The organism is Streptomyces sp. NPDC104309 (assembly GCF_055584025.1).
Window position 1 is genome coordinate 1 of sequence record NZ_JBVJMV010000056.1, and the last position, 44,164, is coordinate 44,164.

The window sequence follows — 44,164 nt, forward strand, 5'->3', positions numbered from 1 at the left end:
TTTGTGGTGCTGCCCCGCAGGTGGGTGGTGGAGCGGACGTTCGGGTGGCTGATGCGATCACGCCGCCTGACACGCGACTACGAGAGGCGGACCGAAACGTCCGAGGCGATGGTGCTGTGGTCGATGACCATGGTCATGAGCCGCCGCCTTGCGAAGCGGCGACACTGAAGGAGCCCGGGGTGTTCTCGACGAGCCAGCCCCGCGCGGCCAGGCGCTTCGCCTTGGACCGCACCCCTTCGATCTTCGCCGGGACCAGTTCGAGGCCCAGCACGTCGGCGAGTTGCCGGCAGATCGCCGGCCCTTCGCCGGACCGCTTGCGATCGGCCAGGACGTGCGTGATCCGCTGGCGGTCCGGCGACAGCACCGTCACGTCAAGCCCCTCCCGTCGCACCGGCACCACTGAATGGGGCGCCGCCCCGGGCGTCGCCGGTTTTGGAACAATCGGCCGGGCGTCCCCGGAAACTTCCACGTTCTTGGGCTCGCGGGACTCGGACAGCACCTGGCTCACCGTCTCCTTCGCGATCACAAGGCGATCCTGCGCGGCTTCCGCCTCCTCCAGCTCGGCAACGAGCCGGTCCAGCTCGTCCCGCAGCGACTCCACCCGCTGCCGGACAGCGACCTCCCGCTCCTCGAGCAACCCCATCACAGACGGCATCCGGCACCTCCACCGAAGAGAGAACACGACGTGTCATCTCTACTGCAGAGAAAGCGACTTTACGCCTGACCAGCGGAAACCCGGCGAGCACACTCGGAAAGACAACAGCTTCCAGTTGACGCACAAGAGGGACAGTTGGCATTGGCTGGGTCCTGGGATCGACGGGCAGCGAGCTCCATGACGCTGTGAGAGTCCAGCGGCGCAGTCCGGTCGCAGGGGGTGCCAGCTTCCGCTCAGGCCCGCCCGGAACGAGGAAGGGGTAACGGTGCTGATCCCTGCGGGTGTTACGTTGCTCTCATCCGTGTCAGCGATGGAGGGGTGGGCAGTTGGGCAGGCTCTTGGACGTGTTCGAGACCACGGTCCACCCGAATTATCGCCAGTTCGGGCTGGTCGACACTAGCGTGGACACGTATACCCCGAATGTGGACTTCTCGGAGTGGTTGCTCTCGGCTCCCGGCATGGTCTTTCTGCAGGTCCCGTCCCAGGTCATCCGGGCCCCTGTGCGGCTGGAGAGCTGGTCCACCGAGCCCGCACCAGGGCCTGGTCCGTGGTCAGGCCAGGCAGAGGTGGATGTGGAACTTCCCACGGCCGAGCTCGGTATTGAGGTCATCGCCGACGGAATTCAGAAGATCCCCCTGATCCTGCCGTCACCCGGGACGTACAGAATGCGCTGGCATTGGGTGTTCAACCGTGAGAACGGCCCGTTCACCTCACCGCTTGTCCCGTCCCCAGGTCCGGTGGAGACACCACTCGGCCATGAAGAGGAACTCGATGGCGAGGACCAGTACTGCCTCGTGCAGATCTGGCGGATCAGCCAGACGTGACAAACTGTGGGCCGGCCCCCAAGGGCGGCCCACAGTCCGACTAGACCGCCTTCACGGATCTCATTCAGTCACCAATGGTGACGATGAACGGGTCGTGATTCAGGATGCGGTCGTTCTCGTACCAGGCGCCGAGCCGGCGGCCGGCCTCCTGTGTTCTCCAACGATTCGATGTAGCGCAGTGAGACGTCGTTCTGGTATTGGTCGCCCTCGTACTGCTACCGCGCGGCGCCTTCGGTGCTGGAGGCGAAGGGGGTACTCGTCGCAGTCGAACCCCTCGGCGGGGCCGCCCGGTACGGCGTCGCTGTTGCAGAGAGACCTGACCACGGAGCGGTTGGCGTCACGGCGCGCGAGCTCAGTGGCTCCTGCGGATGGGACGAGACGGTGCAGCGGGTCGACCGCGGCCCCGCCGGGCAGCTTCTTGCCGTCCTTCTTCGGGCACGTGCTGTCCGGATCCTTGCGGGCCTCGTTGATGTGGTTGGCGACGGCGGCCACGCCCAGGTACGGCCCCTGCGTGCCGTTGCCCGCGTTGCTCGCGTCGCTCTTGTCATAGCGAAACGCGGGAGTGGCGTCGGGGAAGACCGAACCGAGGCTGGCCCGCAGGTTGTACGCGGTGCTGTCGAAACGGATCTCGCCCCGCTCGCCTTCGGTCGGCAGGACCTGGCCGTAGCCGGGAATCGTGAACTTGAAGACCGGCTTGAACAAGCCTGTAGCGAGCTGCTCACCGATGGCCCCGGGGCGATAGTTGTAATTGACCGTCAGCTTCGGCTGGTTAGCGATTGCGTTCCGAGAGTTGGCGATCTTCCATGCCTTGGCCTGGTCCTCGGCGGCTCTGATTCCCATGTAGCCGCGTGTCTGCTTCGCGCTCTCCCACGTCTGCACGAGGTTCTTCACATCCGCCTTGATCCAGCCGTCGGAGGTGTCGGAGCAGCCCTGAGCGTTGCCCTTGGTCTCGGTGGACGTGGCGAACTTCTGCAGCCAGTCCGGCTGCTTCGTCCACCGCGAGGCGGAGGAGCCGGCCGTGGTGTTCCACACATCCCAGGCATGCGCTGTGCAGTCGGTGTTGCCGGAGTGGGTGTTGTAGAACTCCACCTTCGCCGACGATATGAGCGCGTCGGAGAACGGCTCGGTGTTCCACGTCATCAGCGACCGGGCGACACGGGTGGTGCCGTCGGCGTTGGTGGTGCCGGGGTTGCCCCAGTCCAGCTCGGTCCGTGAGCCCAGGTCGGTGGTCTCGCCACGCTGCACGGAGGTGTCGAAGGTGTTGCCCAGCACGGAGGTTGACGGGTCGATGGTCACCGGGTAGTGCGTGGCTGGGGCGTCCAGCCACCTGGCGTCCGGGGTTACGACGAGATCGATGTTCCCCGCCCCGTGATCGACGACCTTCATGCCGACCCGGTGCCGGTTCTCGTGCTTGCCGGAGACCTTTTCGACGCTCGCGTCCCACATCACCGGCGCCGGCATCGTGGCCTTCTTCGCGCCGGTCTTCGCATCGGTGAGCGTCAGCGAGTCGTCCGCGTTCGCCTTGGCCCTGAGGTCGTCGGCCTGGAGCGGCAGGGTGTAGCTGTAGCCGTCGGCGGGGTGTTGAGCCGGGTGTACTGCTCGAAGCCGGTGCGGGTGGCCTCGACGATCACATCCGCACCTGGCACGGCGTCCTTGTTACGTGGCGGTCGTGCCATTCACTTCAGGGGAGGGCAAGCCGCCCTTCCACCGGAGCGTGACCTGCTCGCCGTCCGCGCCGCGGAGGGTGGCGAGGTCACGGGGTACGGCGTCCTCAGCGGCCCTGATTGAGGCGGTCCGTCACTGAAACCTCCGTCATCACGGAACGCTGCAAACCGGCAGTTCTGGCATAACTTGTGGGGGTTTTATTCCTCGTTTGGTTCGGGGATGATCTTGCCGATGGCAGTGTGGGAGTTCGGCATGCCAAGGTGGACGGTGGTATGTGGGGTGGGGAGGTCGCGTATTACGGCGAGGTTTTGCTCGGCGGCGACGCTGGCCTCGATCGTGGGGACCTCGCCGAGCCACCCCTGTTCCTTGGCCTTCTGGAGCCGGTTGAGCAGGTTCGCGTGGATCTTTTCCAAGTGGGGCATCTGCTTGGGACCAGGCCGCGGGACGGGGTCGTGGATGCGGGTGTGTTCGCGGACGGCTGCGGGTCGATAACGGCCTTGCTCACGGCAGGACTGATCGGCGCAGTGGGGCGGGAGTGGCGTCCGGGCGATCGTCGGGCTGCCGCAGTGCGGATGGGGGTACCGTCCGCGCTGCGATCCACTGAGATCCACTGCGATTCAAAGGCTCAGCACGATGGCGGTGCTGATGCCGCCGACACACAGGGCGAATGCGGCCTCTGGCCAGCCGCCTTTTCCCCAGCGGAAAGGTCTGTCGAGGGCGAGCGGGCCGGGACCGATGGCGGCGATGGCCAGCGCCACGACCGCGATGCACACGTTCAACTCGACGCCGCCTTGTGTTTTCCACAGGCCATGTGCCGCGGTGACGGTCACCATGGCATTGATCATCACACCGATCAGGGCAGCCGATGCCAGTGGGGTGAACAGTCCGAGAGCCAGGCCGAGGCCCCCGAGGAACTCGGATCCGCCGCCGATGGCGGCGTAGACGACTCCGGGGTGGTAGCCCAGACCGGCAAACCCCTTGCCCGTTGCGGCGAGACCTTCACCGCCGAATATTCCGAAGAGTTTTTGGCATCCGTGCCCCGTCATGAGGAGGCCGAAGGTGAGCCTGATAAGGAGCAGACCGCAGTTTCCGGCGGAGACCGAAGATTGTGCCGGTAGATGGGCCGTCGGCTGGGGTGGTGCACGCACTTTCTCATTGATGAACTTCACCGGGGACTCCCTCTCTGCACCGATACCACTGGGGTGGCACCGGCTGACCGCCCGGGACACGGCAGGATTGGCCGCACTGCGGCGGCGCCTATGAGCGCACGCCAGGCACGGAGTCCCGGGCGCTGCCGGGAGGCGGCCGAAGCGCAGGGAACCAGCTGGGCTGCCGTCCCCGGTCAGGCCGCGGGTCGTTTACGCATTCAATTACGTGACGTCGGCTTCTCATACCAAGCGTTACCTCCTTCTCCAGCGGGGATCGACCCTGGAGCGGGGGAGTGCGTGCGATATCAGCAGATGCAAGGAGGAGCGAGCGCCTCCGGTGCGGGACAACAGGTGACGCATCGCTGGCCGGCCCAGGGCCAGGGGCGCGGCTGGTGTTCGGTCCGTCACGGATGTGCGGGGGCTGGACCTTCCACGGGTGTGCTGGGTCTGTGCAGAGTGGGCGGCTGCGAGGGGGAGTAGCCCCGCAAACCGGTCGTCGACTTGCTGGAGTCGTTGTGGCTCCCGGTGGCTGGGCCTGTGCAGAGTCTGCCGGGTGGGCGAGGCCTTCGGCTCTTTGTCGACGATGTACGTATGTCGCAGGGCTGAGGTTGTGCGCTGGGGTTCCTACCGCGTGTTGCCCAGGATCCCGTGGTAGGGGTATGCGGGTTCATCGTGTGTGCGGTGGCGATTTGTCTCTCGTGCGAGTGGTTCGTCAGTGCGGTGGAGTGGCTGGGCGAGCGTCTGAGTGTCAGGTAGGGGGCAGTCGGCGCGTTCCTGGCCGCGTTCGGTACCGCACTGTCCGAGTCGGTGGTGACGCTGGTCGGGGTCACCATGGGCGCCATTGAGGGGGTCAGGAGCATCGGTGTCGGCGCGGCGACGGGCGGGCCGCTGGTGCCGGGCACGGTCGCCTACGGTGTGACCGGTGGGATGCTGTTCCTCGGGCGCCGCGAGGAGTGTGTCCCGGTTCCGGCCGTGACTGGCATGCCGGTCGGCGGCCCTGCCGGAGTCGAGGCTCTGGGGGGTGAGAAGGGCATGAAGCCGGTTGGCCAGGGATCAGAAGTGATTCTGGCCGATCTTCATCGTCAAGGTCGCTCTCGGCCTGGGCGCCTTTGTTTTCAAGCCCGCGCTCGGTCTGGTGTTCTTCGGCGCCTGCGCTGTCTACTTCTGGCGCGGGATCCGCAGCGGTGATGACGGTGAGGAGGTCGAGGTGCTGGGGCCGCTGAGGCTTCAGCCCGAGGCCGCCACCCAGGCCACCTGGGCGGTGGTGGCCCAGACCCTGGCCACGCTGGTCGTCATCTTCTTCGCGTCTCAGTTGTTCGTGAAGCAGCTCGACGCGATCGGCCCGGTGCTCGGCCTCTCGGCCGGGGTCACCGCGCTGTTCCTTTGCTGATCGGGACGGGGCTGCCTGAGATCATGAACGCGATCGTCTGGGTCCGTCAGGGGGAGACCGAGCTCGCTCTCGCGAACATTTTTCGGCGTCATGATGATCCGGGCGACGGTCCCCAGCGGCGCGGGACTGCTGTTCACCAGCTGGAAGTTCGATGGCGCCCCGTTCTGGGCCGGACGGATCGTCATGGACGCGATCGTCTGCCTCCTGGTATCGATGCGAGCCCACAAGCTCAGCCCCGGGCGGCTGGCCGTGGCAGGCCTCTTCTATGTCGTTTTCGGCCTGAGGCCCATCCCGGTCCTGGTCTGACGGCCCGTCCCTGCCTTTTGCCGTGGCGGCCCGAAAGGGCTGTCACGGTGTTTGCCGGACTTCGGGCCCCCATGCTTCACCCGTGCCCCCGCACACGGCGGGGAGCTTCCCTCCGCGTTCACATCGCGGGCGCCCGGACGAGTGCGTGATCACGATCGCCGAGCGCCCGGTACATGACACCACCCAGCGACCACCCGTTGCGGACCGCGCATCGCCGCATGGCCGGGGCCGCCGTGGAAAGCGCGATGTGCAGCCGTGCCGGCTTCGATTTTCTGCGTAAGCGAGTCCCGCTCGCCTCATGACGGGCGGCGGTAGGTGCGGTGGTACGAGTCGCCGACTTGACCATCACACGTGCCGCCGACCCGGAAGCCGTTGCGGCGGTACTGCTCGTTGGCACTCCGGGCATCAACGTCCAGCACCGCCTGGACCCCGCCCTGGACCGCCGACGGGCTGTGACGGCGATGACGGGCGTCTACGCCGACGCGCTGTCCGGCACCGGGCCGGACACCTCCTTTGGAACCTGACCCGCACCCGACTGCGGTGCGGCGCCCAGGCAGGTGAGGCGGTCCCGCCCCCGGCCCACGGCCGCACCGGTGCCGAGACCATCCTGGAATCCACCGGCCGGCCCGACCGTTGGAGACCCATGCCGCAGTGTCAGAACCTTCCCGCTGTCCGTCCTGTCGCGGGACAAGCCGAGGTGGTCCAGTGTGACCCGGTGGTGGTGGCCACTGTGCCGAAGGGTGAGCTGTCCGCGCCTGGTGTGACGCAGCGGCTGTCGGGCACCGGCCCGTAGGGGTGCAGCAGCAGTAGTGGCATCCGGCGCTGTGCGTGCCGCGCGGGGAGCGGGCCACGGTCGAGCACCGGGCCGGCTGTGCGTGGGACGGGTGAGAGCGTCAGGAGCATGGCCGGGCGGCGGTGCCTGAGTGAGATGCCGCGGTCCTTGCGGGCCGGAGTCATCGCCACCGGTCTCGCTCGGCTGTTACGAGACAGCGACAAGGCCCTGATGAACGTCTGTCTCCGCTGTGTCGTCGTTTCTAGTGACCACGCCAATCGGCACGTAGGTGCCCTTTGGCGCGAAATGCTGTTCTCGCGATAGATAGGGGCAGGTCTGTGATGGTCTCGAAGCGGCGCTCCCTGCGCACAGCCGTCGTCGGTGTCTTCGGCGCGGCCTCTCTCGCCCTTGCGGGCACCGCGATGGCAGCCGCTCCGGCCGCGCACACCGCGGCTCCGGTGGTCGTCGCGCAGCGGGCCGTGCCTGCCGAGGCCGGCATCACGGCCAAGCCGTCGACGTCCTCCGTCCGCGCCTGGCAGCTGTTCCGGGTCACGGGCCAGGCCGCCGGTCTCAAGGCGGGCAGCGAGGTGACCCTTCAGCAGACGCGGCACGGCAAGTGGGTCAGCCTGCCCGCGTCCACGAACATCTCGCGGGACGGCTCCTACTCGCTCGGTGTCAGGCTCGGGCTGAAGGGAAAGAACGGCCTGCGTATTGTCAGCGGCACCATGGCCTCGCCGGTCTTCAGCGTGACGGTTCGCTGAGTAGCGCCGCCACCGCGGCATAGGTCGGCTGTCGGCACCGGGGTGGTCTCCTCCCACCTGCCCTGGTGCTCCCGCCAGACGGAATCGGCGGCGACGACGCTGCGTCCGACCTGTGGGAAGCCACCCCTGACCGATGTCTGCGCAACGGCTTTGCTCCGGGCGGAGTGCAGTGGTTCCCGGGGTGCGGGGGCCGGGGGTGAGGAACGTTCACCGGGGGGTGAAGGAACCCCGGCCACCAGCACGGTACGTCACTGGTGGCCGGGCCCCTGCCTGTGCTTGTTCTGCCGGTGGTCCGTCCGGCGTTCCGTGGTCCGGGAATGAGGCGTGGTCTTCGGTACGGGCGGCCGGCTCGGTCGGCGGGGCGACGGCGGATGTCCGCGAACAACCGTGTCCCAACCCCGCGTCGACCGGCCGCCCGGCGCGCGGGCCTGGTCGCGGAGGTCGCCCGGAGCTGGTCGAGTGTGGTCATGGCGGCGTGGACGGTCGCTTCGTCGGCCGCGGTGATGTCGAGGACGACGAGCCCGGGCTCGCTGAGGTGCTGTGCGTGGATCGGTTCCATGCCCGTACGGTTGTATACCGCTCTCGTCGACGCCTCCGCGCACGTTCGCGGTCCCGAGCCGGATGTTCCGAGAAGGGATATCCTCAGGGCCGGGGGCCAGACGAGAATCCCGGCCCGATTACGGCGGGCCGGGATTCTGTGTTGTGCGCCTGGCCGGAGGGCCCCGGCCCGATTACGGCGGGCCGGGGTTCTCTAGCATGCGCATCAGGCGGTTGCTGGTTTTAGTAATCGCCGCCCTCGCCGAATTCGCCGCCCTCGCCCTTCTCGTCGTGGTGGCGCTTGATGACACGGAAGCTGGCGACGACTCCGTGCTTGACCTTCACGCCGTCATCCATCTTCTCGTGGTGCTTGCCCTTCTCGTGGTGCTCGCCCTTCTCGCAGTCCTCGTCCTCGTCCCTGCCCGGGCGGATGTTGTTGGCGGTGCTGTAGCGGCCGACGGTGGCGATGGGGGCGCCGTTGTCGCACACGGCTCCGCGGAAGACCTCGACTTCGTTGCGGCTGTCGTTGCGGATGTTGAAGCTCTTGGCGCCCAGGCCGCTGACGACGGTGATGCAGCCGTCGGGGCGGCCGGAGTATTCGCGCTCGTTGATGTGGATCCGGCCCTCCTCGTGATGGCGCTTGCCCTCGCGCTCGTTGCCCCGGCGCTCGTTGCCTTCGTTGCCCTTGCCTTCGTTGCCCTTGCCCGTGTTGCCGCCCTCCCCGCCCATGGGGGCCTGGGCGGGGACGGCGACCGGGGCCACCTGGGCCTGGGCCTGGGGGGCGGCGGTGGCGTAGGTGATGCCGGTCGCGGTCAGTGCCGCGGCGGCCGCGACGGCCGTGGCGATCGCGTGGGAACGGGTCATGATCATGTCGCTTGTTCTCCTTCTCAGACTCAGAGACAGTCCCGCTGTGACAGCCGGTGCGTGATTGAACTTACTAACACCCCCTATTGCTGTCATATCGAGCAAATCGGGACCCCCGGTTTCGTGGGGCTGATCGGGTTTACGGAGTCCCTTCAAGCCGCTCTGGAGACGAACTGACTAACCGTCAAAATTGCATTGTGCTTGGGAAATTGAAAGACAATTAGCCCTTGCAGGTGATCTTCTGACGCCTACTCACCCGCTGTGGCGGTGGGGCGCTGGGAAGTGTCGGCAAGTCGCTGCTTGACATGTGGCCTGTCGTAGGCTCCAGGGAGGCCGCGTGCACGGTGGCTGTCCGACGAACGTGACCGCGCAGAGCGGGGTTCGTCCAGGCCGGACGGTGACCAATGCCGGCGGGCACGGCCTACCCGCCGCGGCCCGGGCCGACCGTCCCGAGGACCCGAGCGGGCAAGCGCCAGGACCTGTCCGGGCACGAGGACCGTCTGCGTGGACTGCCCCGCCTCCCGCCGGGCGCCGCCCACACGATCGGAACGCCCGGGACAGCCCGCTCGGGACGGTGCGCGCACTGCGGCGGGACCGGCGACGCCCGCCCGCTGAGAGCCTGTCGGGTGGCTGATCATGCGTGATGCGTGACGGTCGTGATCTGCCTTCCGGGCATGGCGACGGCCCCGGAATGATCACGTGGTGTGTGCCGGTGCGACAACTCCGAGGCCGTCAGCGGCCCATGCTATCCGTCCAGCTCGACCGATGAGATGTGGGAGATCATCCGGCCGCTGCTTCCCGCGCGTGACCTGCGAAGAGGCGGCGGGCTGCGCAAGTGCGGAGACCGGTTGGTGCTCGACTCGGTGTTCTGCGTGCTGCGGCCGGGCTGCCGGTGGCGGATGCTTCCGCGCGATCTGATGCCCGGGGACGCGGCCCACCGCTGGTTCACCAAGTGGCGCCGGGACGGCACCTGGGACCGCGTTCACTACGAGCTCCGCCGCCAGGTCCGGGTCGGGGCCGGACGCGATCGCGAGCCGTCGGCCGCCGTGATCGACGCCCGGTCGATCAAGACCAGTGAGCGCGGCGAGGCGCGTGGGTTCGATGCGGGCAGGCGGATGACAGGGCGAAAGAGACACGTGATCGTGGACATGATGGGCTTGCTGCTGGTCGTCGCGGTCACCTCCGCGTCCGTGCGGGAGCGGGCCGGAGGCCGCATCGTCCTGGCCCGTCTCGCGAAGGGATTCCGTACGGTCAGTCTGGTGTGGGCCGACGGCGGATGCGCCAACTCCTTTGATTCCGAGCTTCTTTCATGGGCCCGGGACGCGTTGAACATCGTTGTCGAGATCGCGAAGCGGACCGACGACGTCAAGGGCTTCAAGGTCCTGCCCCGCCGCTGGGTGGTGAAGCGAAGTTTTGGCCGGCTGGTCCGAAACCGTCGGCCGGCCCGCGACTACGAACGGCCGACCGCGACCTCCCAGGCCGTGATCAAGGTGGCAGTGATCCGCTTGGTGCTCGTCCGGCTCGCCGGGCAGTCCTTGCGGTGAAGCCATGAATCCCACCGCAAGACCGCACGAGCCAACACCGACGAGGACTGCATCGCAGCGTAATCGACCGGCCACCCGACAGGCCCTCAGACGGCAGGCCCACTGTGTCCTGCCGCTCGGATGATGTGCGGGCGAGTCAGCCAACGCGGCGGGAAGCCGCCGGGTCACCGCGTTCGCGCCGCGGTCGAAGGTGGGCGAGCAGCTGGGCGCTGGACATGGCGCGTCCGCGCTGAGCAGCGGTCTGGTCGGCGATGCGCAGCAGGTCGCAGGCGACCGCGCGAACGCCCTCGAACCAGCCGTCCTCGAAGCCCTGCTCGGACCCGTGCGGGGCGCTGCTCTGAGATCCAGGTGCGCGCGCCCGCGACCGCCCCGGCCTCCAGCTGCGACACGAGTTCACCGGCCTGCGCGCGGGGCCCCAACGGCGGCCAACACCTCGAACACCACGAACCGCGCGGTCACCGCGTCACCCGAAAGCCTGGGCGTTCGGTACTACGACGCGGAGGCTGTCGTCACGAGCGGCTTCGTCAACGGAACTGTTTACCTCGGGTTCGACTCCGAGGACCTCTCAGACTGGGGCCGGCTTCTGGACGCCATCGAGGAAGCCGAATAGGAGGCCTACCTCGACGAGCCGTTCACCGCGGACTGGCCCCAGTCAGGCCGCACCGCCTGCCTTTGATTCCTTTGCGACGACCCCTACGTGGTCGAAGTCCGTGACGGCACCAGCACCCAGACCGTCGTCTCCGTGCCCCTCGACATGGGCGAAGAGTGGATAGCCGAATCCAGGGAGCGGCTGGCGGCGGCCCGAGCCGCTCTTGGCGTTGGCGCAGAGGGTCACCGTGGCGCACGTCCCTGACCGCGAGCTCACCCTCCCGCACCACACTCCGACTGCTTGACAACGACGATCGGGAATCAGTCACACCACCTGTGACTGATTCCCAATAATTCCTGTCCACCAGTGAGCCGTAAGGTGCGGCTCATGGAATCGTTGATCGCTGCCGTCCGAGAACAGGACGAAGCCGCCCGTTTCCTCGCTTGGCCGGGTGACTTCGACCTGGACCGAGGCGACCATGCCGAGGAAGTTCACCTCGCCTCGGGCGCCGCGCTCAAGGGTTTCGGCGGCGACGGCGCCGGGGGCAGGGCGGCTTCGCCGATGGCCCGCACGGCGCCGGGGTAGACCTTGCCGCGGACGCCTTCGTCCAGCAGGGCGCCGCAGAGCGATCGAACGTGACGACGACGCAGTGGAGTTGTGGAAGAAGGAGGTGTGGCCGCAGGTAAAAGCACGGCGGCGGCCCGCGATGCCTGGACCGTCTTCGAGGACGAGGCCAGCCAGTCGCTGAGGCCGCCATGCGCGAGGTCCTGGGGCCAGGTCGGCCGGACTCCGGTCGTCCGCGTCCGGGGCCGCGGTTCGGGGCGGGTTTCGATGGCGGGAATGGTCTGCTTCCGCCTCGGAGACCGGTCCCGGCTGATCTACAGCTTCCGCGTTCACCGGGGCCGAAAGGGTGAACCCAAAGGATTCGCCTGGCAGGACTACCGCGATCTGATCGTGCGGGCGCACAACCAGCTCCAAGGCCCCATCGTCCTGGTCTGGGACAACCTGCGTACCCATCTCATGTCGCAGATGAAGGACTTCATTGCAGCGAACGAGGACTGGCTGACCGTCTTTCATTTCCCGTCCTACGCACCTGACCTCAACCCGCAGGAAGGTATCTGGTCCCTGGTGAAACGGACGATCGGCAACCTCGCCGCCGCGAACCTCGACCAGCTCGCCGCCGCCGTGAGGCGCAGCCTCAAGAAGACCCAGTATCGACCGCACCTCATCGACGGCTGCCTCATAGGCACCGGCCTGGCCCTGACCAGCTGAGACGATCAGGCCGACATCACTCATGCAAGCTCAGTAGCTGGCCGTCAGCCGAATGGGGCGGTTTCGGGTTCGGTGTGTCGGCTCCGAGTCTGCTGCGCTTCGCGTTGAGCGGATATTGAGGGGAGGGACGCGATGGCCTCGGTGGGCCGGCCTTGCCTGATCAGGAGCTCTGCCAGTGCGCTGGGCCCGTCGGACTCGGCGGACGAGCGGAGTACAGCGAGAGCTTCGTCCGCGCGGCCGGCCTCTTCCAGCAGCGATGCGAGCATCACGTTCCTGTTGTACTCCTCCGGCGGCACAGCCGTGGCCTCTGTGATGGCCTCTTGGTGGCGTCCGACCTTGGCCAGCGGTGTCAGCCGCGTCGACCGGACCGAATGAGAGTGCTCTTTGACGTACTGCGCGCTGCGCTCGTTCAGGAGCGCCAGAGCCTGTTCGGGCCGTCCGTCCTCGACCAGCAGGTCCACGGCCCAGTCGAGTTGGTTGCCGCAGTCGTAGTACTCGAACGTGGGCCCCTTCGTCGATCCGGCCTTTTCGGGCCAGTAGCCGCACGAGGGTGCTGCGATGACCAGGGTGGTCGGTGGCATCGATGATCTCCCAAAGGACGGTCTCGGCCTCCTCCTCCCGGCCCGCATCGGCCAGCGCCTTCACGTACTGCTCCAGTGCAACGGTTCCGTGCTCCCCGGTGGCCAGCTCGCGTAGCGCCTCAATACGGCCGTGGCGCGCCAGCAGACCTGCGTAGAACGCGACCGTGTTCTGGACGAAATATCGGCGCTCAGCGACATCCGTCGCGAGAATGTTGATCGCTTCGTCGGCGTGACCGGCACGTTCCAGGACCTGCGCCTGCAGGTCCAGGGCACCCTGTCCAGGGTGCGTCCACTTGCCTTCTGCCTTGGCTTTGCGAGCTCCCTCCGCCAAAGGTGGGAGCAGTTCGAGGACACGCTCGTCCCTGTCCTTCCCCTCGGTCATCTCGACCAAGGTCGACTGCATCCACCAGTCCTGGAGATGAGGAGCGAGGACATCGATCGCTTCGTCCAGCCGTCCGGCCCGTTCCAGCATCAGGGCGTAGTCCCGCCACTCCCGGTCCTCCTGCACCGGCTCGCGCGGGCGGACCAGGGCGAGCGCGTCGGCAGTCGTCCCCGACTGGAAAAGCACGTCGGCAGCCACCTTCACGGCAGGTTCCCACCCGGTCGCCGCGAACGGCTCGATCACCGACCGCGCCTTCTCGTGGTCCCCCGCCGCGCATAGCTCGCGCACGGCCGTACGGGCGCAGAACCACTCGCCACGCTCACCCGCCGCTTTCACCTTGAGTTCCAGATGCCCGAGTTCCACGAGAAGGTCCGCCGTCAGCGGCGGAATCCCTCCGTACATCCGCTCTTGCCACTCGAGATCGTCAACGTTTATGGAGGGAGCAAAGGAATCCCCACTGACACCCACCGAACGGGGCGAACGCGAGCAACGCGGTCTCTGGACGGTCGGCCGCATACCGTCGTCCGCACGCTGCGGATCCTCGCCCCGGATCCTCGCCCCGGCCCCGCGCCCGAACCCGAGCCGGCCGAACCCGAGCCGCCCGAACCCGAGCCGGCCGACGCCGATCCGGCACCCGCCCCCGCGCCCACCGGTCCGGTCCGCACCCGGGAGACCGCCTCGGCCGGTTACCACCGCGCCCTCGCTGCACACCGCCAGGCCGTACCGTCGCGCCGGACCGACCCGGGCATCGCGCAGGCAGCGAAGCGGCAGACCGCCGCACTGCGCGCACGCAGCGCCCGTGCCTTCCCCGAGACCGAGACCGCACCGGACGCGGACGACGCGCCGGCCACGATTGAGGCGGCCCGCACCCCACGCCGCCGCCACGCCGCCGTCAGGCCGCGGCCACCGAGGCCGCCGTCCTGTGCCGCGCCCGCGCCGCGCGCGCCTCCCGGCAGGACGTGTACGACACCGCGGGAGCAGTACAGCTGGCGCCCACGGCGTAACCAGGTTGCGCTCCTCGGCCGCCCCGAAGGACGGCAGCCGCACCACCCGTCGACGACGGCATCATGCAGATGAGCCCGGTCTGGTGCCGCGGCTCACCTCCGCTCGCGTGGAGAGGACGCGAGCGCATTCGGGGTGGCCGGGGCGGATCCGAGAAGTGCGGGGGAGAGGGGGGTGAGGCTGTCCCTCGGTCGATCAGTGGCGTCGCAGGGAGGGGTCGAGCAGCGCGGGCGGAGTGTCGTTCTTCTCGTGCGCGGCCAGGTCGGTGCCGGGGGCCACGATGGTGTCGATCGCGTCGAGTACGTCGGTGGAGAGCACGGTGTCTGCGGCAGCGAGTCGCGAGTGCAGGTGGTCCAGCGTACGGGGGCCGATGAGCGCGCCGGTCACGCCAGGGTGCGCGGTCACGAATCCGAGCGTGAGCTGGATCATGGTCAGGCCGGCCTCGTCGGCGACCTTGGCCAGCCGTTCCACGGCTTCGAGCCTGGCCCGGTTGGCGGGGACGGTGGTATCGAAACGCTGCGGCATGAACGCTGAGTGGTTGCTGGTGATCTCCCGGCCCTCGCGGATCGCGCCCGACAGCCAGCCCGAGGCCAACGGGCTCCACACCAACACTCCGAGCCCGTATTCCTCGGTCACGGGCAGGACGTGGGCCTCAATCCCGCGCTGCAGGATCGAGTAGCTGGGCTGTTCCGTGACGTAGCGGCTCAGGTGGTGCTCGCGGGCGGCCCACTGTGCCTGCACGATGCGGTAGGCGGGGAAGGCCGAGGAGCCGAAGTAACGGATCTTTCCTGCGCGCTGCAGGTCGGTCAGAGCCGACAGCGTCTCCTCGTCGCTGGTACGGGGGTCCCACGGTGGATCTGGTAGAGATCGACGTGGTCGACACTGAGACGGCGCAGGCTGTCGTCCAGTGCGGTGACCAGCCAGCGGCGCGAACCGCCCTGATGGTTGCGCTTGTCGCCCATTCGCGAGCCTGAGATCCGGGAGCAGCAGGAGGTGCGTGCCCGGCAGCGGGCGCGGGCCGAGCAGTCGTGGAAGATTCAGCCGAAGCGTTCCGGCAGCACCGCGATGCTGCACCGCGGCGGCCGCACCTTGTACAAGAGCGAGCTCGGTTTCCTCACCTGGGACGAAGCGATCATTGCCCTGCCGGAGCCGGACATCGAGCCGTGCCAGATCTGCACTCCGGAAACGGGGCTGATGGACGAGTAGGTCGTACGCACTGTCCGCAGCGCCGCCCAGGGCGGGGCGCGCAAGCTGGAGATGTGGAGTTCCCGGTCAAGGTTGCCCTCGCCCAGGCCGTGCCGGTCCTGCCTGAGGGGCCGGGCTGGTGGTGCGAGCCCGAATTCGACAGTTCTCCAGACATGCAGATGTGTCTCGCGTCGTCAATCACTTGCCTGGTACGACCTCACCGGTGAGAATCAGCGGGTGCTTGCATCTGTGTCGGACGGGCGCGCGGGAATCAACGCCGTCCTGGTGAAGCGGTTGATCACCACCCAGTTCCCTCAGTGGAGCCGTCTGCCCGTGGTCCCGGTGGCGGTGGACGGCTGGGACAACCGCACCTACCGCCTCGGTGACGACATGACGGTCCGCCTGCCCACCGCGGCCGGCCATGCTCCCGCGGTCGGCAAGGAATGCGACTGGCTGCCTCGCCTGGCCCCCGCGCTGCCGGTGGCTGTCCCCACCGTCCTGGCCATGGGAGTCCCCGGCGCGGGATACCCCTACCCCTGGTCCGTGCGCGGCTGGCTGCCCGGCGAGAGCGCTTCTCCCGAACGCATCGACGACATGACCCAGTTCGCCACCAGTGTCGCCGGGTTCATCCTCGCCCTTCAGCGCTGTGACTCCAAGGGCGGTCCTCCCGCCGGGGCGCACAGCGGGTATCGCGGCGCGTCGCCCGCTCACTACGACGACGAGACGCGTCGCTGCATCACCGCCCTGAGCGGCCGGATCGACACCGCGAGGGCCACCGAGACCTGGCAAGCGGCACTTCAGGCCCAATGGCGTGGAACGCCGGTGTGGTTCCACGGCGACATCGGCGGCAGCAACCTGCTTGTCACCGACGGCAAGCTGTCGGCCGTCATCGACTTCGGTACCTCGGGCATCGGCGACCCGGCCTGCGATCTCGTGATCGCCTGGACGATGTTCCGCGAGGAAAGCCGCGAGGCATTCCGGCACACAGTCGGCCAGGACGACGGCACCTGGGCCAGGGCCAGGGGCTGGGCGCTGTGGAAGTCCCTGCTGACGTTGACCCAGTGCTCCGATCCCCAGGACGGGCGAGTCGCCATCCATCTCGATGTGATCGACGCGGTGCTGGCCGACCACGAACGCTTCGCGTAACCCGGACCGACGCCGACGCACTCCCCACCGCCCAACGTCACCCTCCAGCAGCCCACTTCGAGTCCCATGGGACACACCGAAGCCTGGAGAACGACGGGCACCGGACCGTGCTGCACCGCACCGACGACACCGCATCCTGTACGCCCGGTCCGGCAGGGTTGTCACCCAGCACTGGACGGACCTGGCCGTCGCCGCCATGGCCCTTCGACCAGGGACCGTCCTGGACGGGGAGGCGCTGATCTGGCGAGAAGGCCGGCTCGACTTCGCCGCGGCGCAGTCATGGGCCGAGGCGTCCGTTGGCCCTCACCCTCGCAGCCCGGCACCCTGCCTCGTACGCCTGCTGGGACGTGCTGCAGCGCCCCGACCCGGCGACCGGGGACCTCCGCAGCCGCCCATACACGGAGCGGCGCGCCTATCTGGTGGAGCTTCTGGCCGAGGTCGGGCCGCCGATCCAGGCCGTTCCCGCGACCGAGGACCGGGAGGTGGCCGCGGTCTGGTACGACGGGCTGCGCGAGCAGCGGATCGAGGGGATCGTCGCGAAGCGCGCCGGGGCCGGCTGTCCGGTGGGACGCCGTTCGGGGTGGACCGCTCCACGATCTCCGGGGCGGTCCGGCAGATCAGGCCACTGCTGGCCGCGCGCGGGTTCGCCGTGCCGGACCGGCCCGGGATCAGGCTGCGCACCCTGGAAGACGTGTTTGCCTACGCAGCCGCCGAGGGTGTGAAGCTGCGGATCGACGGCACCGACGTGCAGGTCCGCCGCCCTGCTGCCGGGCGGCCGGGCCGCAAGGCGTTCGTGTCTGGCGGGAGAGCCTCCCCGACGGCAGCCTCGTGTGCATCGCACCACAGGTGAGCGGCGTCTTCATAGTGGAGCCGAGGGATGACGGTGGGCAGAAGGCGACGCTCGTCGGCCTGCGGAAAGGCGGGGGCGGCATAGAGCAGTACATCTCGCTTCCGTGGACGTTCCACGTCGAGCGCATCGACTACGACGACCGCCGTTTCACGCTGCACGCGTCAGACGGTCGGTCCGTGCGGGCCGCACCTGCCCAGTTCGTCGAACGGCCGTTGATTCTCATCGAAGAGGTCAACCCCTCCTACGACGAACACCTGGAGCAGGCATTCGCGGCTATACCGTCGATGTACACGGCTGAGACTCCCTTCCTCACGCCGATCATTCACGATGTGATCCTCGGCGACATCACGTTCGACAGCGTCTACCCCGACATATACAGCGCGCAGCCGGATGAGCCCGAACTGGTTGGGTCCTTCATGGCGATGCCGCCCGAGAGGGTCAGAGCCTTGCTTCCCGGCGTGCGTGGGATCCTTGCGGACTACGAACGGATCCTTCGAGACGGCATCGACTTCCTCTGGGACCACGGGCCCGAGGACGAGGGCACCGATGTGGAGAAAGCACAGTTCGTCAAGGCGGTAGTCGCCTTTCACCTCGAGGTCTACTACTCGGGCGACTTCATCATCCACTTCGGCGACGACGGCAGCTACTTTCTCGAGGGCTCTTGGATGGCCGTGTACTTCCGAGGCGAGAACCTGACGCCGGTCATTGTGTCCATGGAGAGCTGACCTGCGACGCGCCCCCGGCTGTCCGTGCCGGATGAACCTTGCGAGTTCCGGCTATGTTGCGAGGGATCCTGCAACGTTCTGATTACTGACTTCGGCGTATCAGCCGTAGCCGGAGGACCCCTGGAAAGCAGCGCCTCGCGGCCGCCCGTCTTCCAGGCGCGGCGCCACTGGTAGACCGGCTTCTCACTCACCCGTAACTCCCGGGCGATGGTGATCAAGGACCGCTCTCCGCTCCCATTTTTCCCAGACAGTTCAAAGACCAAGCAAGTGGGGCGAGGAGCGGCCCCGGCCGTTTTCAAAGACCCCCATCACCTTGACCTGCTTCGCTACCGGCCACGGTCAGACTGCGGCCAAGGGGCACCCCTGCGCGCTGCTCCTTCGGATCAACGCCCCGACCGGGGCAGCGAAGGAGACAAGACGATGCCGACCACCCACCCGAAGGCCGGGCAGCGACAACGCCCGGGTCGATCGAGCCGGAAGGCCGGCCCGTAGCGGGCAAGCCGAAGTGGGCTCCTTGGGTGCCCACTTCGGAGGGCACTTGGGAACCCCCTTTGGTGCCCGGCACGCGGGGTCGGGGAAAATCCCTGGTCAGGCTGGGAATCGGTGCGAAAACTGTGCTGTCACAACCCTCTTCTCTACTCCTGATGTCAGTAGTGGAGGAGATCATCGAGTTCCGGGGGGTTCGGGCGCCCTCCCAGGGCGGGCGCGGCCAGCTGCGGCGGTCGGCTGGCGGCCGGGGAAGTTGATGTGGTCGGGCGGCAGGGCACCGCCATCATTCCGCTGTTCTCACAAACGGTCCGTTTGTGAGAGCAGTCGCGCGCCGGACTCTGGCCTATGCTCCCGTTCCGGGGAGATCACCAACGGAGAAGGGGCGTCGCCGCCCAGTGTGCCGGGTGGGCGGCGCTCTACCTCGGGTACACGACCGTGCCAGCTCATGGCGTGCCGGACACCAGTCCGACCCGGTAGGCGAGGACGACGGCCTGGACACGGTCGCGCAGGCCGAGTTTCGCCAGGATTCGAGACACATATGTCTTGACGGTCTCCGGGGTGATGAACATCGCCGCTGCGATCTCCGCGTTCGACAGCCCCTCGGAGATCAGCTGGAGCACTTCCAGCTCGCGGGGGGTCAGCGCGCGCACGACATCCTGCCTGGCCGGCTGGGAGGTATCGGCCGGGCGCAGGTGCTCGGCGAAGTGGCCGATGAGGTGGCGGGTGACGGCGGGCGCCAGCAGGGCCTCGCCCCGGGCGACGGTCCGGATGCCGTTCACCAGCTCCACCGGAGGCGCGTCTTTGAGGAGGAAGCCGCTCGCTCCGGCGCGCAACGCATCGTAGACGTAGGCGTCGACGTTGAACGTGGTGACGACCAACACCTTCGTCGCGCTTTCGGCATCAGGACCGGCCAGTTGCCGGGTCGCCTGGATCCCGTCGAGCAGGGGCATCCGGATGTCCATCACGACCACGTCGGGGCTCAGCTGCCGCGAGGCCTGCACCGCTTCGTGCCCGTTCTCGGCCTCCCCGACGACCTCCATGTCGGGCTGAGCGGAGAAGATGGTGACGTAGCCGGTCCGCACCAGTGCCTGGTCGTCGCACACGAGCACGCGGATCGGTTTCGATGCATCGCTCACGGGGTCACTCCTGAAGGGGCTTGGACGGAATCGTTGCGCGGACCTCGAACCCGCCCTCGGGCCGGGGACCTGCCTTCAGTTGACCATCGAGCATCCGTACCCGTGTACGCAGCCCGGCTAGTCCTCGTCCGCCCCTATCAGGGCCCGGTTTCCGCGTGACCGGTGCGGCGACGGGTCCGTCGGTGGTCACCTGAATCTCGATGTGCTCCTCGCCGTGCCGGAGCAGGACCCGTGTCGGCTTCCCGGCCGCGTACTTCATGGCGTTGGTGAGCCCCTCCTGCACCACCCGGTACGCGGCCAGCTCCACGTCCACGCTCTGCGGCCGGGGCTCGCCCTGCTCGCTGAACTCGACCGGCTGACCCGACCTGCTGGCCTGTTCGACCAGGTCCCCCACCCGTCCCAGGGTGGGTGCCCGTCCCGCACGCGCCGCGTCCGCGGACGCCGACTCGCCGGTCGCCTCCAGCACGCCGAGCAGGTACCGCAGCTCCGTCAGCGCCCGACGGCCCGTGTCACTGACGGCCGACAGCCCCTCGCCGGCGCGTTCCGGCGCGGACGTGAGCAGGAACTGCGCCGCGTCAGCCTGCACCACCATGGCCGTCACGTGGTGGGTGACCACGTCGTGCAGCTCGCGGGCGATCCGCGCCCGCTCGGCGGCCGTGGCCATCTCGGCAGTCAGCCGCCGCCGCTCCGCCTCTTCCGCCCGCCGCATGCGCACCGTACTCCCCACCAGCCAGACCGCGGCCAGAACCAGATAGAACGCGAGATAGTCCGGGACTCCCTGCGGTGAGCCCAGGAGGTCCAGGACGACAGCCAGCACGGCATAGCCCACACTCGCCACCACGGTCAGACCGCGGCGGAAGCGGACCTGATGGGCGCCGGCGGAGTACAGGGCCAGATACAGCCCCACGCTCCCGAACGTCGTCGCGAAGCCCAGCGCCTGGTGCACACCGAACGCGCCCGCGACGACGCCCAGACAGGCGGCGGGCCACCGGCGGCGGGCCGCCAGCGGCAGGGTCTGAGCCAGGACAAGTCCGACACTCAGCACGTTCGCCGACCGCTCGGGCAGATCACCGATCTGCACCCCGATCTTCGACAGGGTCGGCGCGAAGGCCAGCACAGTGAGCACCAGCGCAAGGGCGCCGTCCTTGAGTGAGGCGTCCCGCTCTTCCCACCAGTCGAGCGGCGCCCGGAGCAGCGGGAGCCTCCAGAGCGCCTGACGAGACATCACTTCCGATTCCTCCAGTCGTCCGGTCTCAGCCCCGGGCACGCCGTCGGGGCCAAAGACCGCCGCGCCGGTGGGCGAGAACGAACATCGGGACGGCGAGCAGCACACCGATGACGACGGGCACGATCGACGTCTCCAGGCCGAAGCCGCCACCGGTCAGCAGGGCGGAGCCGTGGACATCGACCGAGAACAGACCCTCGGGGGTGTGTCCGGAGACCGGGATGCCGAGCAGCTGCTCCGTGGTGTTCCAGGCGAAGTGCAGACCCGCGACGAACCAGATGTTACGCCGCCACAGGAACGCGGCTCCGAGCATGACGCCCGCCTCCAGCGCGATCGCCAGCGCGCTCCACACGCCGGCTCCCGGGGAACCCAGGTGCGCGACACCGAAGAACAGCCCGGTGGTCACAATGGCGACCCGGCTACCCCACAGCTGCTCCAGAGCCTGCAGGGCGAGACCGCGGAACATCAGCTCCTCAGTGACCGCGGTGCCGACCTGCACCGCAACCGCGGACCATGCGACCGACATGAAGCCGTTGCCGGCCCAGGAGAACGAGTAGCCCCCGAACGCCGTGATCAGGAGGGCGGAGACGAGGATGAAGGCCAGGCCGATCCAGCCGCCGAGCAGCGCCTCCCGGCCGGCCCCGCGCCGGGCGATCTCCGGCATGGGGCGTCGTGCGACATGGCGCATGACCGCCCAGTACACGGCCACCGCGGCAGCCGCGCCCAGCACCGGCACCGGACCGGGTCCGGTCGCGGTCAGGCCCGAGACCAGGCCGACGCCGACGATGCCCGTCAACATCCAGCCGAGCGGAGAGCGCATGATCCAGCCGAAACGACCGCCGCGGCCTTGGTCCGGGCCGGAGCCTGTGTCGTGTTGTGTGGCGGACGTCATGCCCATGGTGGCCTCCCCTGTCGTGGTCGCACCTGCGGCGACCTGACGACCACGCTAGGAATCCGCCGACGTCCGCGAATCACCCGCGCATGGACGGTTCCTGTAGCTCTCACGGGGGATGCGCCACCCGCGCCCGCCCGCTCCGCCACGGGAGGCGGCCGAGGCACGAACAGGACCAGGCGCCGTACGAGGGATAGCGCCGAGGCAAGCCTAAATGCCGCCAGTAGTTGATCTTGTCAGGCCCCTGTCCGGTTCCCGCTTCGGCACAGTCACCCGGATCTCACCGCCCAGCCCCGCACCTGCCGGGCCCGGCGCCATCGCACCGCTCCGGTCGCAGGGCTCCGCACAGCACCTCCCGTAGCGTCTCCCGGGCGATCACCAGCCGCGACAACTCCGACTCGGCCTCCCCGAGAGCTGCGGCCAGGCTGGCCGCCTTGCCCTGGAGCCGCTCGACCTCGCGCCGAGCCCCGGCCTCCCGCTCCTCCAGCAGTTCCAACACCGATGCCACCAGCAACCTCCGAACACATCGAAAGAGACGAACCATCACATCTCTCCCGCGCGCAACGGAAGTTCCCGCCACCAGGGCATGATCCGGTCAGCGGTCGGGTTCTGCGGGCCGAGCGGCCCTGTCCGGACTTCCCGACCGTGCTGGAGAAGGGATGGGTGGCCGATGGCGACGGAGTGATCGGGGGTGCGGCCCGGCACCCGGTTGCCGACCATTGGTTCCGTGCGGGGCGAGCCGGGAGCTCGGCGAGGCGGGGGCGGTGCTCAGGCAACGGCCGGTGCGGGGCCGTCAGACCGGCTGTGAGGACGGGGATACGACCTCGCAGCCGGCCCGCCGAGTCGCTCAGGAGGACCCGCAACCTGCTGAGTCGGTACTGGCCCGGCACCGTACGTCCCAGTGCCACGGCGGTGCTCCCGGACCGACCGTGGTGCACCGCCGCAGCTCCGCGGCTGTGCGGTCAGACGAGCGCGGGTCCGGGCACGTCGACGGGCTGCTCCTCCATGGGCGGCTCAAGGGCCAAGTGCGGTAGGCAGCGGTCCAGCCAGCCTGGCAACCACCAGTTGGCCGGACCGCACAGGTACATCACGGACGGTACGATCACCGTCCGCAGGATGAAGGCGTCCAGCGCCACGGCGGCGGCCAGTCCGACGCCGAACTCGGCGATTCCGCGCTCCCCCATGAACACGAACGCGGTGAACACGGCAATCATGATCACTGCCGCGGCGGTGATCACCCGTGCGGTGTCGGTCAGGCCGGCGAGCACCGACCGGGTGTTGTCATGGGTCTGCGACCACTCCTCGGCCATCGTGCTGACCAAGAACACCTGGTAGTCCATGGACAGGCCGAACAGGACCGCCAGCACCAGCTCCGGCAGGTAGCCCTCGACTGGGCTGGCCGCGCCGAGGCCGAACGCGCTGGTTCCCCAACCCCACTGGAAGAACGCGGTGAGTACGCCGAACGAGGCCGCCGCTGCGAGCAGGTTCAGCACCGCTGTGATCGCGGGGATGAGCAGGCTGCGGAAGGCGAGCACGAGCAGCAGGAAACTGAAGCCCACGATCGTGACGAGGAGCCAGGGCAGCTTGTCGCTCGTCACCGTCGCGAAGTCGTCCATCGTGGCTGTCAGGCCGCCCACGTAGACCTGCAGCGTGGTGCCCTGCGTGTATTGCGGTATCACCGTGTCGCGCAGTTGGGTGATCAGGGTGGAGGTGGCCACGTCCGCGGGCGCCGTGGTGGGGAGGACCTGGATCACCTCGATCGCCGGCCCGGCACCCGGACTCGTCTGCCTGGGCGCGGTCTGCACGGCGGCCACCCCGGGCACGGCGCCGAGCGCGCTGTCGAGCCGGTCGAGCGCCGCGCGGTCGGCCGCGGACTGAGTCCGGGCGACCACGAGCAGTGGGCCGTTGAAGCCCGGCCCGAACCCCTCGGCGAGCATGTCGTAGGACTTGTAGGAGTGGCTCGACGAAGAGTCGTTGGACGCGTCGGAAAAGCCCAGTCGCAGGTCCAGCACGGGGACGGACACCGCGACCATGACCGCGAGCCCCAGGGTGGCGAGCACGGCGGCGTAGCGCGGCACAGTGCGCGCCCAGCGCGCCCACCTGCCGCCACCGCTCTCCGCCTGGCTCAGTTCACCGGCCCGCAGCGCGCGGCGCTGCTTGCGGCTCAGCACGCGCATGCCGAAAGCCCCGAACAGCGCGGGCAGCAGCGTGACGGCCGCGACCACGGTGCACACCACGGTGAACGCCGCCGGGACGGCCAGCCCGTTGATGAACTTGAGGCCGATGGTGAGCAGGCCGAGCAGGGCGATGCAGACCGTGCCGCCGGCGAACAGGACCGCTCGGCCGGCGGTGTTGAGCGCTTGGACGGTCGACTCCTCCAAGCCCAGCCCGGACTTCAGGCCGCGGCGGTGCCTGGTCACGACGAACAGGGCGTAGTCGACGCCGAGGCCGATCAGCGCGCCGAGGACCGGCGCGATGCCGTTCACCGACATCATATGGCTGAGCGGGGCCATGAGTAGTAGGCCGCTGCCCACCCCGGCCACCGCGGTCACGATCGGCAGCGCCATCGCGAGCAGCGATCCGAACACGATGAGCAGGATGACGGCGGCCGCGATGATGCCCATCAGCGACGCGGTCGACGTCGACGTCTGCTCGGCGGTCGAGATCGCCTTGCCGCCGAGTTCGACCGAGAGGCCCGGCTGGGCGGCGACGGTCGCCGTCGAGATCACCCGGCGGATGGCGGCAGGGTCCAGGTCGTTCGCCGTCTTGGTGAAGTTCAACGTGGCATACGCGGTGCGTCCGTCAGCGCTCACCTGGACCTTGCCGCCCGGCAGGTAGGGGCTGGCGACCGAGGCCACCTGGGGCAGGTGCGACACCCGCGTGAGCATCGCCGACATCCGCTGTTCGACGGCCGGATCGGTGGCCCTGCCTTGACTCACCTGCCAGACGATCTGGTCGGAGTCGCCGGCCTGGGCCGGTGCCGACCGCAGGAGCAGTTCCTGGGCTCTGCCCGAACTCGTCCCCGGCACTATGAGGGAGTTGTCGTACGTCGTCTTCACCGCCTGCGACATCACCGCCAGGCCGATGAGGAGGGCTGCCCAGGCAGCGATCACGACGAAGCGGTGCTGATAACACCAACGTGCGAGTGCGGACATGATCATCCATTCCTTTCAGACGCGGCTCTTCATCGTCGGGGTCTCAGCCGCCCAGGTCACCGGCCGACCGCAGCGATTGCCCGAGGCGCTACCACGCCATTCGGTGCGGCTCGCGGCTTCGCCTACTGCGTTCGCAGTAGTTCCGCTGTTGACGGCGGCCGTGCGCGACGGCTCTCAGCCGCTCGGCAGCGGTGCGGCGCTTCTCCTGCGGCGGTATCCCCGCGCGGAGTTCGGGGTCGTGCCCGCGGTGGCGCGGTCGCTCATGGCCGGGGGCGCGGCGCGGTGACCAAGCCGGTCTTGTAGGCGAGGACGACGAGTTGGGCGCGGTCGCGCGCGCCGAGCTTGGCCATGGCATGGTTGGCGTGGGTCTTGACGGTGAGTGGGCTGAGCGTGAGCTGACGGGCGATCTCCGTGTTGGACATGCCGTCGGCGACGAGGGCCACCACTTGGAGCTCGCGGTCGGTGAGGGTGGCGAGCAGAGGCGAGGGGCGGACCGGCTCGCTGTCGTGCAGCGTGAGGAACCTCGTGATGAGTCCCCGGGTGGCGGACGGCGAAAGCAGCGCGCCGCCGCGGGCGACCGCGCGGATCGCGTCGATCAGGACCTCTGGGCGCGAGCCCTTGCCGAGGAAGCCGCTGGCCCCCGACCGCAGCGCCTCGAAGACGTACTCGTCGACCTCGAACGTCGTCAGGATCAGCACCCGCACTCCGGCGAGGCTGTCGTCGGCGGCCATCCGACGGGTTGCGGCCAACCCGTCGAGGCCCGGCATCCGGATGTCCATCAGGACGACGTCGGCGCGTGCCTCGCGGGCTACCCGGACCGCGTCGTCACCGGTGACCGCCTCGCCCACGACCGTCAGCCCCGGCGCACGGTCGATCACCAGCCGCAGGCCCGCGCGGATGAGATCCTGGTCGTCGGCGAGGACCACGCGGGTCGGCGCCGTGGCTGCGGGCGCCGGCAAGGCGGGCGCGGTCCAGGTCATCAGCTCTCGATCCCGGTCGCTCGCAGCGGAATCTCGGCGAGGACGAGGTAGCCCCCCTCGGGCCGTGGCCCCGCCGCCAGTCGTCCGCCCACGGCGGCCACCCGTTCCCGCATGCCCACGATGCCGTGTCCTCCGTTCGTGCGTCGGCGGACCCAGGCCACCGGCCTGCCCTCGTCCTCGACCGCCAGACTGAGTGCCCCAGGCGCGTATCCAAGCCGCACCACCGCAGAATCACAGCCGGCGTGCTTGCGGGTGTTGGTCAGCGACTCCTGGATGACCCGGTAGGCAGTCAGCTCCACTACCTCGGGCAACGGCCTGGCCTGGCCGGTCACCTCGTGGGTGACCCGCAGGCCCGCGCCGGCGAATGAGCAGATCAGTTCTCCCAGTCTGTCAAGGCTCGGCACCGACTCCGCCGGCTCGGCCGCGCCGGGCTCGCGCAGCAGCCCGACGGTCAGCCGCAGTTCCTCAAGGGCTTCCTCGCTGGCCTGCTGGATATGCGTGACCGACTCCATGGCCTGGGACCGGTCCTCGTCTTCGAGCAGATAGACCAGCGCGCCGGCCTGCACGTTGATCAGGGCGACATGGTGGCCGACGGCGTCGTGCAACTCCCGTGCGATCCGCAGCCGTTCCTCGGTGACGCAGCGGTTCACCTCGTCTTCCCTGGCCTGCTCGGCGTGTCTGGCGCGCTCGTCGGCCTCGGCGACGTAGGCACGGTGGCTGCGGGCGGCGATGCCGGTGGTGACCGCCAGGGTCGCCCACAGCACGATGACGACGCCCGTCATGCCGGGATGGGTGATGAGCGAGCCGGTGAGCAGCGTCGCCTTGACGGTGACGCCGACCGCGAGCGCCCGGCCCTGGGAGGAATCCAGCGCGACCCAGTGGAGCGCGCAGAAGAGCGCCAGCAAGGTCGGCGGGTAGTCCATCCCGTCGGCCATCAGCACGACCGACCCGATGACGGCGACCGCCACTGTGCCGATCGGGAACCGCCGGCGTACCACCAGGGCCGCGTAGACCACGACGGTCACCAGCAAGCTCAGCGGCTCGTGAGAACTGAGCGCGTGCCGGACGGCCGCGGGGACCGTCGCGACCGTGAACAGCACCATCGACGCGAGTGACGAGAGCAGCAGCAACAGCTGCTGCCTGGCCATCAGCCTGCTCCAGGAGATCGCGGCCGCGGTCAGCATGAATCCGCGCCTGCGGGCCGGCGCTCTTTGACGACATGCAGCAGGGTGACGCCGAGCCACGGGCCACCGTACGAGTACCTGACCCCCAGTGGGCGCAGCGTGCCCTGCCCGAGGTGCGCGGCATACTTCGTGGCCGCCCACCAGAAGTCCGCGATGAGCAGCTGCCCGCCCGGGCTCAGCACCCGCATCGCCTCGTCCACCGCGCGGTAGCGTCCCTCGCGTGACGGGATGTTGTGGATGGCGAGCGCGCTCGTCACGACATCGAAGGAGCCGTCCGCGAACGGAAGCGCCGTCATGTCGGCCGTGTGCACCTCCACCCTGTCTGCGGTTCCGGCCGCGGCGGCGTTGGCGAGCGTGGCCTCGGCATTGTTGCCGCTCTGGTCCGTTCCGGACCACAGATCGACGCCGTGGGCGCGCCCCGCCGGTAGCCGCTTGGCCGCCTCGATCAGCACCGCGCCGCGACCGCAGCCCAGGTCCAGCAGTTGCTCGTCACCCTTCAGGCCGATCCGGCCCAGTTCCCGCTCCCAGACGCGCAGCTTGCCGCGCAGCGTGGTGTGCAGGTAAACGCCGGTGGACGCGAGCAGTGCCGTTCCCACGGTCGCCATCGTGATCCGTCCCCGTCCCCGCCGGGCGGCGGCCAGGCAGCACGCCACCCCGGCGGCAGCGGTGACAACCGGGAACGCCGGCGCGTCGACACCGTACCGAGGCCGCTGAGGAGGGGGAGACGGGGAGCCACTGCGGTTCTTGGACACACCCGCAGCGTCACAAGCGCGACCGCCTGGTGTCTTGAACAAATGTTCCTCTCGCGGCCGATGCCGACCGCCACCGCAGAACCTGGACACGTCTTCGGGCGCGGCCCACGCGACAGGGCCGACCGCGAGCCACGGCGCGCTCGCGGACGGCCTGGGCGTCACCCTGCGCTGGTCGGCGTAGCCGCTCTCCGCCGCCGCCAGGACGGCGCTGTGATCCGAGGCGCGGAGGTGGGCCGCGCCACCTGCGCGCCCCGCTCACCCTCCACCCCTACGACAAGCAGGGCTGACGGGCGTGGAGGGCCCGGGTGCCCAGGTGCGGGGCCCCGGTCGGCGCGATCGCATCACGCACGGCGTAGAAGCTTGCTGGTGGTGTCGGTCCATGCGATGTCGTCAACCGCCAGCCATGGTTCGCCGGCCACTGTCGCCGGGGTCGCTCCGGTGAGCGCCAGGACGTCCCGATGCAGATGGGACTGGTCGGCATAGCCGCTCTCCGCCGCGACTCGGGCTGGGCCCACACCCGCAGCCAGGCGGTGGACGGCATGGTCGAAGCGGACCAGCGTCGCAGCCCGCTTGGGCGGCAGGCCGATCTGCGAGAGGAACCGGGACCACAGGCGCTTGCGGCTCCATCCGACCTCGGCCGCTAGTCCTTCGACCCGGGCCAAGCCGCGGCTGGCGACGATCCGGTGCCAGGCCCGGACCACCTCCGGGTCTATGGGTGGCGCCGCCGCACGTCGGCGGCCGAGCAACGCGTTCGTCAACGCGAAGCGTTGCTCCCATGAGGAGGCATCGTCCAGTTGTTCACGGATCCGCGACGCCTCCCGGCCCCACAGATCGTCGAGGGTCACCACGGCACCGTCCAGGTCGGCCGGGGAGACACCCAGCGCCGCGCGTGCGACCATCGGGGACAGGCGCACCTGCACGCCCTCGAAGTTCTCACCCCGCACCCGAACCGCGCCTCGGCACCCGGCCCCGAGCCCGGCGACGAAACCCCCCCGGTGCTGCCGCCCGGCAGCGTCGTCCACGAAGGTTGAGCCGGAACCGAGCTCCAGAGCCATCATGACGGTGGGATGCGGGATCACCCTGAGGTCGATCGGGGCGACGCCACGGTCACGGAACCCGGCCATACTGACACCGGCCACCCCGCTGGGCCGCTCCGGACATACGACGTCCCATAAGGCGGTGTCGTCACGTTCACCTGCGCCGGATCGCATCTTCGAATGTTACGCGAGCCAAGTGTCCGGAACACGCCGTTACCGGACATCGCGCCTACTGGTCGGACGCGCCCGGGGCGTCTGGTCGTCACCGGCGTGCCGGACGGCCAGCAGCGTTTGCCGGACTCACCTGACCACTGACCCGGCGTGCGTGCGCCGTACTGTTGTCGACGCCCTGGCGGCTGTGTCCAAGCGCCCTCCAGCCCCCTGGTCGGCGCTCGCGGCGATCAGGGCTGGGGACTGATGCCCCGGGGGAGCAGAAGCGCGCGGTCCCGCCAGGCGCGCTCCCACTGGCGAGTCAGCGATGGATAGACGATCAGGTAGCGGAACGGCGCGGTGAGGGCCATGTAGATCCGTCCGAATCGGCCGTTGGGTTTGACCAGGACCGCCATCCGCAGCTCATAGCCACCATCCCCGGTCGACTCCTAGCCCAGGTGCATGAGGGTGTTGACGGTCTTGTTGGCCAGTTCCCCGACGGCTTCGTCGCCGGGCGTTGTCACGGGGGAGGGGGGATCCTCGGGCTGATCACGGTGGAGGGGGTTGTCCGTGGAGGGCATGTCGCCGTCGTGCAAGGGGCACCGGTATCGGGTCGAGGTGATCTCGCGCTGTGTGTGGCTGTACTTCCGGTTCCCGCTCGGTTTCCGTGAGGTCGAGGAGCTGATGTTGGAGCGCGGCGTGATCGTCTCGTGCGAGACGGTCTGCCGCTGGTGCCTGAAGTTCGGTCAGCAGTAAGCCAACGGGCTGCGCCGCCGGCGGCCTCAGCCCGGTGACACGTGGCATCTGGACGAGGTCTTCATCGAGATCAACGGTGAGCGGAAGTACCTGTGGCGGGCTGTCGACCAGGATGGCAACGTGCTGGACATCCTGGTGCAGAGCCGCCGGGACACGGCTGCGGCCAGGCGCTGCTTCCGCACGCTGCTGACGAAGACGGGCGGGGTGCCGCGGGTGATCGTCACGGACAGGCTCCGCTCCTACGGCGCGGCCCACCGCGAGGTCATGCCCTGCGTCGGGCACCGGCTTCCTGCACATTGCCTGTGACAAGTACTCGGGTGGTGCCTCCGGTGGCCCGTTCCTCATCAAGCGGGGCAGCGGCTGGGGCGTCATCGGCGTCATCGGCGGCTGGAAGACGGGCGGCGACAAGGACGACATCTCCTACAGCTCCTACCTCGACGGCGACGCCAAGGCGCTGTACGACGAAGCGGTCAAGAACCGTCAGCCGACGGGCCGTGCTGTCCTGGGCAAGGCCGAGACCTGGCAGCATGCCGACGTCATGACGGGTGGCTACTTCACTGACAGCAATCCGGGATCCTGGGACTACTCCGACCTGATCGTGCGCTGGTCCGACGGCGAGCTGACCTTGTACCGCGGTGCCGGGGAGGAGGCCGACAACTTCGACAAGGAGATTCGTCTCGTCGCGCCCAACGGCACCTGGAAGCACGCCGCGACCATGGCCGCGGGCGCCGTCGTCCTTTGCCTGCTGCCTGGCCCCGCCGGGCAGATTGAGCTGCGGGCGAGCCCGTCCCCGCCGAGGCGGTGGGAGTGACGGCCTTCTGGCCTCAGGCCGGTCCGTGTACCCGGGTGTGGGTGAGGGCGGTGAGTGCGTGAAGGTCGGTGACGAGGGGGTAGTCGAAGGCCAGGGGGCGGGGGCCGGTCTGGTCGGGCGGGGCGGGGAAGCGGCCGGAGGTGTCCTGTCGGTCGAGCAGGTAGGCCGTTGCCGCGGAGGCGGCATGGGGTGGACCGTAGCGGGTTACGACGGGCAGGGCCTGGGCGGTGGAGAGGGCGTCGCTGTGATGGGCGGGTGTGTGTCCCCATCCTCCGTCGCCTTGCTGGGCGGCGGTGAGCCGGGCCGCCGCGCGTGCGGTCGCGGCGGTGATCGCCGCGTGGCCGGTGCCGGCAACCGCGCGTGCGGCCTCCAGGGCGTCGACGGCGCGAAGGATGACGCTGGCTTCGCTGCGGGTCCAGCTCGGTGTCCAGGTCCCGTCGGGGTGCTGGGCGTCGAGGATGTAGCGGGTGGCAGCGGTGACGAGCCGGCCGTAACTGGGTCCGTGGGGGGTGAGTGCGAGGACGGCGCCTGCGGTCATGTCCAGGTCGGGGGCATCGCCCGTGCGCCAGGTGGGGAATCCGCCGTCGGGGCCGGCTTTGGCGGCGAGGTAGGCGGCGCCGCGGTCGAGGTGGCGGTGGTAGCGGTGTGGGTTGAGGGCGTGGAGGAACTCGATGGCGCGGGTGGCGGTGTCGACGTCGGTCTGGCGGATACCGGACGCGAAGGGCCAGCCCCCGTCGGGGGCCTGCCAGGCCGCGATGAACTCGCCCATCCGCACGGTGTAGGGGCACAGTGCGGGTCGGGCGAGGAAGGCGAGGCCGCCCACCGCGGTGAGCCAGATGTCCTGGCTGTCGAGGAACGGCATCCCGCCGTCCCTGTCCCTGGCCAGCAACAAACCGGTCACGGCACGGTCGAGGAGCGGGTGTGTGGGCCGGTAGGAGTTCAGGGCGTGCAGCCCCAGGAGGTGGGTGGCGGCGCTGGCTTCCCACAGCAGCCGCCCGCCGTCGGTCTCCAGCACCTCGGCCAGTTGGAACCGCTCACCGGTGGACACCGTGTGCGGCCGTCCGGTGGCCTGGGCGTAGACGGCCCGCACCGCTGCGAGGTTGACCCATGTGAACGTCGACAGCGCCCGGTCGGGGGCTGCGCTGGGGGCGTCGTCGGCGCGTAGCCGCAAGCCGCCCAGCAGGTGCAGCACGGCGTGCAGCATGCCGGTCTTGAGCCGGCCCCGCCCACCCGCCCCGGATCCGAGGCCGGCTGTGAAGGGGGCCGCAGCATCGCGTGCGTCGGCCGGCAGCAGATGCGGGCGCAGGCAGGCATCGATGAGGAGCCCGTCCAGCGGATCCGCGCCAGGGCGCCGCTCGTCGAGCCAGGCCGTCAGCTGCCGCTGCTCGTGCAGGTGTGTACCCCGGACACGGAGCAGGGCCAGCAGCAGCGTGCTCTCAAGGACGCGGCCCGCGCACCGGTCCGGCAGCGCCCCGCCCGGCGCGACAGCCAGAGCCAGGCGGCGCTCCAGCCGCACTGCGGCCGCCTCGACCGGATCCGCCAGCCGTCCGCCCGGCGCTCGCTGCGACGGCAGCGTGGCACGGTAGCGCCCGCTCTCGTACTGCCAGGCCACGGCCCCGTCCAAGAACGTACGGACCCGGCCGATCCGCGCACGCACATCCTCCGCGTGGGGGTGGGAGGTCACCAGCTGTGCGGCGGCCGCGTCGAAGTTGTCCAGCCGCTCCTCGACCATCTGCCGGCACAGCGCTGCTGCCTGCCCGCGGCCGATGCTGCGCTCCCGCGTGACCACGCCGACCAGCTCCGCCTCACCGGACGTCGGCTCCGTCCCGGCGTCCATGAGGTCGTTCGTCCAGGCCACGACATCCGCACAGAGTTCGTGCAGTACTCCGCCCGCCGGCCAGGCCGCTGATGCCCGTTCGGCGACCAGCAGCAGTGGCGCGACCGTGATGGTGCGCCGCCGCAACGCGACGTACTCCTCCACCGAGGGCACATACCGCTCCTCACGCCACCGCGCCTCCTCCACGGTCGCCTCCGCGAACGCCGCGTAGGAGGCCGCGAACCGGCCGGCCCAGCCCACCTCCGCCCCCACGAGCGTGCGCTGCCACAGCTCCTTCAGCGCGGCCACTGCAGGAACCCGCCCCGCAGCCACATCACGATCCCTGCCTTCGAGGACGGCCACCAGCGGACCGAGGACGGCCCGCACCTGCTCGGGTGAGGCATGCCCAGAGCCTTGGTCGAAGCCGTCGTCGACTAGCGTGATGAACGCACCCCAGCAGGCCAGCAACTCCAGCTCAGCAGGCCCACCCCAGGGCTTGACATACCCCGCCATCCGTCCCGCCCCCACCGCCGCCAGCCGCCGCGTCAGCGCCTCATCCGCTGTCAGCTCCCACCGGGCGGCCCAGGAACGCGCCGCGCGCTCGGCCCCGTGCCAGCCTCCGCTGCACACCCCAGGCCCCGCCGGACCTCCTTCCCCACCCGCCGCCAAGGGGACAATGCCATCGGCGACGGACAACGAACGAGGCGTGATGTACAGGTCGTGACTCATGACCTGTACAACGCCGGCCCCGCCTCCTGGTAACCCAGGCCCCGAGGGCAATGTGCGGCCCCCGACCGTGTATTGCCCACCTGCCCGTCGGCCGTGATGCGACCGCGAGGCGGTGCGGCCGCACCGCACTGCTCGTCGAGCGCCGCCTCGCCACCCAGTCTGCGGCTGTGATTGCGAGGTTCGTAGTTGGTGTGGCGAGTGGGGTGTGAGCTGGGGTGTTGAGGGTTTTCTGAGAAGGTCGCGGGCGCGTCCTGAATGCTGGGTGCGGTGGTGGCGTGGCGTCTGACCTGCGGTTGTTCGGGGTTCGTTGATAACGGTCTTGTGGTGTTGGTGATGGTCTCCGGCATCTCATGGACTGGTGCGGGTTTGTGCTGGTCAGCGGCTTGCTGCGCGGTCGGGCTTGCCGGTCCTGCCGGTGTCGGTGGGCTTACGCCGGTGCTGGCTGGTGGGGGTTGCGGCCGGTCCAGTACAGGGCGGTGTCGATGTCGCGGGCTGTCCAGCTGTCGGCGTGTGCTCCGCCGTGCTTGAGGAGGTCGTCGAGGAGTTGCAGGTAGCGGCCGTAGCGTCCTGGGGCGGGGGTGAGGGTGAGGCCGAGGGTGTCGAGGGCGTGTTGGACGCGGCGGTCGTAGGTGGCCATCCGCTTCGGTGCTGCCGCGGTCAGGACGGCTGAGGCGAGGGCGTCGCCGGTACGGAAGCCGGGCAGCTCGGACATGATGCTGCGTCCTGAACAGGCGGCTTCACCAGGTGAGGTCGCGGTGTTGCGGACTGCGGTGACGGCCCGCTCGGTGACGGCTCGCACGTGGGTGTCGGGCAGGGACATGAGAGCTGACGCCCATGGGGTCTGTGCGGAGAGCCGTTTCCAGACGACGAGGGCTGCGATGTCGGTCTTGCCGAGGCTGCCTGCGGTCTCGGTTCGCTGCGCGACCTCGTGGAAGACCTCGTCGTAGTGGGGTGAGACTTCGGCGAGGTAGTCGGCACGGGCGGGGATCAGTACGTCCCACACCTGGCTGCAGAGGGCAGCGAACTCCTCGTCAGCCAGCGATTCTATGGTCTCTTCCATGTCCGCACCATGCCGGTGTGGCCGGTTGGCGGGTGCGGGGGCGCCTGTGTTCTTCGGCGAGGTGGTCGAGCTGGATGGCTTCCAGCGTCTTCTTGGTGATGCGTTCGGTGCCGTCGCAGATGGCGGTGATGGCGGCTCGGCGGATGAGGCGGGCGAGGCTTCCGATGCGGCCGGCGGTGCGCTGGTGGAGGTAGGCGGGCGGGGGAGTGTGCCGGGGTTGTGCTGGGTCGGGTCGAGGGCGGGTTCCATGTCGGTGATGAGGTCGGTGAAGGGGCGGGTGTTTCCGTGACGGGCGGGGAGGGGAGCCGCAGGTGATGAGGCTGGCGCGACCGGCGAGTTGGGCGCTGCGGACTCCGGCGAACAGGGGTGTGGCGGCGACATCGATGCCGGTGTAGACGAAGGTCGCCTTGATGCGTTCGGTGAGGTCTTTGAGCAGGTCGGCGGCTTCGGCGCCGGTGGTGGTGCGGGGGTTGAGGCGGTGGATTTCGTCGATGAGGACCAGGCGGACGCCGGTGGGGGTGTACGTGTGGCAGACGGCGCTGGTGATCTGGGCCTGGGTCACGCGGGTGGTGACGGGGATGCCGAGATAGCGGGCGAATTCGGTGGCGAGGGTTTTCGCGGTGGCGCCGGGCGGCACCAGCAGGTACGCGACCGGGCGGGGCGGGGTGTTTGCGGGTGTGGGCGAGGTGGCAGGCGCGCCCGACTTCGAGGAGGGCGGTCGTTTTCCCGGCCGCGGCGGGGGTCTGTACGGTGAGTGGTGTAACTCCCGTGCTGGAAGCGACAGTTGATGACTGGCGTGACGAGTGATATCGAGGCCGGGAAGGCCACCTTGGACGCGACGAACGCTGTGGATGACGGGCTGGTTGCCGAGTTGGTGGCCCGGGCTCAGGCCGGCGGGGTGAAGCTGACCGGAGAGGGCGGTCTGCTGCAGCAGCTGACCAAGCGGGTGCTGGAGTCCGCGCTGGAGTGCGAGCTCACCGATCATCTGGGGCATGAGCCCGGGGAGCGGGCGGAGGGCGGCCGGGAGAACTACCGCAACGGTCACCGGTCCAAGACGGTGACCACCGAGGCCGGTCCTGTGGAGATCACTGTGCCGCGGGACCGGGCCGGGACGTTTTAGCCGCAGCTGGTCAAGAAGCGGCAGCGGCGTTTGGGCGGGGTGGACGAGATGGTCCTGTCGCTGTCGGCGAAGGGGTTGACGCACGGGGAGATCTCCGCGCACCTGGCCGAGGTGTACGGCACGGAGATTTCCAAGTCCACGATCTCCACGATCACCGACAGTGTGATGGCCGGCATGGCGGAAGGGCAGAACCGGCCGCTGGACCGCGTCTACCCGGTCGTCTTCATTGACTGTGTGAACGTGAAGGTCAGGGTTCTGTCGACGATCTTGTGATGCGGACGGCCGAGCAGGTTGCTTGGTTGGTTTGCGATCATGTATCGCGTGCTCTGACGAGGTGTTCACGGAGTTGTTTCCGCACTTGTCCGCGCTGTTGATCGAGCGGGTGGACAGGCGTCCGGGTGAGGTCGTGATGAGGACACGGGCTCGGGCGGCGATCGCGTCGTGCCACTGCGGTCGGGTCTCTGGCCGGGTGCACGGCGGCTATGTCCGGCGGCTGCGCGATGCCGCTGTCGGCGGCCTCGGCGTTGTAGTCGAAATATGCGTACGCCGCTTCCGATGTGAGAACCCCGATTGTGCCGCGGCGACTTTCGCCGAACAGATCGAGGGGCTGACGACTCCGCACAGTCGTTACACGCCGCTACTACAAGGGGTGTTGACGCAGATCGGGCTGGCATTGGCCGGCCGGGCCGGGGCGCGTTTGGCGGCCGGAATCGGCGTCACCGTGAGCCGGGACAAGCTCCTGCGCCTGGTCAGGGCCTTGCCCGAGCCGGCCGTCGGCGAGGTGAAAGTTCTTGGCGTGGACGACTTCGCGTTCCGGCGCGGCCGCCACTACGGCACCGTGTTGATCGACATGGAAACCCATCGTCCAATCGATGTGTTCGACGGCCGCGGCAGTGAGGACCTGGCCGCCTGGCTGCGTAAGCACCCCGAGGTCAAGGTCATCTGCCGGGACCGCTCCAGTAGTTACAGTGAAGGAGCCCGCCTCGGGGCACCGCAGGCCGAACAGGTTGCCGACCGGTTCCATTTGTGGCAGAACCTCGGCCAGGCCGTCGAGAAGACGGTCAATACCCGCCGTTCGGCCCTGGTCGAGCCGCTTCCCGACCCCGCTGATGCCGCCATCGGGGCGGATATGGAGCCACAGACGCTCCAGCCGCTGCCGGAGCTGAAGATCGTGACCCGACTACGCGACCAGCATGCCGCCGTCCACGACCTATGGAATCAAGGCGGCATGTCGAAGGCGGCGATCGGCCGGAAGCTCGGGCTGCACCAGGCCACAGTCCGCAAGCTCGTCAACGCCCGCTCCGCTGACGATGTCATCGCAAAGTCACTCCAGCGCACCCATGTCGTGGACCCGTACATCGGCCATCTCCACCAGCGCTGGAATGGTGGCATTAGAAATGCCACCCAGCTCTATCGGGAAATTCAGGAACTCGGCTACCCGGGAGGCGAGTTGGCTGTCCAGCGCCACCTTCGCCGCTACCGTGACGGGCGGGGTTTCGCCCCCGAGCCGGGACCGAAACCCCCGACGGTCCGCGAGGCCACGTCCTGGGTCATGACCCACCCCGAACACCTCCACGACGACCAAACCGCCGAGCTGCACCGCCTGCGCGAGCGGGACGCGGACATGGACCGACTCACGCTCCACGTCCGCAAGTTCGCCGCCATGATGACCGGCCGCCACGGCGACCGCCTTGAGGAGTGGATCAACGGCGTCGAGGAGGACACCCTCATCCCCTTGGCGGGCTTCGCCCGCAATCTGCGCCGCGACTTCGACGCCGTCAGCAACGGCCTCTCTCTGCCTCACAGTTCGGGAGCCGTCGAGGGCAACATCAACCGGCTGAAGATGCTTAAACGCCAGATGTTCGGACGAGCCAAACTCGATCTCCTTCGCAAACGCGTCCTGCTCACCCGGTGAGCCCCACCGTCCGCATCACAAGATCGTCGACAGAACCAAGGTCAGGGACGGGCAGGTGGCCAACCGTCCTGTTTATATGGCCCTGGCCGTGACTGCCGAGGGGCAGCGCGACATCCTCGGTCTGTGGGTCGGGGACGGCGGCGAGGGCGCGAAGTACTGGCTTCGGGTCCTCACTGAGATCAAGAACCGCGGAGCGGACGACATCCTGATGCTGGTCTGCGACGGCCTGACCGGACTCCCGGACGCGGTGAACGCCGTCTGGTCTGCAACAATCGTCCAAACCTGCGTGGTTCACCTCCTGAGGAACTCGCTCCGCTACGCGGGCCGCCAGGACTGGGAGAAGATCGCCAAGGCGCTCAAGCCGGTCTACACCGCGCCGACCGAGGACGCGGCCCTGGAACGCTTCATGGAGTTCAGCGAGGTCTGGGGCAAGAAGTACCCGGCCGTCGTCCGGCTCTGGGAGACGGCCTGGGCCGAGTTCGTTCCCTTCCTCCAGTTCGATGTGGAGATCCGCAAGATCGTGTGCACGACCAACGCGATCGAGAGCGTCAACGCACGCATCCGGAAAGCCGTGAGGGCCCGCGGACACTTTTCCAACGATCAAGCAGCCCTCAAATGCGTGTATTTGGCCGTGATGAGCCTGGATCCCACTGGCGCAGGCCGTAAACGCTGGACCATGCGCTGGAAGGCCGCGCTCCAGGCCTTCGACATCACCTTCGACGGACGACTCACCGCCGGACGCCGCTAAAGATTTCCGAACGAGTTCCACCGTTCGCTACACAGACCCGTTCCTGGTGTCGGGGTGCTGTCGGGCAGCATGGGGCGATGAACTCGGATGAGCCGGTGCCTCGGGAGTTGAAGATCCTCGATACGGCCTCGCTGCTCAGGCTGGAGGAGCGGGCATGGGGGCTCAGCCTCAACCAGCGGCTGGACCCGGCATGCGTGCAGGCGAATGCAGCACCCGATGGGACCCACTACCTGTGGCCAGCCCTGTGGAACAGCCCGCCCCATCGCCCCGGCATCCCCCGCCAGTTGCGGTGCGAGCTGCTCATCGAGCTTCGTGCGGGAGACCGCGTGATGAGTCTGCTGGACGTCTTGCCTGACGACTTCGCCCCTCTGCCGAGAGTGACCTCGCGTGACGAGGGCATGCAGGTCAGCCAGCTCCTGGATCGTGCGCCGAGTGTCAGGGAATGGCTACTGGACAGGAGCGTCCCGGGCCAGCCGTGACAGGCATCGCCAGCAGATGAGCGCGCATCCGAGGCTCAGGAAGGCTTCGTGGATGTCGTCACGTATCTCCCAGCGGATCCGCAGGCGGCGGAACCAGTGCAGGTGAGCGAATGCACCTTCCACGACCCAGCGTTGGGTGCCCAGGCCGGAGCCGTGTTCGGTCAGCTGCGAGCGGGGCGGCCGCGGTGACGACGATGCCCATCACGACCACCGCATCCCGAGCTGATCGAGGTCTGTCCGGCGTTGTTCGGCGAGTTTGGCGGCGCGTTTGCGGACGTTGTCGAGCCAGGTGCCGAGCTTGACCGCCACGGGTCCGTCAGCACCGGCTTGACGGCCTGTCAGGCCGTTCTCCGTCTCCAGGTGCTCGGCATGCTTGCGGGGTACCTGCAGGTGTCCTTCACGGACGTGGAACTGCCGTGTCGCCGTGAGGTTGAGGGCCCACATGGTGTCCTGCGTCCGCTTCACCGGCCGTTCGTCTTGGCGTCCTTTCCGGCGGCGATCTGGGAGGCGCGGGCGCTCGCAGCGGAGACACTGGCGCTGTTGGCGGATGCGATGGCGCTTCGGGCAGCGTCGATGGCCCGGTTGGCGGAGTGATTCGCCGAACGGGCAGCGCTCCGTGCTGTCGTGGCGGCGGCCTTGGCTTTGTCTGCGGAGGCTCGGGCGGCTGCGGCGGACTGCGGCATCGGCGTTGTCGGCGGCCTGCCTGGCGCTGGCCTTCGCCTCGTTTGACGCGGTGATTGCCTTGTTGGCCCAATCCTGAGCTTCGGCTGCGGCGTTGCGGGCCAGCGCGGCCACCTGTGATGCCAGCGCCGCGTTCTCCTGGGCTTCCTGGGCGAGCCGCTGCCGGATCACGACGACACCGAGCCGACCCGGCCCGGCGAACAGCACATCCTGCAACCAGGCACCTCAGCCTGGTCAGGAATCGGATCCACCGGGAGAGGACCCGACCTGTACGACACGGCCGGCCCGATACCTACCGGGCCATCGACGGCCTCGTCTCCGACCGCAACACCACCGCCTGACAAAACCACCAGTAGACGGCCGGGGAGTGCTTCATCACCGCCGCACTCCTCGACATCCCCGACACACTGCCACTCGTCCACGTGGTCAGCTGCGGCCACCCGCCCCCCTTGCTGCTGCGCGGCCGGCAGGTCTCCGCACTGCACGCCACCCGCCCCGCACCGCCGCTGGGCCTGGGCGAACTGACCGCTGCCACCCACCACGTCGACACCCTCACCTTCGAACCCGAAGACCTGCTGCTGCACACCGACGGAGTGATCGAGGCCCGCGACGCTGAAGGCGACTTCTACCCGCTGACCGAACGCGCCGCCTCCTGGACCCTCCACAGCCCTACCGCGCTGATCCACCACCTGCGAACCGACCTGCTCGCCCACGTCGACGGCCACCTGACCGACGACGCCGCCGTAATCGCCCTCCAGCACACCCCCGCCAGACACCCGCCGCAGTGGCTCCCACCCACGACAACGCCTGAATGACCGGGGCGGGGCCCGTGTGGCGGCCCTGACCCCCGCCCGGCGTCAGGGCCGTCGTCGTGCCTTCAGCGCTGCACGGGCGGTCGTCTCGTCCAGGAGGATGCCGAACTCCTCCAGCGCGATCCGGCAGACGTCACCGGCGTCGGCGGGCTGGCCCTCGGTGCGGCGGGCGTGGGCGAGTTCGGCCGCGCCAGCGGCGAGGACCTTTTCCCGCCGGGCGGCGTCCGGATCGTTCAGCACCGCCAGGACCTGGCGCCACAGCGTCACTGGCCGCTCCCGTCCCTGATGGCCGGCACCGCGGCGGCCGGTTCGCCTACTCGCCGTCACTTCGCGCGTCGCTGTCGCGACCGGGACGGCGGGGTGCTCTGCCAGAGTTTCGCAGAATCCCGCCTGTGTGGGGGAGTTCGGTGACGGGTTGCGGGGTCGGGCGGGGCAGGCCGAGTTGTTCCCGCGCGGCATGCACCGCGGCGACCCGGTGGTCACCTTCCGGACCCCAGTCGAACAGCTCGCAGACTTGCTCCGGTGTGGCGAGGAGCCGGGCGTAGCTGGCCAGACGACCTGCCATGCGCACGCGAGCGCACGGGCCGGGCTGCTGGGCGGCGCTGTCGTCGTACAGGTATCCGAGGTGGAGCAGCTGTTCACCGATGCGGGCGTTGGCTTCTTCGGCGGTTTCGCGACGCAGGGCCGCGGACGGGTTCCCGTGGTCTCCCGGATCGACAGTGCCGCCGGGCAGGCACGCCGATCCGGTGTCGGTGCCGATCAGGACCAGGACGCGGCCATCGGGTGCGAAGAGCCATCCCTAACTTTGCCGGACGGGGAGGCCCCTTGGGACCGTTGCGCTGTGCCAGGACCAGCGTTGGGGTTTCCGGGCGGTGCCAGGACTTTGTATTGGTCCAGTGGCGCCGGGTCCAGGGGGCGGCCGTCTTCGAGCAGGGCGGTGGTGCCGTTGATGCGTGCTCGGAGCGCGGACAAAGTACGGCGTGCGTCTCCTGGTTTCATGATGTCCGGGAGCCTGGCGGGTTCGACGAAGTCGATCGCGACGATCTCGCGGTCGGGCAGGCGGACTGCGGCGATCTGCTCGGCGTTCCAGGTGCCGCCGTCGTACACGAACAGGACTTCGCCAGGGAAGCGGGTCTCCGCCGAGTATCCGGGGGTGCTGGAGGGGATCCAGTCAACGGCGAGTCCCCGGGTGTACTGAACGGTGACACCGAGTTCTTCCAGGGCTTCGCGCGCGGCGGCCCGGGAAGGCGATTCGTGGGCGTCGACGGCACCGCCGTTATGAACAGTTCGCATGTCGCAGAGCCCCTGTTATCTCACCGGCTGGGGCCATGATCCCGGGGAGGGCGATTTCCATCGGAGCGTGGGTGTCTCAGCGAACGTGCGGACCGTGCCCTCTCCGGAGAGCTCCCCCTCGCGTACTTAGGGTCGACTGGAAGAAGTACGCCCCCGGCGGCCACGCTCAGTGATCACACAGGCTTTCAGTATCAGGGCCGTGTGTTCTGCGTGGGCAGTGCGCGCAGTGTGGGCCATCGTTCCAACAGGCGTACGGCCAGAGCCGCGCTGAGGTGACCGAGTGCGTGCAAATGGTCGTGGTCGCGGGTCAGGTCGGCGACTACGCCAAGCCGGTGGACGAGGCGTTCTCGGGCGGAAACGTAGCCCCACTCGAAGTCCTCCACAGGTACCCGTGCGAGGTGGTCGACGGACTCGCGGTGGGCGCGTTCGACGAGTGCGTCGCCACGGATCAGCCAACCGGCGCAGGCGTCGGCAAGATCGCCGGGAACGTCCCTGCCGGTGAGGCCGCGCCAGGTGGCACGGTAGACGGCCTCGGCTTCCGCGAGTGGCGCAGCCGTGACAGACATTGCGCACCAGCATGTTGGGAAACCGATGCGGAGGTAGGCGAGTTCCACCAGGCCGTTGCCCAGCGACGCCTGCTCGAAGTCGACGAAGTGGACGCCGGCGGCGGTGCGCAGGTCGTTGCCGGGGCAGGCGTCTCCGTGCAGCAGCGCATGGTGGGGCGCTGGGTCGAGCCGGTCGATCAGGCCGGCGAGTTCATTCGGTACCCCGGGTGGGACGGGGACGTCAAGGGCCTTGGCGAGTGAGAGGAAGGACTCGGCGTCGGCGACCGTCGGTCCGGACCAGGCGGGGAGCGTTCCCGTGTCGGCCGGCCCGGTGAGCGTGTGCAGCCGGGCGAGGGACTCGGCGTAGCCGGGCAACCAGTCGTCGGCCACGCCGAGGTCGTCCAGGTGTTCCAGGACCATCACGCGTGCCGCCGCGTCCGTTCCAAGCAGTGCGGGTGCGACGGTCGGCCGGGTCGCCCGTGCGGCGAGCCGCAACGCGGTGACCTCCCGCGCATAGCGCGCATCCGCGTCGCGCCCGGTTCCACCTCCGTCGGCGATCTGCTTGACGATCACCCGGCTGCCACCGCGCAGCTCGACCCGCCACACCCGGGAGCGCGGGCTGCTGTCCAGGAGAGTGGCCTCCCTGGGGGAGCCCAACGCGGAACGCAGCTCGTCGCTGATCGGCACCCGGGTCGGCATGGCGGTCAGCGTAGGGCAATGTCACCTGTGGCGCCATCACGATCCAGATCGCCCTCGCCCCCGCCGCGGACGGGGTCCGCACAGGTGTGGTCACCGCTTCCGGCGGGTGGACAGCGGGTCGAGGGCTGCGAACTGGATGCCTTACCGATGAGCCAGGATCTCGGCCGCCGTGCGGGGTTATGCGCCACCGTTCAGAGCAGTGAAACGGTTCTTCTGCTGCTTGCTCAGCTTCGTCTTCAGCTCGATGTTCTCGTGGTAAAGGTTGGCCGTCACTGTGGCCAGGGCATCGAGCTTGCTCTGCAACTCGGTGACCTTCTGGCTGGCTTCTCTGAGTTTTCCCTTCAGCTCAGCGATGGTTTCGTCGCGCTGACCTCGCCGGGCGTACGGAGGACTGGTTGCGGGATACGGGCGTTCCACTCGGCGAGGATGTCCTCGGCCCGGTGGACGCTGGCGTGGCTGCCCTGGGCTTCGCGGGCCAGATTCTCCTTGGTGAGCGCGCCATCGCTGTGCAGAGGCTCTCCGGCCAGCAGCCGGGCCATGGCTTCCCGGAGCTTGGCGGCGGTGGCTGCGGACACCGGCATCAGATGTTCTCCTTCAGCTTGTCGATCTGCGCGGTGGCAGAGCGGACCTCGGCGAGCCGGGTCTGGGCTTGCTCTCGCAGCGGCTTGGAGAGCTTCTTCTTCAAGAACTCCACCAGGTCGGCCTCCTCCATGCGCCAGATCCGCTCATGCGACAAGGTGAGGACGGAATTGCAGCAACGGGACGGTTGGCAGGCGCCCAGCAGCGGGGCCTGGCCGCGCTGAGCAGGCGGGAGTTGGTTCTGGCACTCCGCGGTGGGTGCGTTCCACAGGCAGTGGTTGACCGTGCCCAGGTGGAGGTTCGCGAACTTGTCCCGCAGGAGGGTGATCTCCAGCCGCTCATCTGCGACGTGGGCCCGCAAGGTCGAGTTCGCCTCGATTGCGGCGTTGATCTTGTCGAGCCCGGCGTGGAAGCGGGTTGCACCTGGGCCGACCGCGATGGTGGCCCCGGTCCGGCGGGCCTGGAGCAGCCCCACCAGCTTTTGCGCTGCTGCGGTCTGCAGATCGGTGTCGAACTCCTTCGCCCACTTGGCATCGAGTTTGCAGTAGGCGCCGGTAAGGCGATTGGCCAGCGCCCTACGCGCGGCGTGCTTGAGCTGGATCCCCAGGGCGATATCGCCGTCCGGCTGCTGGCTGGCGATGATCGACATGGTCCTTCGGAACATGTGCGGACGTACCCGCCCTGGAGGGATCTCCTCCACGCCAGTGAGGTGCCGGGTGGCGTTCGCTGCCCGGAACCGAAGCGCCCGTCATCCCCCTGGGCACCGGGGCCACGGTCACCGCGCTCAGAGAGGCCCAACGCCGCGCCATGCTCAACCGACTCACCCTCCTAGTAGTACTTCGTTAGGTTGCGCTTCTGTGGTGGCGGCGTTGTCGTTGTGTGTTTGGGTAAGTCGCGGTGGCAGGTGGGGCATTGGCCGGTCC

The 44,164-nt window shown here is 68.8% G+C and carries 44 protein-coding genes and 10 pseudogenes; 23 read left to right on the forward strand and 31 right to left on the reverse strand.

Going from position 1 to position 44,164, the window contains the following annotated elements; all coding sequences use genetic code 11:
- The coding region (locus ACZ68L_RS40995) for a transposase (RefSeq protein WP_469588527.1) at positions 1–168 on the forward strand (168 nt) is incomplete at its 5' end.
- Here ACZ68L_RS40995 and ACZ68L_RS41000 read toward each other — a convergent pair.
- Positions 134–655, reverse strand: coding sequence for a hypothetical protein (locus ACZ68L_RS41000; protein WP_469588422.1), 522 nt, complete (start codon positions 653–655; stop codon positions 134–136). The genes ACZ68L_RS40995 and ACZ68L_RS41000 overlap by 35 nt on opposite strands.
- Before the next feature lie 344 nt (positions 656–999).
- Here ACZ68L_RS41000 and ACZ68L_RS41005 point away from each other — a divergent pair, with 344 nt between their 5' ends.
- Complete coding sequence (locus tag ACZ68L_RS41005; RefSeq protein WP_469588425.1) at positions 1,000–1,479, forward strand: hypothetical protein; 480 nt, start codon at positions 1,000–1,002, stop codon at positions 1,477–1,479.
- A gap of 99 nt (positions 1,480–1,578) precedes the next feature.
- On the opposite strand, the gene ACZ68L_RS41010 is transcribed toward ACZ68L_RS41005, so the two are convergent.
- The 3 genes from ACZ68L_RS41010 to ACZ68L_RS41020 all read right to left on the reverse strand — a co-directional run bounded on the left by ACZ68L_RS41010 (position 1,579) and on the right by ACZ68L_RS41020 (position 4,292).
- The gene (locus ACZ68L_RS41010) at positions 1,579–2,940 is read right to left on the reverse strand and encodes a DNRLRE domain-containing protein (protein ID WP_469588428.1); all 1,362 of its coding nucleotides are present in this window, start codon (positions 2,938–2,940) and stop codon (positions 1,579–1,581) included.
- A gap of 401 nt (positions 2,941–3,341) precedes the next feature.
- Positions 3,342–3,557: a hypothetical protein gene (locus ACZ68L_RS41015; RefSeq protein WP_469588431.1), complete on the reverse strand. Its 216-nt coding sequence runs from the start codon at positions 3,555–3,557 to the stop codon at positions 3,342–3,344.
- Positions 3,558–3,761: 204 nt separating this feature from the next.
- Positions 3,762–4,292, reverse strand: a complete 531-nt coding sequence (locus ACZ68L_RS41020; protein ID WP_469588530.1) for a DoxX family protein — start codon at positions 4,290–4,292, stop codon at positions 3,762–3,764.
- A 1,135-nt stretch (positions 4,293–5,427) separates the two neighbouring features.
- On the opposite strand from ACZ68L_RS41020, the gene ACZ68L_RS41025 reads away from it, so the two are divergent.
- From ACZ68L_RS41025 to ACZ68L_RS41040, 4 genes are all read left to right on the forward strand, one after another.
- On the forward strand, positions 5,428–5,682 hold the full coding sequence (locus tag ACZ68L_RS41025; RefSeq protein WP_469588436.1) for a hypothetical protein: 255 nt from the start codon (positions 5,428–5,430) through the stop codon (positions 5,680–5,682).
- A 90-nt stretch (positions 5,683–5,772) separates the two neighbouring features.
- Positions 5,773–5,988 (forward strand): hypothetical protein, encoded by a 216-nt coding sequence (locus tag ACZ68L_RS41030; RefSeq protein WP_469588438.1) that lies wholly within the window; start codon positions 5,773–5,775, stop codon positions 5,986–5,988.
- Positions 5,989–6,326: 338 nt separating this feature from the next.
- Positions 6,327–6,512, forward strand: a complete 186-nt coding sequence (locus ACZ68L_RS41035; protein WP_469588441.1) for a hypothetical protein — start codon at positions 6,327–6,329, stop codon at positions 6,510–6,512.
- Positions 6,513–7,101: 589 nt separating this feature from the next.
- Positions 7,102–7,521, forward strand: coding sequence for a hypothetical protein (locus tag ACZ68L_RS41040; protein WP_469588444.1), 420 nt, complete (start codon positions 7,102–7,104; stop codon positions 7,519–7,521).
- Here ACZ68L_RS41040 and ACZ68L_RS41045 read toward each other — a convergent pair.
- The gene (locus tag ACZ68L_RS41045; protein WP_469588447.1) at positions 7,502–8,080 is read right to left on the reverse strand and encodes a DUF6207 family protein; all 579 of its coding nucleotides are present in this window, start codon (positions 8,078–8,080) and stop codon (positions 7,502–7,504) included. The two genes, ACZ68L_RS41040 and ACZ68L_RS41045, sit on opposite strands and share 20 nt — an antisense overlap.
- A 221-nt stretch (positions 8,081–8,301) precedes the next feature.
- Positions 8,302–8,928 carry a hypothetical protein gene (locus ACZ68L_RS41050; RefSeq protein WP_469588450.1) on the reverse strand — a complete coding sequence of 209 codons (627 nt, stop codon included), beginning with the start codon at positions 8,926–8,928 and terminating at the stop codon, positions 8,302–8,304.
- A gap of 698 nt (positions 8,929–9,626) precedes the next feature.
- On the opposite strand from ACZ68L_RS41050, the gene ACZ68L_RS41055 reads away from it, so the two are divergent.
- The 4 genes and pseudogenes from ACZ68L_RS41055 to ACZ68L_RS41070 all read left to right on the forward strand — a co-directional run.
- Positions 9,627–10,466: an IS5 family transposase gene (locus ACZ68L_RS41055; protein ID WP_469588452.1), complete on the forward strand. Its 840-nt coding sequence runs from the start codon at positions 9,627–9,629 to the stop codon at positions 10,464–10,466.
- Positions 10,467–10,788: 322 nt separating this feature from the next.
- Positions 10,789–11,319: pseudogene (locus ACZ68L_RS41060) on the forward strand (DUF5959 family protein).
- Positions 11,320–11,442: 123 nt separating this feature from the next.
- Positions 11,443–11,640: a hypothetical protein gene (locus ACZ68L_RS41065; protein ID WP_469588550.1), complete on the forward strand. Its 198-nt coding sequence runs from the start codon at positions 11,443–11,445 to the stop codon at positions 11,638–11,640.
- 34 nt (positions 11,641–11,674) lie between these two features.
- Positions 11,675–12,327, forward strand: a pseudogene (locus ACZ68L_RS41070) (transposase); the annotation flags it as partial.
- A 44-nt stretch (positions 12,328–12,371) separates the two neighbouring features.
- On the opposite strand, the gene ACZ68L_RS41075 reads toward ACZ68L_RS41070, so the two are convergent.
- Positions 12,372–12,908 carry a tetratricopeptide repeat protein gene (locus ACZ68L_RS41075; protein ID WP_469588455.1) on the reverse strand — a complete coding sequence of 179 codons (537 nt, stop codon included), beginning with the start codon at positions 12,906–12,908 and terminating at the stop codon, positions 12,372–12,374.
- A 130-nt stretch (positions 12,909–13,038) separates the two neighbouring features.
- On the opposite strand from ACZ68L_RS41075, the gene ACZ68L_RS41080 reads away from it, so the two are divergent.
- A complete protein-coding gene (locus ACZ68L_RS41080) occupies positions 13,039–13,569 on the forward strand; it encodes a hypothetical protein (RefSeq protein WP_469588457.1) in 531 nt (176 codons plus the stop codon).
- A gap of 918 nt (positions 13,570–14,487) precedes the next feature.
- Here ACZ68L_RS41080 and ACZ68L_RS41085 read toward each other — a convergent pair.
- Positions 14,488–15,254: pseudogene (locus ACZ68L_RS41085) on the reverse strand (aldo/keto reductase); the annotation flags it as partial.
- A 31-nt stretch (positions 15,255–15,285) separates the two neighbouring features.
- Between ACZ68L_RS41085 and ACZ68L_RS41090 the strand changes: the two are divergent.
- The 4 genes from ACZ68L_RS41090 (at position 15,286) to ACZ68L_RS41105 (ending at position 18,198) form a co-directional block, all read left to right on the forward strand.
- A complete protein-coding gene (locus ACZ68L_RS41090; protein ID WP_469588533.1) occupies positions 15,286–15,498 on the forward strand; it encodes a DUF6233 domain-containing protein in 213 nt (70 codons plus the stop codon).
- A 216-nt stretch (positions 15,499–15,714) separates the two neighbouring features.
- Entirely contained in the window at positions 15,715–16,623 is a 909-nt protein-coding gene (locus tag ACZ68L_RS41095; RefSeq protein WP_469588460.1) for an aminoglycoside phosphotransferase family protein, read from the forward strand.
- 580 nt (positions 16,624–17,203) lie between these two features.
- Positions 17,204–17,473, forward strand: coding sequence for a hypothetical protein (locus tag ACZ68L_RS41100; RefSeq protein ID WP_469588466.1), 270 nt, complete (start codon positions 17,204–17,206; stop codon positions 17,471–17,473).
- Entirely contained in the window at positions 17,470–18,198 is a 729-nt protein-coding gene (locus ACZ68L_RS41105) for a hypothetical protein (RefSeq protein ID WP_469588473.1), read from the forward strand. Before ACZ68L_RS41100 ends, ACZ68L_RS41105 begins: the two co-directional genes overlap by 4 nt.
- Positions 18,199–18,308: 110 nt before the next feature.
- Here the strand turns inward: ACZ68L_RS41105 and ACZ68L_RS41110 are convergent.
- The 6 genes and pseudogenes from ACZ68L_RS41110 to ACZ68L_RS41135 form a co-directional block, all read right to left on the reverse strand.
- Positions 18,309–18,461 (reverse strand): annotated as a pseudogene (locus ACZ68L_RS41110) (helix-turn-helix domain-containing protein); the annotation flags it as partial.
- A gap of 669 nt (positions 18,462–19,130) precedes the next feature.
- Positions 19,131–19,823 (reverse strand): response regulator, encoded by a 693-nt coding sequence (locus ACZ68L_RS41115; protein ID WP_469588476.1) that lies wholly within the window; start codon positions 19,821–19,823, stop codon positions 19,131–19,133.
- A gap of 4 nt (positions 19,824–19,827) precedes the next feature.
- A complete protein-coding gene (locus ACZ68L_RS41120) occupies positions 19,828–21,048 on the reverse strand; it encodes a sensor histidine kinase (protein ID WP_469588536.1) in 1,221 nt (406 codons plus the stop codon).
- Between the two features lie 28 nt (positions 21,049–21,076).
- Positions 21,077–21,946 (reverse strand): lysostaphin resistance A-like protein, encoded by an 870-nt coding sequence (locus tag ACZ68L_RS41125; RefSeq protein WP_469588480.1) that lies wholly within the window; start codon positions 21,944–21,946, stop codon positions 21,077–21,079.
- Positions 21,947–22,220: 274 nt separating this feature from the next.
- A complete protein-coding gene (locus tag ACZ68L_RS41130; protein WP_469588483.1) occupies positions 22,221–22,448 on the reverse strand; it encodes a hypothetical protein in 228 nt (75 codons plus the stop codon).
- 454 nt (positions 22,449–22,902) lie between these two features.
- On the reverse strand, positions 22,903–25,095 hold the full coding sequence (locus ACZ68L_RS41135; RefSeq protein WP_469588486.1) for an MMPL family transporter: 2,193 nt from the start codon (positions 25,093–25,095) through the stop codon (positions 22,903–22,905).
- On the opposite strand from ACZ68L_RS41135, the gene ACZ68L_RS41140 reads away from it, so the two are divergent.
- Positions 25,094–25,381 carry a hypothetical protein gene (locus ACZ68L_RS41140; RefSeq protein ID WP_469588489.1) on the forward strand — a complete coding sequence of 96 codons (288 nt, stop codon included), beginning with the start codon at positions 25,094–25,096 and terminating at the stop codon, positions 25,379–25,381. The genes ACZ68L_RS41135 and ACZ68L_RS41140 overlap by 2 nt on opposite strands.
- On the opposite strand, the gene ACZ68L_RS41145 is transcribed toward ACZ68L_RS41140, so the two are convergent.
- From ACZ68L_RS41145 to ACZ68L_RS41170, 6 genes and pseudogenes are all read right to left on the reverse strand, one after another.
- The gene (locus ACZ68L_RS41145; RefSeq protein WP_451820190.1) at positions 25,356–26,075 is read right to left on the reverse strand and encodes a response regulator; all 720 of its coding nucleotides are present in this window, start codon (positions 26,073–26,075) and stop codon (positions 25,356–25,358) included. The two genes, ACZ68L_RS41140 and ACZ68L_RS41145, sit on opposite strands and share 26 nt — an antisense overlap.
- Positions 26,075–27,259: a sensor histidine kinase gene (locus ACZ68L_RS41150; RefSeq protein ID WP_469588494.1), complete on the reverse strand. Its 1,185-nt coding sequence runs from the start codon at positions 27,257–27,259 to the stop codon at positions 26,075–26,077. Before ACZ68L_RS41150 ends, ACZ68L_RS41145 begins: the two co-directional genes overlap by 1 nt.
- Positions 27,253–27,855 carry a class I SAM-dependent methyltransferase gene (locus tag ACZ68L_RS41155; RefSeq protein ID WP_469588496.1) on the reverse strand — a complete coding sequence of 201 codons (603 nt, stop codon included), beginning with the start codon at positions 27,853–27,855 and terminating at the stop codon, positions 27,253–27,255. Before ACZ68L_RS41155 ends, ACZ68L_RS41150 begins: the two co-directional genes overlap by 7 nt.
- Positions 27,856–28,352: 497 nt before the next feature.
- The gene (locus tag ACZ68L_RS41160; protein ID WP_469588499.1) at positions 28,353–29,135 is read right to left on the reverse strand and encodes a helix-turn-helix domain-containing protein; all 783 of its coding nucleotides are present in this window, start codon (positions 29,133–29,135) and stop codon (positions 28,353–28,355) included.
- 314 nt (positions 29,136–29,449) lie between these two features.
- Positions 29,450–29,626, reverse strand: a pseudogene (locus tag ACZ68L_RS41165) (DUF2867 domain-containing protein); the annotation flags it as partial.
- Between the two features lie 21 nt (positions 29,627–29,647).
- Complete coding sequence (locus tag ACZ68L_RS41170; RefSeq protein WP_469588502.1) at positions 29,648–29,779, reverse strand: hypothetical protein; 132 nt, start codon at positions 29,777–29,779, stop codon at positions 29,648–29,650.
- Here ACZ68L_RS41170 and ACZ68L_RS41175 point away from each other — a divergent pair.
- Together ACZ68L_RS41175 and ACZ68L_RS41180 are read left to right on the forward strand one after the other, a co-directional pair.
- Positions 29,778–30,239: pseudogene (locus ACZ68L_RS41175) on the forward strand (IS6 family transposase); the annotation flags it as partial. The gene ACZ68L_RS41170 and the pseudogene ACZ68L_RS41175 sit on opposite strands and share 2 nt — an antisense overlap.
- Before the next feature lie 253 nt (positions 30,240–30,492).
- A complete protein-coding gene (locus ACZ68L_RS41180; RefSeq protein ID WP_469588505.1) occupies positions 30,493–30,765 on the forward strand; it encodes a hypothetical protein in 273 nt (90 codons plus the stop codon).
- Between the two features lie 13 nt (positions 30,766–30,778).
- Here the strand turns inward: ACZ68L_RS41180 and ACZ68L_RS41185 are convergent, their stop codons facing one another.
- The 3 genes and pseudogenes from ACZ68L_RS41185 to ACZ68L_RS41195 form a co-directional block, all read right to left on the reverse strand.
- Positions 30,779–33,211, reverse strand: a complete 2,433-nt coding sequence (locus ACZ68L_RS41185) for a terpene synthase family protein (RefSeq protein WP_469588508.1) — start codon at positions 33,209–33,211, stop codon at positions 30,779–30,781.
- Between the two features lie 526 nt (positions 33,212–33,737).
- Positions 33,738–34,370 carry a hypothetical protein gene (locus ACZ68L_RS41190; RefSeq protein ID WP_469588510.1) on the reverse strand — a complete coding sequence of 211 codons (633 nt, stop codon included), beginning with the start codon at positions 34,368–34,370 and terminating at the stop codon, positions 33,738–33,740.
- Positions 34,342–35,119, reverse strand: a pseudogene (locus tag ACZ68L_RS41195) (ATP-binding protein); the annotation flags it as partial. The pseudogene ACZ68L_RS41195 and the gene ACZ68L_RS41190, both read right to left, overlap by 29 nt.
- A 38-nt stretch (positions 35,120–35,157) precedes the next feature.
- Here ACZ68L_RS41195 and ACZ68L_RS41200 point away from each other — a divergent pair.
- The 4 genes and pseudogenes from ACZ68L_RS41200 to ACZ68L_RS41215 all read left to right on the forward strand — a co-directional run.
- Positions 35,158–35,742, forward strand: a pseudogene (locus ACZ68L_RS41200) (transposase); the annotation flags it as partial.
- Between the two features lie 157 nt (positions 35,743–35,899).
- Positions 35,900–37,405 carry an ISL3 family transposase gene (locus ACZ68L_RS41205; RefSeq protein ID WP_469588539.1) on the forward strand — a complete coding sequence of 502 codons (1,506 nt, stop codon included), beginning with the start codon at positions 35,900–35,902 and terminating at the stop codon, positions 37,403–37,405.
- A 37-nt stretch (positions 37,406–37,442) separates the two neighbouring features.
- Positions 37,443–38,153: pseudogene (locus tag ACZ68L_RS41210) on the forward strand (IS256 family transposase); the annotation flags it as partial.
- Between the two features lie 77 nt (positions 38,154–38,230).
- A complete protein-coding gene (locus tag ACZ68L_RS41215) occupies positions 38,231–38,632 on the forward strand; it encodes a hypothetical protein (protein ID WP_469588512.1) in 402 nt (133 codons plus the stop codon).
- Here ACZ68L_RS41215 and ACZ68L_RS41220 read toward each other — a convergent pair.
- Positions 38,600–38,794: pseudogene (locus ACZ68L_RS41220) on the reverse strand (hypothetical protein); the annotation flags it as partial. The gene ACZ68L_RS41215 and the pseudogene ACZ68L_RS41220 sit on opposite strands and share 33 nt — an antisense overlap.
- A gap of 39 nt (positions 38,795–38,833) precedes the next feature.
- Entirely contained in the window at positions 38,834–39,520 is a 687-nt protein-coding gene (locus ACZ68L_RS41225; RefSeq protein WP_469588542.1) for a helicase associated domain-containing protein, read from the reverse strand.
- Positions 39,521–39,687: 167 nt separating this feature from the next.
- On the opposite strand from ACZ68L_RS41225, the gene ACZ68L_RS41230 reads away from it, so the two are divergent.
- The gene (locus ACZ68L_RS41230) at positions 39,688–40,128 is read left to right on the forward strand and encodes a PP2C family protein-serine/threonine phosphatase (RefSeq protein ID WP_469588544.1); all 441 of its coding nucleotides are present in this window, start codon (positions 39,688–39,690) and stop codon (positions 40,126–40,128) included.
- Between the two features lie 42 nt (positions 40,129–40,170).
- Here the strand turns inward: ACZ68L_RS41230 and ACZ68L_RS41235 are convergent, their stop codons facing one another.
- The 6 genes from ACZ68L_RS41235 to ACZ68L_RS41260 all read right to left on the reverse strand — a co-directional run bounded on the left by ACZ68L_RS41235 (position 40,171) and on the right by ACZ68L_RS41260 (position 43,890).
- Entirely contained in the window at positions 40,171–40,392 is a 222-nt protein-coding gene (locus ACZ68L_RS41235) for a hypothetical protein (protein ID WP_469588514.1), read from the reverse strand.
- A 46-nt stretch (positions 40,393–40,438) separates the two neighbouring features.
- A complete protein-coding gene (locus ACZ68L_RS41240; RefSeq protein ID WP_469588547.1) occupies positions 40,439–40,894 on the reverse strand; it encodes an NUDIX hydrolase in 456 nt (151 codons plus the stop codon).
- Positions 40,885–41,418: an NUDIX domain-containing protein gene (locus ACZ68L_RS41245; RefSeq protein WP_469588517.1), complete on the reverse strand. Its 534-nt coding sequence runs from the start codon at positions 41,416–41,418 to the stop codon at positions 40,885–40,887. Before ACZ68L_RS41245 ends, ACZ68L_RS41240 begins: the two co-directional genes overlap by 10 nt.
- Positions 41,419–41,609: 191 nt before the next feature.
- A complete protein-coding gene (locus ACZ68L_RS41250) occupies positions 41,610–42,662 on the reverse strand; it encodes a phosphotransferase family protein (RefSeq protein WP_469588520.1) in 1,053 nt (350 codons plus the stop codon).
- 341 nt (positions 42,663–43,003) lie between these two features.
- Positions 43,004–43,243 carry a hypothetical protein gene (locus tag ACZ68L_RS41255; RefSeq protein WP_469588522.1) on the reverse strand — a complete coding sequence of 80 codons (240 nt, stop codon included), beginning with the start codon at positions 43,241–43,243 and terminating at the stop codon, positions 43,004–43,006.
- On the reverse strand, positions 43,243–43,890 hold the full coding sequence (locus tag ACZ68L_RS41260) for a hypothetical protein (protein ID WP_469588525.1): 648 nt from the start codon (positions 43,888–43,890) through the stop codon (positions 43,243–43,245). Before ACZ68L_RS41260 ends, ACZ68L_RS41255 begins: the two co-directional genes overlap by 1 nt.
- Positions 43,891–44,164: the final 274 nt, after the last annotated feature.

Coding starts and splice junctions, on each gene's coding strand:
- ACZ68L_RS41205 (WP_469588539.1), top strand. CDS start 35,900: ATGAGGACACGGGCTCGGGCGGCGATCGCGTCGTGCCACTGCGGTCGG.
- ACZ68L_RS41010 (WP_469588428.1), bottom strand. CDS start 2,940: ATGCCGGCGCCGGTGATGTGGGACGCGAGCGTCGAAAAGGTCTCCGGC.
- ACZ68L_RS41075 (WP_469588455.1), bottom strand. CDS start 12,908: ATGCCACCGACCACCCTGGTCATCGCAGCACCCTCGTGCGGCTACTGG.
- ACZ68L_RS41160 (WP_469588499.1), bottom strand. CDS start 29,135: ATGGCCGGGTTCCGTGACCGTGGCGTCGCCCCGATCGACCTCAGGGTG.
- ACZ68L_RS41120 (WP_469588536.1), bottom strand. CDS start 21,048: ATGTCTCGTCAGGCGCTCTGGAGGCTCCCGCTGCTCCGGGCGCCGCTC.
- ACZ68L_RS41140 (WP_469588489.1), top strand. CDS start 25,094: ATGATCATCCATTCCTTTCAGACGCGGCTCTTCATCGTCGGGGTCTCA.
- ACZ68L_RS41215 (WP_469588512.1), top strand. CDS start 38,231: ATGAACTCGGATGAGCCGGTGCCTCGGGAGTTGAAGATCCTCGATACG.
- ACZ68L_RS41000 (WP_469588422.1), bottom strand. CDS start 655: ATGCCGTCTGTGATGGGGTTGCTCGAGGAGCGGGAGGTCGCTGTCCGG.
- ACZ68L_RS41145 (WP_451820190.1), bottom strand. CDS start 26,075: ATGACCTGGACCGCGCCCGCCTTGCCGGCGCCCGCAGCCACGGCGCCG.
- ACZ68L_RS41065 (WP_469588550.1), top strand. CDS start 11,443: ATGGAATCGTTGATCGCTGCCGTCCGAGAACAGGACGAAGCCGCCCGT.
- ACZ68L_RS41170 (WP_469588502.1), bottom strand. CDS start 29,779: ATGCCCTCCACGGACAACCCCCTCCACCGTGATCAGCCCGAGGATCCC.
- ACZ68L_RS41260 (WP_469588525.1), bottom strand. CDS start 43,890: ATGTCGATCATCGCCAGCCAGCAGCCGGACGGCGATATCGCCCTGGGG.
- ACZ68L_RS41135 (WP_469588486.1), bottom strand. CDS start 25,095: ATGTCCGCACTCGCACGTTGGTGTTATCAGCACCGCTTCGTCGTGATC.
- ACZ68L_RS41125 (WP_469588480.1), bottom strand. CDS start 21,946: ATGGGCATGACGTCCGCCACACAACACGACACAGGCTCCGGCCCGGAC.
- ACZ68L_RS41255 (WP_469588522.1), bottom strand. CDS start 43,243: ATGCCGGTGTCCGCAGCCACCGCCGCCAAGCTCCGGGAAGCCATGGCC.
- ACZ68L_RS41245 (WP_469588517.1), bottom strand. CDS start 41,418: ATGCGAACTGTTCATAACGGCGGTGCCGTCGACGCCCACGAATCGCCT.
- ACZ68L_RS41150 (WP_469588494.1), bottom strand. CDS start 27,259: ATGCTGACCGCGGCCGCGATCTCCTGGAGCAGGCTGATGGCCAGGCAG.
- ACZ68L_RS41045 (WP_469588447.1), bottom strand. CDS start 8,080: ATGGAACCGATCCACGCACAGCACCTCAGCGAGCCCGGGCTCGTCGTC.
- ACZ68L_RS41050 (WP_469588450.1), bottom strand. CDS start 8,928: ATGATCATGACCCGTTCCCACGCGATCGCCACGGCCGTCGCGGCCGCC.
- ACZ68L_RS41250 (WP_469588520.1), bottom strand. CDS start 42,662: ATGCCGACCCGGGTGCCGATCAGCGACGAGCTGCGTTCCGCGTTGGGC.
- ACZ68L_RS41180 (WP_469588505.1), top strand. CDS start 30,493: ATGACGGGTGGCTACTTCACTGACAGCAATCCGGGATCCTGGGACTAC.
- ACZ68L_RS41190 (WP_469588510.1), bottom strand. CDS start 34,370: ATGGAAGAGACCATAGAATCGCTGGCTGACGAGGAGTTCGCTGCCCTC.
- ACZ68L_RS41040 (WP_469588444.1), top strand. CDS start 7,102: ATGGTCTCGAAGCGGCGCTCCCTGCGCACAGCCGTCGTCGGTGTCTTC.
- ACZ68L_RS41030 (WP_469588438.1), top strand. CDS start 5,773: ATGATGATCCGGGCGACGGTCCCCAGCGGCGCGGGACTGCTGTTCACC.